Genomic DNA, 57671 nt, shown 5'->3' with positions numbered 1-57671 from the left:
CGCTGTACTCCTTCTTGTCCGGCCGTCCCTGCTGCGGGACATCCCTGACGTCGACCCAGCCGTCGTTCTCCATGCGCTTGAGCACGCGATAGATCTGTTGGTGGGTCGCGGTCCAGAAGTAGCCGATGGACCGCTCGAAACGCCGGGCCAGCTCATAGCCGGATCCCGGCTGCTCCAGGAGCGACACCAAGATCGCGTGTTCGAGCGCCATGACGCCGATCCTGCTATGCAACTCGTTGCATAGCAACCTCGCCCGCTCCGATGCGACGCGGCTCACCCTGGGACGGCCCGCACCCCCGGCGACGTATACCCGTCATCCTCACTCGCGGCGCAGGACCTTCGACCCGTGCCAGCGGCAGATCATGAGGGCGAAGTGGAGGTCGAAGGCGTTGGCGTCGAGGTCGAGGTGGTAGTGGTCGACGGCGCGCTGGACGCGGTAGTGGACGGTGTTGCGGTGCACCATCAGCTGGTCCGCGGTGGCGGAGTAGCTGCGATGGGTGGCAAGGAAGACGCGAAGCGTCTCGCGGAGGAGTTCGCGGCGACTGTCGTCCACGGCGAGCTCGCCGAGGGTGTCGAAGACGAAGTCGGCCAGTTCGCGGGGTTCGTCGACCAGCAGAGCGACGGGGGCGACGCTGGTGAAGGCCACCACCATGGGGGCGGCGGCCCCCGCGGAGAGCACGAGGGCCTTGGCGCGGGCAGCGGCGCGGGTGCTGCGGCGGAAGCCGTCGAGGCCCGGGCGGACGATGCCGAGGGCGACGCGCACCGGTAGCGCGGCGTCGGCCAGTTCAGTGGCGATGGTGTCGGGGTCCACCGGGCAGTCGGGCCTGACGGTCAGCCAGATCCGGGCGTCGGCCTCGTCGGTGTGGACCAGCAGGGGGCGTCCATGGGCACGCAGGACGGTGGACAGCAGCGAAGCCAGCCGGTCGAAGACGACGGTGGGGTCGGGGCCGCCGACAAGGGGCGCCGCAGTTCCGTGGAGCCAGGCCTCGACGGCCAGATGGTGGCCGGTCAACCGGTGGTCGAGGGCGGCCTCCGCCTGCCGCAGATCGACGCGGGGGTTGTCGAGGAGCTGTCCCACCCAGTACTGGCGCAGCATGCCGCGGGTGCCCACCCAGCGTTCGCGCTCCTCCTCGTAGACACGGCCGATCTGGTCGCAGACCCGGTCCACATAGGCGGAGCTGAGGCTGACCAGCGCGATGACGGTGCCGGCCGGGTCCGGCAGCCCCAGTCGGACCGCCTCGCCGAGGACCAGGTCCAGGCTCTGCGCATGGCCGAGCCGGTAGGCGCGCAGCAGGGCTGAGAGCGGAACGTCGCGCTGGGCGAGCCTGCGGGCGTAGGAGACGGCCGAGGCCGGCGCGTCCACGGTCTGCGGGTCGATGCGGTTGATGATGACGTGCAGGGCGGTGACGATGTTCTCGGTGATGCTGGCTTCCAGGAGCCCGTGCAGCGGTTCGTCGTGTTCCAGCTGGGCGATCTCCGCCTCGGTGGTGGCGACCAGCCGGGCGATGACGTCGTCCCGGTTGGCCTGGATCACCTGGGCCGCCAGAACGACCGGATCCGGTGCCTCCTCCGGCCGCTGCACGGGAGCGTTCACCGGTCCAGGTACCGCAGTGCGGAGCGGGCGGCGTTCGCACCGCACATGCCGTGGACCCCGGCACCGGGTGGGGTGGCCGCCGAGCACAGGTACACGCCGGGGATGCCGGTGCTGTAGGGGTCGAGGGACGTCCGCGGACGCAGCGCGACCTGCCGTGCGGTGTTGGCGCCGGCGACGATGTCGCCACCGACGAAGTTCGCGTTGTACCGGGCCAGTTCTGGGGCCGAGCGCGTCGCGAGCCCCACGATCCGCTCCCGGGCCCCCGGCGCGAACCGCTCGATCTGGCGCAGCACCGCCTCGGTGGCGTCACCGGGGTGGCCGTGCGGGACATGAGCGTACGCCCACACGGGGTGGAGGTCGCCGCGGGAGCGGCCGGGGTCGGCGAGGTACTGCTGGCCGACCAGGACGAACGGGCGCTCGGGCATCCGCCCGGCGGTGATCTGCGCCTCCGTACGGACGACCTCCTCCAGGGTGCCGCCCAGGTGCACGGTGCCCGCGCGGCGGCATGCCTCATGGGTCCAGGGGATACCGTCCTGGACGGCGAGGTCGACCTTGAATGCCGCCGGACCGTGCCGCCAGCCGCGGTAGGCCCGGCGCACCCGGCCGGGCAGCCGGACGCCGCAGATGCGTGCCGCGGCTGAGGGCGTGGTGTCGAGCATGACGATCCGGGCGGGGGCCAGTTCGGCCAGGGAGTCCACTCGCACCCCCGTCTCGATGGTCCCGCCGAGCCGGCCGAGCAGTGCGGCCAGCGCATCGGTGATGGTCCGCGACCCGCCACGGGCGACCGGCCAGCCGAAGCGGTGGGCGGCGCCCACGAGCATCAGCCCGACCGCGGAACCGGCCGGGCCGGTCAGCGCATACATCAGATGGGCCGCCGCTCCCGCGAACAGCGCCCGGGCCTCCTCGGTGCGCCAGCGGCGGGCCACCGCCGTGGCGGGCTGGAGTGCCCTGAGTCCGAACCTGGCCAGCGCCACCGGGTGGGCGGGCAGATGCGGCACCGGGCGCAGCACGTCCTCGGTCAGCGCATCGAAGTCGTCGGCCAGCGGGGCGAACAGCCGCTCCCAGGCGGGACCGTCCACACCGAGCCCGCGCACGGTCCGCTCCATGGAGCGGAGCAGCACCCCGGCCCGCCCGCCGTCCAGCGGGTGGGCCAGATCGACCTCGGGCCACGCCCAGTCGACGCCGTACCGCTCCAGGTCGAGGGTGCGCAGGAACGGCGAGCCGACGCCCAGCGGGTGGACCGCCGAGCAGTGGTCGTGCAGGAGGCCGGGGAGCGTCAGTTCGCTGCTGCGGGTGCCGCCGCCGATCTCGTCAGCGGCCTCCAGGACGGTCACCTTCAGCCCCCGCTGGGCCAGGGCGACGGCGGCGGCCAGCCCGTTCGGTCCTGCCCCCACCACGATCGCGTCACTCATGTGCCGCCGCCGCCTCGGTCACCGGTCGCGGGCGCGCGACGGGCTCGACGGGAATCGCGGGCGACTCGTCGTCGAGCCAGGGCTGCCGGGTCACCATCTCCCCCACGTTCACATGTCCCTCCTCGATCAGGCCGCTCGCCGCGTCCACGATGCGGTAGTGCTGGCGCTGCCGGTGGGTCGGCTGGGACTCCAGTACGACGACGCGCAGGTCGCCCGGCGCGAAATCGCACCGCTGCTGCACGGCGGCCACCAGCTGCTCGTTGTGCAGATGGCCGTCACCGAAGTTCCAGCCGAGGACCGCTCCCGCCACGGTCTCGCCGTCCCGCACATCGTAGGACTCCACGTCGTCCACGGCCCGCGGCAGCAGCCCGGCCAGCGCGCGGCCGTGGCTGTGCATCGCCCGCCAGGCCAGCCCCTGGTGCAGCACCAGCTCGGCGGCGTCGGCTCCGTACAGGCGGGTGAGCTGGTCCACGGGCAGCGCGGACGCCTTCACCACGTGCTCGCCCAGCCGGCGCTCGGTGCCCTTGCGGAAGCACCACAGGCTGGTGGCCCAGTTACCGGCGTAGTAGCGCATCGAGGGGAGGAAGGACACCAGGTCGGGGCGGACGTGCCCGAGCAGTGGGACCACGGCCAGGCTCGACACCAGCACCGCGGCGAGCACTGGGGAGTGCAGGGCGAAGGCGCCGACACCCGCGTCGTGGCCGAAGAGGACGAGCGCCGAGTAGATGAAGAAGACGTTCCACTCCAGCGGTACGCCCATCGGGAAGGTCGACATGATGTGCAGATGGAAGACGACCATCACGGCCAGAGCGATGGTGGTGACGGGCCCGCCGTGCGAGAGCACCAGGACCAGCGGCACCACGTACTCGATGACCGTGCCGCCGTGCGCGGCCGCGGCGGCGAAAGCGGACGGCCGGAGATCGTCGGGGCAGTGGCGGTACAGCCGGCGTTTGAACCAGGCCGGACGCAGCGGGCTGTTGCTGATCATCACCGCCACCACGAAGGGGAAGTGCCGGTTGAGCTTGGAGGAGGCGGCGCCCCACCACAGGGCGAGCATCACCAGTTTCAGCGCGGCGGTCATGTCGCTCACCGGGAAGAGGAAGACCACGAGCGTCAGACCGTAGTGCTCGGCGCGGGCGGCGAGGAAGACGGTCTTGTCGCGCAGTCCGAGCAGCGCGAGCAGTGCGGCGACGACGGCGATGCGCCACGGAGCCAGCACGCCGGACGCGCCCGGGTCACCCGACCCGGCCGGCTCGCCCGGTGAGCACAGCAGCCACACGGCCGCCATCAGCAGCGCCGCGTACAGGACCACATCGGCCACCGTGCGTCGGGTTCCCGCGGTGAACGGAATCCGGCCGGGCCAGGGGGGCAACCGTACCGTGCCGGGGCGCAGCCAGTGCAGAAAGGCGCCCACCGGCGGCAGGAAGTGCGAGCTGAGCGGGCCTGAGCCGCAGCCGAGGCCCAGGACCTCCCACAGCAGTGTCCAGATGACGAGTTTCTGATAGACGATCGGCTCTGCCCACCAGGAACCGAAGTCCGCGATGCCGCCCACGCCGGGGGTCGCGGAGACGACCGCGATGCCGCCGAGCGCGTACGCGGTGATCTTCACCAGGTACAGCAGGTGCACGATGCCGGGGGTGCCGAAGCCGTGCAGGGTCCAGTGTTCGGCCAGCGGCCTGATGCGTTGCTGGTAGGGGCGGCTTCGCCACTGCTGCAGGTCGACGTCCGCCGTGTTCGGTGCGAGGAATCCCATGACCGCTCTCCCGTCCCCTGGTCAGCCGGCGACGGTGACGGCGGTGGTCCTGGCCCGCAGCGCGGGCTTGTCCGTCTTGCCGACGGGATTCCTGGGCAGCCGGTCGACGAGGGTGATCTCGGTGGGCACCTTGAACCTGGCCAGCCGGGCCCGGCAGTGGTCGAGCAGTTCGCCCGCGTCGGTTGCCGCGCCCGGACGCAGCGCGACGAACGCCACCGGTACTTCGCCGAGCCGCGGGTCGGCGGCGCCCACCACGGCGGCTTCGAGCACATCGGGGTGGTCGCCGAGGACGGTCTCGATCTCCTGGGGGGAGATGTTCTCGCCCCCTCGGATGATCATGTCCTTGATGCGGTCGACCAGCACCAGATAGCCGTCCTCGTCGAAGCGGCCGACATCGCCGGTGTGCAGCCAGCCGTCGACCACGGCGCGGGCGGTCTCCTCCGGGCGGCCCAGGTAGCCGCGCATCACGTTGGGCCCGCGGACGACGACCTCGCCGCTCTCCCCCGCCGGGAGGAGCCGCCCCTGCGCGTCCATGACGGCGACCCGCTGGCCTGGCAGCGGCCGTCCGACCGTGCCGGGCTTGCGCGGGCCGTCCAGCGGGTTGGTGGTGGAGGCGCAGGTGCCCTCGGAGAGGCCGTAGCCCTCCAGGATCGGGATGCCGTAGCGGCGCTCGAACCGCTCGATGAGTGCGGGCGGCATCGGGGCCGCCCCGCAGGCGGCGAACCGCACCGACGAGGTGTCCGGCCGTAGGTGGTCCGGCAGTTCGGTGAGCATCGAGTAGATCGCCGGGACGGCGGAGAAGCAGGTGGGACGCGCGGCGGCGACCAGGTCGAAGAAAGCCTCGGCCCGGAACCGTCCGGCCACCGTCACCCGCCCGCCGGCCAGCAGCGGGGACAGCACACCGACCACGATCCCGTTGACGTGGAAGAGCGGAAGGATCAGCAGGCTGTGGTCGGCCTCGGAGAGCCGGCCGGCCTCGATCATCATGCCCGCCATGGCGGCGACGTTGGCGTGGTCGAGCATGACGCCCTTGGGGCGCCCGGTGCTGCCGCTGGTGTAGATCAGCAGGGCGAGCGCGTCCGGGTCCGTCTCCGGTACGGCCGTGTCCTCGGCCGCGGCGTCCAGTTCGGCCACCGTGAGCGTCCCGGCGAGGGGCGAGGGCTCGGCGGTGACGACCACCGTGGCACCCGCGTCTCCGAGCTGGTGGCGCACCTCGTCCTCGGTGAGCGCCGGGTTGACCGGGGTCACCGCCGCGCCGAGGCGCCAGGCGGCGAAGAGCGCGACGACGAAGTCCACCGTGTTGGGCAGCAGCAGTGCCACCACGTCCCCGCGCCCTACTCCCCGCGCCCGCAGGGCCGCTGCGGCTCGGCGGACCCGGCGGGCGAACGCCGCGTTGTCCAGGACTGACGTCTCGTCGGCCGTGCAGGGACCGTCCGCGTCCCGTCGGGCCCGCAGATCTGGCAGTTCCGCGATGTGCATGTCGGCTCCTCGTGGTACGTCGACGGACGTCGGGCGCACGGGGCTCCCGTCCCGCCGCGGGAGGGATGTCCGGTGCATGAGGAGAGACGGTACGAATCGGCGGGGCTCGCGGCCCATGGGCGCGGACGACGAGGCTCACGGCCGGAGTTGTGCGCGGCGCACGAACCCGCGGCGACACGCCGACGCCGGTCCGCGCCGACCCCGAGGCACGTTTCACTCGGAGTCGGCGCGGGGCCGTGGGCAACCTGGTCTTGTGGGGCCTGGTCGTTTGGGGCCTGGTCGTTTGGGGCCTGGTCGTTTGGAGCCTGGTCGTGGGGAGCGCGGCTCAGACGAAGGCGCTCTCGCCGGTGACCGCCTTGCCGACGATGAGGGTGTTCATCTCACGGGTGCCCTCGAACGAGTAGATCGCCTCGGCGTCGGCGAAGAACCGGGCGATGTCGTAGTCGAGCACGATGCCGTTGCCGCCGAAGATCTCCCGGCACCACGCCACCACCTCGCGCATCCGCGAGGTGACGTACGCCTTCGCCAGCGAGGAGTGCTCGTCGCGGAAGACGCCGGCGTCCTGCAGCTGTGCGAGCCGGACCAGCATGCCCCAGCAGGCGGTGATGTTGCCGAGGCTCTTGACCAGCAGGTCCTGCACCATCTGGAACCGTGCGATCGGGCGGCCGAACTGCCTGCGTTCCTTGGCGTAGTCCAGCGCCAGCTCGTAGGCGCCGATCATCACGCCGAGGGCCTGCCAGGCGACGCCGCTGCGGGTGGCGCGGAGGATCTCCGCCACGTCGCGGAAGGAGTTGATCCGCTGCAGCCGGTTGGCCTCGGGCACCTTGACGTCGGTCAGGGTGATCTCGGCGTTCTCCACGATCCTGAACGCGATCTTGTTCTCGATCTTGACCGGGGAGAAGCCCGGGGTGCCCTTCTCCACCACGAAACCCTTGACCTTGTCGTCCGCCTCGTCGCGGGCCCAGACCACCACCAGGTCGGCGAAGGTGGCGTTGCCGATCCACCGCTTGGCGCCGTTGAGCACCCAGTTCTCGCCGTCCCAGCGGGCCGTGGTGCGCATGCCCCCGGCCACGTCGGAGCCGCCGAGCGGCTCGGTCATCGCGAAGGCGCCGATGGTGTCCAGCGCGGCCATCGAGGGCAGCCAGCGGTCCCGTTGTTCCTGGTCGCCACCGCGGTAGATGCTGTACATCGCCAGGCCGCTGTGCACGCCGAAGAAGGTGGCGCTGGAGGCGTCGGTACGGGTGTACTCCATCGAGAGCATGCCGACCAGCAGGTTGCTTCCGGCGGGCAGGGGGTCGCCGTACCCCTCGTAGGGAACGCCGGCGAGTCCCAGCTCGCGGAACTTGCCGATGAGTTCGCGGGGGAACTCCCCCTTCGCCCAGTACTCGTTGACCAGCGGCTTGACCTCGGTGCGCATGAACGATCGGGCCCGCAGCAGCAGTTCGCGCTCGTGCGGCGGCAGCAGTGCCTCGAAGTCGTAGAAGTCAGCGGCCGACCGTTCGTCGACTTCGTCGGCGGAAACGGTCTCGGAAGCCTTCTCGGGCAGTACGGCGGTCATGACCGGGTCTCCTTCTCCAGGTTGGTGGCGCTGTCCCGGGCGGACAGCACGGCGATCTGCTGGGCGTCGCGTTGGTGGCTGAGGTCGGCGTAGGAACGGGAGCCGTAGGCGTCCTCGACGGCTGCGACGAGCCGTTCGGTCTGTTCGGGGCTCTGCTGCGGGCGGCCGAGCGAGTCCCACATCTTCTGCATCGACACGCCGATGTGCTCGGCCATGTGCCGGTAGCCGCCGGGGCCGCCGCCGAGGTGTGCGCCGAGGAACGGTCCGACCGTCGCCCAGCGCAGGCCGAGCGAGTTCACCATCACGGTGTCCAGCTCTGCCGGGCTGACGACGCCCTGTTCGACCAGGTAGATCGCCTCGCGGCTGAGGGCGTTCTGCAGGCGGTTGCCGACGAAGCCGGGGATCTCCTTGCGTTCGACGACCGGGACCCTGCCGACGAAGCGGTAGAAGTCCACGGCCCGCGCCACGCTCTCCTGCGAGGTGCGCTCCCCCGGCACCACCTCCACCAGCGGCACCAGGTGCGGCGGGTTGAAGGGGTGGCCGATCAGAATCCGGTCGGCCTCCTCGATGGAGTCGGTGAACGCCGAGGCGGGGATCGCCGAGGAGGAGCTGAGCAGCAACGCGTGGGCGGGGGCCGCGCCGACCAGGGTGGTGAACAACTCCCGCTTGAAGTCGGCGTTCTCCGGCCCGTTCTCCTGGACGATGTCGGCGTCGCGCACCGCGTCGGCGAGATCGTCGGCGATGTGCACCCGCTCGGCGAGGCGGTGCGTGTCCAGGCCCTGCGCGGCCAGTTGCCCGGCCGCCCGGTCGAGTGCCTCGGCGACGGCCTCGGCCAGGTCCGGCCGCGGGTCGGTGACGTGTACCCGCATGCCGTGGCCGGCGAAGAGCGCGGCCCAGGACAGGCCGATCGTCCCGGCGCCGACCACCGCGGCGGTGGTGAATGGCTCGGTCATCACATGTCTTCCTTCTGCTTTTCCTTCTGGCTGCGTGGCCGTCTTCACCGCACGGGGCGGGCGGGGTGGGCCAGGTAGTCGTGGACGGGCTTGACCGGCGCCAGGGTCAGGTCGGTGAGGATGTGGCTGGCGGAGACGATCTCTCGCACCGGCAGATCGGCCAGCGGTGCCAGCACGTGCTCGAAGAGCTGCAACCGGGCGGGACCGGTCCAGGCGCCCTTGACCGTGATGTCGGTGGTCTCGGTGCGCACCAACTGCGCCACCTGCGGCGCCCCGTCGAACCCGGGGACCAGCTTCAGCATGTAGGTCGGCACACCGACCTGGGCCACGGCCTCCTCGACCGACAGCTCGTGGTGCTTGTAGCCCATCGTGGCGGTCGCCACCCGCAGCGTGCCGACGTCGAGGACACCGACCAGCGCTCCGTGGTCGGCGTACAGGGCGGGCGATCCGGCGGTCTTGGGATAGGCACTGGCCTCCCGGCCGGACGTGATGGCCGGAAGGTTGTCCAGGTACATCGCGTGCAGGTACTCGCCCCGCTCGCCCTCGTGGCGGACCGGGATCGCCTGGCCGGACTCGGTGTACGGTCCGTATCCGCTGACGTCGCCCATGCGCATGACCTCGAAGCGCACCAGCGGCTCGTCGATCTCCAGCGGTTCGGGTACGACGGCGCGCAGTGCCGCGTGGTCGGTGCGGTAGACGATGTTGAGGTACTCGCGGTCGGTGAAGCGCGGCACGACCGGCGGATAGGCCGGGTTGGTGAGCGGCGTCGCGATGTGCCGCGGGATGTCGTACTGATGCATGGTGTGTTCCTCCTCGGGGCCTACCGGCCCTGCCAGACCGGGGAGCGGCGCTCGGTGAAGGCGGTCATGCCCTCGCGTACGTCGGCGGAGGCGGCGAGCCGGTCCATCTGCCGCGCCTGCACGGCGAACGCCTCCTCCTCGGGCGCGCCGTCGGCGGCGCGGACGAGTTCCTTGACGGCGGCCAGGGCCAGCGGGGCGTTCCGCGCGATCCGCTCGGCCAGCTGCAGGGCGGCGGCGACGGTCTCCCCGGCCGGCACCACCCGGTTGGCGATGCCGAGCCGCCCGGCCCGTTCGCCGGTGACCGGCTCGCCGGTCAGCAGCAGTTCCATCGCCAGGTGGTACGGGATGCGCTTGGGCAGCCGGATCACTCCGCCGCCCGCCGCGATCAGCCCGCGGCTGACCTCGGGGAGGCCGAACCGGGCATCGTCCGCGGCGACGATCAGATCGCAGCCCAGGGCCAGTTCGAAGCCGCCTCCCATGGCCCAGCCCTCGACGGCGGCGATCAGCGGTTTGGTCGTGCGGGCCTGGGTCAGGCCGCCGAAGCCGCGCCCGGGTATCTCGGGCGATTCACCGGCCAGCGCGGCCTTGAGGTCCATTCCGGCGCTGAACGTGCCGCCGGCGCCGGTGAGCACGCCGGCCCGAAGGCCGGGGTCCGTCTCCAACTGGTCGAGGGCCGTGGACAGTCCGGCGGCGACGGCCGCGTTGACCGCGTTGCGCGCCTTCGGCCGGTCGATGGTGATGAGCAGTGAGGAACCGACGGTCTCGGTCCGCACCTCGGTGGTGCTGTGCATGGTGTGCGTCCTTGCAATTGCGGGCTGTTGGGGCGCCGGCGGGAGCAGACGGGCCGGTCAGCGGCCGGCGGCGAGTTCCTTGAGGACCTCTTCGGTGTGCTGGCCGGGCAGCGGTGCGGGCCGGCGCACCGAACCCGGGGTGGCGGAGAACCGCACCGGGATGCCGACCGAGCGGATGGGGCCCTCACTGGGGTGGTCCAGCACGTCGAGCAGCCGGCCGTCGCGCACGTACGGGTCCTCGGCGGCCCGGTCGAGTTCGAGCACGGGCGCCATCGGGATGCTGCGCTCGGCACAGACCCGCTCCCACTCCTCGGTGGTCAGGCGCGGCGAGCACGTCTCCACCAGCTCCATCAGGGCTTCGACGTCGTCGTCGGCGATGGACTCACCGTTGACACGCCCGTCCGCGGCGAGATCGGCACGGTCGGCGGCGAGGAAGAAGTCCCGGAAGTTCCGCGGGTTGTACGGCATGACGCAGGCGAGGCCGTTCTTGGTGGGCACCGCGCGGTGCCCCCTCTTCATCGACAGCGGGAACCCGGTCGGCCCCTCCGGCGGTTCGAAGACATGGCCCGCCAGATGCTCGACGAGGTTGAACGCGATGAGCGTGTCGGTCATCGGGATCTCGACGTACTGGCCGGTGCCGGTGCGGTCCCGGTGGACCAGCGCGGCGAGCACCGAGTAGACGATGGTCAGCGCGCATACCTTGTCCGCGATGATCGTCGGCAGGTACGCCGGGGTGCCCAGTGCCCGGTTGGTCACGTCCACCAGACCGGAGGCGGCCTGCACGGTCTCGTCGTAGGCCGCGTTGCCGGCCCGGTCGGAGTCGCTGCGGAATCCCTGGGCGTGGGCGTAGACCAGGCCGGGGTTGCGGGCGGCGACGTCGGCGTGGCCGAGGCCGAGGCGGGCGAGCGCGCCCGGGCGCATGTTGGTGACCAGCACGTCGGCGCTGTCGATCAGTTCCAGGGCCCGTGCGCGGCCGTCTTCGTCCTTGAGGTTCAACGTCACGCTGCGCTTGTTGCGGTTGACGTTGAGGTTGAGCGGGGTCATGCCGGGCGTGGTGCGGTACGGACCCAGCCGTACCGTGTCGGACGGGGACTCGATCTTGATGACGTCGGCGCCGAGATCGCCAAGGATCTGCGCCGCGTAGGGGCCCATCACCACCGTGGACAGATCGATCACCCGCACGCCGTCCAGCGGACCTGTGGGGCCGGCGGCCGTGATGTCCATCATCACTCCTGTTCACGCAGTAATTTCATGTCGAATGTTTCCACCGACGACGTTATGCATGAACGGACCGAAAAGGAATGATCAACTGGCGAACAAGGGTATGACCACAGCGGTCACAACCATTCCGTAATTCCGCGGAAAAGGGCGCGCGGAAATCAGTCAGGCGATGATGACCTCATCGAAGATCCGACGGGCCAGGACAGCGACCTCGCTCAGGTCACCGTCGGCGTTCGCCCGATCAGCACGGAACAACAGGCCGGTGATCAGGGTGGGTTGGAAGTCCTCGACCGGCAGCACGGCCACGTTGTCCAGCCGGTACAGATGCATGGGGCTCTCCGGCGAGAGCATGGTCATCGAAAACGCGATGCCGGAGGAGATCAGTTCCGAGCTTCCGGAATAGTCCGCCATTTTTATGCGGATTCTCTTCTTTACGCCGACCGAATTGAGGCGGGCGTCGACTTCCTCGAAATAGGCCGGAGTGGCGTCGGTCGGCGTGGCCACATACGACAGGTCGGCCAGCTCCTCAAGGGTGACGGACGCCCGTCCCGCGAACCGGTCGGCCGGCACCGCGGCACCCAGCACCTCGTGCATCACCTCGATGATCTCCAGCGCCGGATCGGAGACCGGCAGCCGGGCCAGCGCCATGGCCAGCCTGCCGTCGCGCACCGCGTCCGCCAGGTCCGCCGACGTGCCGGGCCAGCGCTTGAGTTCGCACACCTCACGGCACGCGCCCTCCAGCAGCCGGACCCGCTCACGCAGCAGCGGGTGCACTCCGGCGGGCATCCCCATGAACAGCCTGTCCAGCCGCGGACGCACCGCCTCGCTCAGCCGCCACGGGATCGAGTTGACGCGCTCCAGCACATCGCGTGCCATCGGCAGCAGCGCAGCACCCGCCGGGGTCAGATCGACGCGGTGGGTGGTGCGCTCGAAGAGCTCATGGCCGAGTTCACGTTCAAGGTCCTTGATCCGCTGGCTGAGCGGAGAAGCCGCCATGTGCAGTCTGCGCGCCGCCTGCGAGAAGTTGAGTTCCTCGGCCACGGCGACGAAGTAACGCAGGTGCAGCATGTCCACGCCGATCACCCTACCCACGGCAGGAGCTCCCGGCCGCGGCAACACCGACGTCGGCCGGACGCACGATTTCTGTCGCGCCTTCCCGACCCTGACCTAGGACGGCATCGACCGCCACGCCGGGTCGGCCACGCTGGGGGGCTACTCCCGCGAGTACGTCGTCCGCGACCGCTTCGCCCACCCTCTTCCCGCTTGTCTGGATCGGGCCGCCGCAGCTCCTCTGCTCTGTGCCGGGATCACCGTCTGGGAGCCGCTGCACAGCCTCGGTCTGGGGCCGGGAACCCGCGTCGCGGTGGCGGGACTGGGCGGCTTGGGCCATCTCGCGGTCAAGATCGCCGTGGCGCAAGAGGCTCAGCTCGGCAGGCAGCGATGGCAGGCCCGCGACCGCCGCGATGCTCAACTTCTGCGCCGGTTCGAGGCGCCGTTCAGCGCGGAGTCGTCTCGTCAGGTCGGGCTGCGTCGGGGGCAGATGTGCCACGGCCGGCGAACCATGTGGCCGCCCACAGGACCACGCCGATCAGCAGCAGGATCCCTGCGATGCGGTACTGGTCGGCAGGGCGTCCGGAGGACCAGGGCAGGACCAGGTAGAGGCAGGTGATCGTGCCCACCACGGGAAGCAGTCGGCCTGCGCGGAAGTGGTGCCCCTCGACCCTGTCCCGGCGCAGCACGAGGACCGCCAGGTTGACGCCGGCGAAGACCGTCAGCAGGAGCAGCGACGTCGTCCCGCCCAGCAGGGCCACGACCGGACTGTCGGGATTCAGCGACACGAAGGTGATGAGACCGAAGGCGAGCACAGTGGTGAACAGGATGGCCGCCTGCGGAGTACGCCGCACCGCATGCACCTTGGCAAGGAAGGGCGGCAGCACGCCTCGTCTGCCCATCCCGTACAGCAGGCGGCTGGCCATCAGCATGTTGATCAGCGCGGAGTTGGCAACGGCGAACATGGAGATGAACGGCAGCAGATCGGAGATGGGGAAGCCGGGAGCGGCTGTCTTCACCACCGTGGCCAACGGGGTCTCGCTGGCGGCGAGTTGGCCGACGGGAACCACGGCGACGGCGCAGACGGACACCAGGACGTAGATCAGGCCTGTGATGCCCAGCCCGGTGAACATCATGCGCGGGAAGATCCGCGCCGGGTCCCTCGTCTCTTCAGCCATGTTGACCGAGTCCTCGAAGCCGACCATGGCAAAGAAGGCCAGTGACGTCGCGGTGCTCACCGCCAGGAACACGTTTTTGTCGGAGGCGGACTCGAAGGCGACGACTCGGGAGAAGTCCGCGTTCCCGCCCGCGATGAAGTAGCCACTGATCAGAATGACGAGGAGCAGACCGGAGAGTTCCACGGCGGTCAGCAGCACGTTCACCTTGAGGCTCTCGGCTACGCCTCGGAGGTTGACGAGGAGCACCAGGCACATGAAACCGAGGGCGATCAACAGGATGAGGCCGTCGCCCGCATCGAGCCCGAACCCCTCGACCAGGTTCGCCGCGAAGGCCCGTGAGGCCGCTGACGCCGAGGTGATGCCGGAGCACATCACGGTGAAGCACACCAGGAAGGTCAGGAAGTGCCTGCCGAACGCCTTGTGCACGTACAGTGCGGCACCGGCGGCCTGCGGGTACTTGGTGACCAGCTCCAGGTAGGAGCAGGCCGTGACCAGAGCGACGGCGAACGCGATGAGGAACGGCAGCCACGCCGCACCCCCCACCTCCCCCGCGACCTGTCCGGTCAGCGCGTAGATCCCGGTGCCGAGGATGTCTCCGACGATGAACAACAGCAGCAGCCCCGGGCCCATGACCCGCTTCAGCTCGGGCTGTTCGTCGGTGCTCGTCACGGGTGGACTCGGTGGGCTGGTGCGGGACATGGCGTGGTCCTTGTCGTGCTGGCGGCCGTGGAGCCGTGGCGCTTACGGGCTTGGACCCAATGGATCTACCCAGATGTGCAGACGGGAATGACAACTCGATCCCCGGGAGGGCACATCGCCCCCCGCCTCAGCTGCCCGACCTCGGTAGAAGGGGCCTCGCCTCTCGTGGGGACCTGCCATGCGGGTCAGTCGTTGCCCCGGTCCGGGCCTTCGAGGATGTTCAACTGGTCAGTTTCCACTGCTGTTCGGGAGCGTCCCAGTCGGTGATGCAGGTGGACTGGATGGCCAGCGCGCCGTTGGCAGTGCTGCCGCCGTTCTCGGTCGACAGGCACTTGGCGCTCTTGCCGTTCTTGAGCGAGCCGCCCGCGGCATGGGCCCACTGCTGCTCGGGAGCGTTCCAGTCCGTGACGCAGGTCGACTGGATGGCCTGCGCGCCGTTTGCGGTACTGCCGTGGTTCGCGATGGACAGGCACTTGCCGGTCTTGACGTTCTTGATCATGTCGGACGAGGGGCCGGCCCAGTACCACCGCTGCTCGTCACCTCCGGTGCAGGACCACTGGACGGCGCGGGTGCCGTTCGCCGTGCTGCCGCCGTTGTCGAGGGACAGACACTTCCCGCTCTTCACGTTGACGAATTCGTAGGTGGGCCCAGGTTCTGTCGACTCGGAGGCCGACGCGGTCGGGGCGGCCTCCGTCTCACCGGAGGAACCGGGCGCCTCGGCCTCGGGCGTCTGGCCCCGGGCGGATTCCGACCCTCCCTCGGCCGGATCGCCCGTCTTCTTCTCGTCCGAGCCACCGGACTTGCTCGCACCGGGGTTGCTCGGCTTCTGCGACGGGGTGTCGTCATCCCCCTTGGGCGATGTCGGTTCGGCCGGAGAGGCAACGGCCCCGTCCTTGCCGGCGTTGCCGTCGGAGTCGGTGTCGGTGTCGATGGTCAGGTAGGTGACGCCGCCGCCGATGAGGAGCACAGCGACCGCGACCGCGACGATCGTCAGTGACCGGCCGCGGCGCGACCCGGGACCGGCGGGGGATCGCGGGTCGGTGTTCGCTGCCTGGGGTGGTGCCTGGACCGACACGGCATCTCGGTTCAGGTCCGGCGGCGGGCCGAACGTTCCCGCTGGTACGGGAGGACGTAGGTCCAGCTCAGGCGCCGAGGGCTCCGCGGGCGTGGCGGGTCTGGCCGGCGTGGCGGGCGTTGCGGGTGTCTCGGATGCGTGCGCGGAGGGGACGGAGCGGCCGAGGCGCATGGTGCCGGGTGCGTCGGAAGACACGGGCAGGGGCTGGTCCGTGGCGATCGCGGTGAGGAGTCGCGCAGCCTGCTCCGCGTCAGGACGGGCCTCGGGGTCCTTGCCCAGCAGAGCGTGCAGGGCAGGGGCGAGCGGACCTGCCCGACGCGGCTCGGGCAGCGGTTCGGTGACGATCGCGGTGATGGTCGACCAGGTGGAGGTGCGGCGGAAGGGAGTGCCGCCCTCGACGGCGGCGTAGAGCGTGGCGCCCAGCGACCAGATGTCCGAAGGGGGACCCGGCTGCTCTCCGCGGGCCCGTTCGGGCGCGAGATAGTCAAGGGAGCCGACGAGTTCACCGCTGCGCGTGAGGTGGGTGTCGGCGCCGTCGTCGGGATTGTCGATGGCCGCGATACCGAAGTCGGTCAGGACCACCCGCCCGCCACGTTCGAGCAGGATGTTGCCGGGCTTGACATCGCGGTGGAGTACGCCGGCACGGTGGGCGGCGGCCAGGGCGTCGAGGACTTTGGCACCGATCTCGGCCGCGTACCGGGGATCGAGGACGCCTTGCTCGCGCATCACGTCGTCCAGCGAGGCGCCCTCGACCAACTCCATGACGATGACAGGGTGGCCCTCGTGGTCCGTGACGTCGTGCACGGCCACCACTCCGGGGTGCCGGACCCGAGCCGCTGCGCGGGCTTCGCGCTGCATGCGTAGCCGCAGCCCGGCCAGTCGGTCCGCGTCGTCCTCGTCGGCGAAGGCACGGAGCTCCTTCACCGCGACCTCGCGGCCGAGGGTTTCATCGACGGCCCGCCATACGGTTCCCATGCCGCCGCGTCCCAGCCGCTCCACGGTGCGATAGCGGCCGGCGATCAGCCTGCCGTCACCGTTCGGATGAGTCTCCCCCGTCACTGCCACAGCCCGCCTCAAGGTTGTTGCCCCTGTACGGGAGACAGCCTAACGGGGTAGTTGGGACTGGTGAGTTGACGGGTCATCCAGGTGATGCGACCTCGTGCATCACTACGAACTTGAGCCCTGGGACCACGTGTTCGCGACGGCGGGCCGCCAGAGGGACGGCCCGCCGCACTCACAGAGTCAGGCGATGCATCACACCGGGTCGATCACCCAGCGGGACGCCGACCCGATGGTGGACTGGAAGACGACCTGGGCCCCGACCGTTCCGTTCGCGTCCAAGTACTTGCCGCTCTGGTTGTGCTTGATGGACTTCGCAGTGCCGGACGTGGTTGTCCACTTCTGATACGCGCCGCCGTTGCACGGGAAGGTGTAGACATCCGCGCCGTTTCCGTCGAGGCAGTGGCCTGATGCCGGGTTCCTGAAGATGCCACCGCTGATCTGCCACACCTGCTTTGCGCTGCGGTCACAGGTGCCGAGAACAAGGTTTCCCTTGCCTCCCGAGATGTTCACCTGGAGGCAGGAGTTGCTGCTGTTGCCGTTGATCACCTGGTAGTTCACCGGCGCCGCCTGTGCCGAGGTTGCGCCGCCGACCAGCAGCGTCGAGCCGAATGCGATCGCCGCGCCCGCGCCGGCGAGTCGAATGAGGTTTCCCTTGAGTTCCATGTTCGATCCCCTCGAAATTCGGATTACTGACGCGCCGTCAGTGGCGCCGCCCGGTCATTGACCGCGCCGCCGTCTACGTTGAGGGCTGGCGCCGCTCGGCCACGGCAGTCTCGGAGGACCCCGGATCCGCTGGGCTCCCCCGCTGGATGAGCTACATTTTTGGACTCCGAAGTCCGGACGATTCCGGAGAGCGGGACGGGGGAAGCGACGTATATGAGGGAACCGGGCTCACCACAGAGCTGGTTCGTCAACCGGTTGCAGCGGTTACGCACGTCCTCGGGGTCACCCACCCAGGCGCAACTGCTGGCCTACGACGAGAAAAGCGTCCTCACCCGGTCGTCGCTGTCGGACCTGCTGGCAGGCAAGTTCACCAAGCCGCCCCCGTGGGAACGGGTCGCGGCTTACGTCACCGCGTGCGTCCGCGCCGCGCAGGCCGGTCAGATCGACCTCTCCCTGGAGGAGGAACTCGCGCGGCTGCGGGGTGACCATGCCACGCTCACTGACCTGTTCGAGACCGCTGTCAGGGAGGTCCGCCCACCGGCGGGGCGTTCTTCGGGCTCGCGGCTCCGTCTGGCGACGTACCGGCTGCCGCCGCGCAACATCAACTTCACCGGCCGTGACGCCACGTTGCGGGAGTTACGGCAGCGCCTCACCTCGGGCAACGGCGGCGCGATGCAGGTCGTGCACGGGCTGGGTGGTGTCGGCAAGACGCAGCTTGCGGTTGAGTACGCCTACCTCTACCGGTCGAAATACCGGTTCGTGGCGTTCGTGGACGCCGAGGATCCCGATCTGGTGGCGTCGCAGTTCGCGTCGCTGGGCAGGGAGCTGGGACTGGCGGAGGTGAACTCCGAGCAGGTCATCCCAAGGGTGTACGGGGCATTACTGGACCACGAGCCCTGGTTGATCATCTTCGACAACGGGGAGAGACCTGGCCCGCTCGTGGACGCGCTGCCCTCGGGTGACCTGGGGAGCAACGGCCACATCATCGTCACGACCAGGTTGCGCGGCTGGTCGAGCAGAGCGGGCGTCATCGACCTGGACGTGTTCACCCGGCGGGAAGCGGTGGAGCTGCTGGCCCGGCGGGTGTGCGGCATGACCACGGAGGTGGCGGACCGGATCGCTGAGCGCCTGGGGGACCTGCCGCTGGCGCTGGAGCAGGCGGCCGGGTACATGGACTACAACCACACTGCGCCTGAGCGGTACCTGGCTCTGCTGACGTCGCGGTTGGAGGACATGATCGCGCTGGGCGAGCCGGCGGACCGGCCGACGGTAGTGGTCGCGACCCTGTGGCAACTCAGTGTGCGAAGGCTGGAGATCGAGCAGCCGCAGGCCATGCGGCTGTTGGAGCTGTGTGCCCTGCTGGCCCCGGAGCCGATCCCGCTGGAGCTGTTCGGCGGCAGCACGGAAACACTGGTTGCGGCCGCGGCCGACCCGGTGGCGTGGGACACGACGGTCGGTGCTCTGGCCGGCCTGGGGCTCGCGAGGCGCGGAGCTTCATCCCTGGTGCTGCACCGGCTGGTGCAGGCCGCCATCCGCGCCTCGATACCGAACGACGTGCGCACCGACGCTCGGGGGCGACTGTGCCGGGCGCTGCTCGCGAGCGTGCCGCACGACATCCACGGTGATCCGGATGCGCGATCGCGATGGCAGGAACTCCTTCCGCACGCTCTCGTGGTGACCAAGGACGAGCCGCCGACCGAATGCGCTGCGGAGGCGGCGACGCTGCTGAGGCTGGCATCGGCGTTCCTCCTTTCGATCGGGCACCATTCGGTGGCGCTGCCCCTGTGTGAACGTGCCCTCACGATCGACGAATCGCTCGAACAGAGGGACGCGGAAATCGGCTTCGACCTGATTACCCTGGCGCAGATCCACCGGGACCGCGGCGCGCCGGAGCGAGCGCGTCCGTTGGCGGAGCGTGCTCTGAGACTGCACGAGTCCTGTCTGCCGGCGGACAGTCCCGCCATCGCGACGGACTTGGCCACCCTGGCGCGAATTCGCCACCTTCTCGGTGATCATGAGGCGGCGGTGCCGTTGGCCGAGCGGGCGCTGCGGATCGACGAGGCGGCGTACGGGCCGGAAGACCCGTACGTGAGCTTCGACTTGATAGCACTGGCGAGTGTCCACCTCGACCTGGGCGACCACGCCGTGGCCGTGCCGCTGATCTCTCGGGCGCTACGGATCCGTGAGGCCAGTTACGCGCCGGACCATCTCTACATCGGGTACGCACTGCTGCTCAAGGCCCGAGCCGTGCACGCGTTGAACGACCCAACCGCAGCGAACCTCGCGCGCAGAGGCGCGCTGATCCTCAATACCCGGCTGGGCAAGACCCACCCGAAGACCGAGGAGGCCTTCGCTCTGGCCAACCGTCTGCTGAAACGCGACGGCTGCCAAGGACACAGCGAGGTCGTTGCGGTTGGCGAGCTTTACGACACGAGTGCCGTACCCATCAAGGGGCACGCATTCGTCACGGACGCCGACGGCAATGATCTGATCCGTCACAGAGCGGCGGAATCCATTGACCAGCACGCAGGAACCCACGCCCAGCAATAATCTGGCCCACAAATCGACGCAGCGGAGCTTGCCCGGGCCTTTGGTGTCACCTCACCGTCCTGGACGACGTGAACGCGGCCCGGGAGCGAGCTGCTTCAGGCCCTGGTCGACCGACCGGTCGAGCTCGTTGACGCCGTAACTGCGCTGCGCCAGAAGCGACAGCAGCACCGCGCTCCACTTGTCGCCGATCCGGCGCAGCAGCGCCGTCGCCGGACACTTCTGGTGATCATCGACCGTGACCGGCACCCTGACGCCGGCGACGGGTTCGTCTGACGGAGCTTCGTGGAGGGGTGACATCAATGTGCCTTCTCACGAGCCCGAAGCCCCATCACCAATCATCAGGCTACGCATATGGCAGAGGAGCCTCTCTTGATCGCAGTAAGCGGAGCCTCGGGAGAACTGGGCAGCTCAACCGTCCGCCATCTCATCCAACGCATCGACGCCGCGCACGTCCTGGCTTTGTCCCGCACCACGGACAGGAGCGCCGACTTGGGCGTGCGCACTCGCCATACCGACTTCGACGAACCAGACACGCTGGTCCGGGCCCTCGACGACGTGGAACGGCTACTGATCATCAGCATTGGCACCGACGACCGGCTGCCCAAGCACGCCCGAGCGATCGACGCCGCCGTGAAGGCGGGCGTGGGCCACGTCCTCTTCACTTCCATCACTCGCGCCCGCGACCCGGGCCACCCCAACCCCCTCGTCCCCGACTACGGGGCCACCGAACGGCTGCTGGCCGAATCCGGATTGCCGTTCACGGTGCTGCGCCTCAACGTATGGATCGAGATGCTGACCCTGGTCGGGGTGGCTCCCAGGGCCGTGGCCACCGGGGTCCTGCCCAGCAACAGCCGAGACGGACGCATTGGTCACATCACGCCCGGCTCACCGGTCAGCCGGCCACCCCGGTCACCGACTATTTCGCGGCGCACCGCGCCGAGTTGGTCGGCTGACCCTCGCGCCGAAGTACCTCCGCCGTTACGTGAAACTCGTGGCTGGGTGAGGGTGCGTGTCTGCACCGGATTAGTGGCCGAGGCAACCGTCACCCAGGCCGTCCACACCCTTCTGACTTGCACGTATTCAGGATGGAAAGGTTCAGTGCTCGCAGAGGGAGAATTCTCGTTCGTAGAGCTGCTCGTTGTGTTCGTCGACGAAGAACTTGCGTTCCTGCATGAGTTGTTCGCGGTAGTTCTTGGCCTGTTCAAGCGTCATGGTCGAGGTGTCGGACCATGGTTGTTGCGGCGGAACATCGGATGTCGAGACGATCTTTTCCGACGGGTCGACCAGGAAGAACGCGAGAATTTTGCGGTATCCCGGGCGGGTGGGGTCCGAGAGGCGGAATGAGCCGACGCGGTGTTGCAGGATGTTCGGGAACGCCAGGCAGCGGCCCGCTGGAGTCGATGTCGACCCCAGCACCTGGTTCAGTGCGTCTTCGTCCTCCAGGCCGTAGACCTCACGCAGGCCGTTGTCGTCGTTCTGTTCGTATCCCGGGTCGTCGAGTGCCGCCCGGAAACTCAGCCGGCTTTCGGTGATGTTCTCGCTGTCCCAGTAGTAGATTCCGGTCGAGACAATCCGCTCGTTCATCATCCCCTCGACATGCCAGGAACCGCCGGGGTACTCGGGCTTGTCCGGGGTGAGATGAATGGTGGCGAGTTTGACGATCACCTGGAGACCGCGGCCGCGCAGGTCGACTCGGGCGGATTCATCGGGGGGCTCGGGCGGGGTGAAGTCCGGAGCGTCCGGGATGACCGGGCGGCGGTTTTCCCACCAGTCGTCCTGGGCCTCCTCCCAAGCACGGCGGGCTTCTGCGTAGGCCCCATCATCACTGTAGGAGGACTTGTCCGGATACTCAGGCTCCGAGTCGTACCACCCGTAAGGATCGGCCTCGATCCGCAGGGGCCGCGGATGGCGCAGATCGGTGAGCACGTTCTCCAGCAGCGGGCGCAAGCACGCGAACAGGTCCGGCAGGACGGAGGCAAGTTCGCGATGAGTCTCGGGGTGGACGTTGTTGACGTACGAGCGGAAGGCGACTTCTCCGTCGTCACTGACGTCGACGTCCGTGGGCAGCCACTGGAATTTCTCCGAGAATTCGTACTTCGAGTAGCGGTCCGTCGGGTTCTTCCAAGCCCTCTCGGGCGCACCGCTCGCCTCTCTCACCAGGCAGAAAAGTGAGGGATGAACCAGGTCCAGAACCTGGCCGTCGGATCCGGGATGCCAGTCCTTTTCTGCTTCGGGGACCTGCTCCAGAACCCGGACCGCCTCACGCAGCCGGGCTCTGAGCTTGTCGTCGACCAGTGTGTCCGACTGCCACACCCCGTCGACGGCGGACACCTCGATGCCGGTTCGTGCGTCCCGTAGCGCGGCGTAATGCAGGAATTCGGAAAGCACGTAACGGACCTGAGCTTCGGTGAGGCCCTGGGCGATCGCTTCCTGTGTCCACCTGGCGACGATGTCGGCATCGTTCATCTTGGCGAACCAGCCCGGCTTCTCCCGAATGAGTGAGCTGTACTGCATCATCTGAAGTTCCCGCAGCGTTCGGGGTGTCGCGAACGATATGGAACGTGAAGCTTGAAAGGGCAGCGGGAAAGCAGACAGGCCAGTCAATTCTCTTGGTCCTCCCAGTCGGTGTGCGGTGGCGGGAAGGATACTTCAGCAGACTGACACCGCAGCCGTGGTCGCGAGGGGCAGGCGGGGGCTGCAGGCGTCGCCAGCCAGGTCCGCTGTCGGCGTGACGGATCATCAGCTACGGGCATTTGATGGGCAGTTCCTCGGTCACCGCGAGGCAGCCCGGCGCTCACCGGCACGCGCGTCGCAGGTGACGTCGGTGGCCGGGAGGTGGCCGGTGGCGAGGTAGGTGTTGACCGTGGCGTCGACGCACGGGGTGCCGTAGACGCCGTACACCGCGTGTTGGTCGGCGCCTCGTAGGGTGACCAGGCGGGACGAGGACCACGTCCGGCGCACCGCTGTGGCGCCGTCGTAGGTGGTGCGCGGGTCTCCGGTGGCGTTGACGAGAAGCGCGGGGAGGTCGTCCCTGATGGTGGTCGGGCGCTCGCGGGGCGGGTCCCAGAAGGCGCATGGGTTGAGGTTGTTCGTGACGGGGCCGAGCAACGGGTCCCGCGGGCGGGCGTGCTGGATGTCGCGCCAGTAGAGCTCTGGATCCCGCGGGGCGGCCAGGTCACCGCACAGGATCGCCGTCTGGACGCTGCCGTAGTGGGAGTCGGCTCCGGTCAGCTCGAACTTGAGAACCTCGTCGAGCCACGGGGACGGGGTGACACGGTGCCCCTCCGCCGCGCGCAGCATGTCCTGTACTCCCTGCGCGAAGTCCCCGTAAGCGCCGTCGTTGTCCTGTGAGAGGCCGTTGAAGACGATGAGGGGCACTAGGTGCTCGTCCACCCGGTGGGCGCCGAGCCGTAACGGTGTGCGGGCTGCGGCGGCCTGGACGCGGTCGACGACCGCCAGTACTGCCCCACGGGTGCGGCCCAGGCCGTAGGTCGCGTCACGGGCGGCGGCCCACGAGGCCCAGCCCTGCAGTGCGTGGCGGTTGGCCTTCTCCGTGCCCCGCAGCAGCCGGGGACCGTACCGGTCCGGGTCTATGACACCGTCCAGGACGACCCGGTCGGTGCGGCCGGGGAACATCGTGGTGTACACCTCGCCCAGGTAACTGCCGTACGAGTACCCCAGGTAGGAGATCCGCCGCTCACCGAGCGCGGCGCGGATGACGTCCAGGTCGCGCGCGGTGTTCCGGGTGGTGGCGTACGGCAGCGTGTCACCCGCGTGCCGTCGGCAGCGCTGGGCGAGGTCCTCGGAGAACGCCGCCATGCGGTCGAACCCGGCGCGGTCGACGCCGGGGCTCCGGAACGCGGAGCCGGTCGGCCAGTGGCAGTCCAGCGGGGTGCTGCGGCCGACGAAGCGGGGATCCACGCCCACCACGTCGTAGCGTGCGCCGACCTCCTTCATCGCTTTGTGCACCCACGGCGGGTCACCGAGCGTCTGCCCGCCGGGGCCGCCGCCGTTCAGCAGCAGCGGGCCGACGCGGTGGTCGGTGTCGGTGGCGCGGATCCGGGAAATCGCGACGGTGATCGTACGGCCGTCGGGGTCGCTGTAGTCCAAGGGCACGGTCACGTCGGCGCATTGGGCGCCCGCCTGCTCCAGTTCCTTGCCGGTCGCGTCGTTCGGGCCGAGCACGCAGCTCTTCCAGTCGAGGCGCTGGTGGTGGTAGCGGGCGAGGGGGTCGGAGGCTGCCTGGGCCGGGAGGGCCGTGGCGGGCAGCGCGGTGAGGGCGAGAGCGGCGGCGGCCAGGCCCAGGACGGCCTTTCTCGCCTTTCCCGCCCTTCTCGCCGTTCCCGGAGCGCCCTGCGGCGAGCGGGGAGATCGGGCTGAACGGATCACTGATGTTCCCCTTCTGTTGGTTCTGTTCCTTCGGAAGGCCGCTCTTCACAGAAGGCGGTCTGGACCATTTCGAGGAAGTCTTCTTCGGCCTGAAGCGTGGCCGGTATCTCGTTGAGCGCGACGGCGACGCTCCGCCCGCCAGGGCCAACGGCCGTCAGCGCCCGGTGGCCCCCTGGCACGGTCCCCGCATGCCCCCACCACAGGCCGCCGCAGCGCAGCGGGGAGGCGATCAGGCCGAGCCCGTAGCGGGCGCCGGGCCAGAGCCGCTCTGGGTCGGCGGCCACCGTCCGCCGCATGTCGGCCAGTTGGTCCGAGGGCAGCAGACGGCCGCCGAGAAGCGCGGTGATGAACCGGGTCAGGTCGGCGGGTGTGGAGACCAGTGCGCCGCCGACCCCGCCGAAGGTCGTGTTCCAGTCGGTGCCGTCGGCGAGGCGGCCGTCCTCGGCGGTGAAGTAGCTACGCGAGTGCGGTCCGTGGATGCGCGTGTCGTCCCCGGGCCAGTACGTGTCGTCCAACCCGAGGGGCCGGATCACGCGGCGGGTGATCTCCGCCTCGGGAGAGTGGCCGGTGACCTCGCGGATGATCAGGCCCGCGAGAAGGTAATTGGTGGTGGCGTAGTGCCACTCCCCGTGCGGGCGCGGCAGGCCGAGGGCGCGGGCGACGAGCTCGCGCGGCTCGAAGTGGCGGTGCCGGATGCGTTCGGGGTGCTCCCATTCGGGGGCGTCGAGGTAGTCGGGCAACCCGCTGGTGTGCCGCAGCAGCTGCCGTACGGTGATCCGGCGGCCGTCGTAGCCGTTCTGCCGGATCAGACCGGGCAGGTAGCGGTCGACGGGAGCGTCGAGCGCGATCCGGTGCTCGGCGGCGAGTTGGAGCACGACCGTCGCGGTGAACGTCTTGGTGACGCTGCCGGCGCGTAACCGGTCGGTGGCGTTCATGGGGCGGCCTGTTCTCCGGTCGGCCGTCCCTGCCGTCTCGGTCCAACTCCCGCAGGGTGCGCCCGCGGCGTCGGTGATCAGGACCGCGGCACCGGTGATCCGGTCGCGATCGGTGAGCGTGCGCAGGTCCTGACGCAGTTCGCCGTGCGGTCCGCAGACAGCGTGCTGCTGGGCAGCGGGCGGCTGTGCGGCAGCCGGAGCGACGGGCGCGACGAGGGCCGCCAACACGGCTGCCGCGCCGGTGCATCTGCCCAGCGTCGAGGCGATGAGGGAGGGTGTCATGCGCCACAACGCTAGGCAGGCACCACTGCGGGGTCACTCGGGCAGGCAGCCGATTCGCAGGTGGGGGCAGCCACAGCACGGAACCGGGGGCATCCCCCCCGGGGGGGGCAGAAACGCCGCCGACTCGGCGGCCATGGCCCCGCTCTCACAGCCGAGTTGAAGGAGACCGGCGCGCATACGGACGCGGCGGACCTGAGCACCGCCGAAGGCGTCGCCGCCCTCATCGACGGCAGCCTCGCCGGAGTCGTCCAGCAGTTCCCGAAGGCCATGCACATCACGACCGGCCCGCATGGCCGAGGCCGAGGAACCACGGCCCAGGCCTCCGGGCCGTCAGGAAGTCCAGGGCCGACGGCAACGCCGCCAAGCACGCAACGTCCGGCCGGCGTAGTCCCACTCGGCCCCGTTGTTCACAACGCATAGGAGTTCACCCATGAAGCCGCTTACTTTCAGGACCACGGGCTGAAGGACCGCAAGGAACCGATCAAGATCTACATCCGTGTCGTACTGCATCCCACACAGGGCTTTCCTGGTGGACACGGTCTCGCGGCGGCTCGTGGAGGATCCCGCCGGCGTGCGGGGCAATGCAGCGGGAAGCGTCGAAGCGCGTCATCCGGCACACCCTCAGGCATATGGACAGGCACGTTCTTCGTGACATCGGGCTCAGCGGGCTACACCTGCCGGCCTCCGCTCATGCACTGGATCGCTCGCCGACGTCGAATGACAGGTGCCCGCGGCTCGACGAGATGAGTCGGGCGGACGACGCAGACCTCAACAGCCGTACTGTTCCGTCCGGTTGGAGCCTGCGGACCGGGCCGCCGGGCGAGTGCGTGAGACGATCGGGAACCGGGCCACAAGGAGAGGAATTTCATGGGGGGCAAGGGGCGGCTGCATGTCGGTGCGGAACTGGCGGGGGTGCTGGAGCGAATCGATGGGCTCGGCGGGGTACTCGATGAACGGGCCGATGCCGCCGAGGAGTTGGGGAGGCTGCCGGAGGACACGGCGCAGGCGCTGTTGGACACTGGGATCGTACGGGCCGAGCTCCCGCTGAGCCTTGGCGGATACGAGTTCGCGCCGCGGCAGCTGATCGAGACGGCGGAGCGGGTGAGCTACCACGACGCCGCGGCCGGGTGGACCATGTTCGCGCTGCAGCTGATGACCGGGACCACCGCGGCGTACCTCGCCGGGGACGCAGCGGCCGAACTGTTCCCCGACGTGCCGAACGGGAAGTACGCGCTGCTCTCCGGGCATGGCACACGCCCCGGCCGGGCCGTCCCCGTGGAGGGCGGCTACCGGGTCAGCGGCCAGTGGCAGTTCGCCTCCGGGATGGCGCACGCCACCCACATCCACAGCGCGATCCAGGTCGAAGACACCGGTGAGCTGCGGGTCCTCGCGATGCCGAAGTCGCAGGTCACCCTGGACGGCAACTGGGACGTGCTGGGGCTGCGTGCGACACACAGCATCGACTACCACTGCACCGATGTGTACGTACCGCACGAGTACACCTACGTCGCGACCACGGACACCCCGGTCAACGGCGGCGCCGTCTACCGCCTCGGCCTGGTCAACATGTCAGCGATCGGACACACGGGCTGGGCCCTCGGTGTCGGCCGGCGTCTCCTGGACGAGCTGAAACAGGTCGCCGCGGCGCGGACCGGTTCGCGGGGCGCCGCGGTCGACACCTCCCAGTTCCACGCCGAGTACGCGACGGCGGAGGCCAGACTTCGGGCAGCGCGGGCCTGGGTGAACGACGTCTGGCAGGGCGTCGAACAGTCACTGGACCAGGGCGAATTGCCAAGCACGGAGCAGGACACTCTGATCCGTCTCGTCCTGAACCACACGACCTCGACCGTGTACGAGGTGGGCCGCACCGTGCACCGCTGGGCCGGCTCGGAGGCGATCCGCCGCGGCCCGGTCGACCGCTTCCTGCGCGACCTCGGGACGGGAGCGCAGCACATCACGTCGAGCCCGGTCGTGCTCCAGAACTGCGGCAAGTGGCTGAGCGGTGCCCAGCCGGACGCCCGGTGGAGCTTCCTCGACCTGACCTGACCATCCGGGGGCCGTCGACCGGGATCCCGACCACCCGGGGCCGACTCCAACAGGGATCCAGTCCCCGACGCCGCCGTGGGTTTCATATGAACCGGACAGCCGGGCTCGTGACCGCCGCATGCAAACGACGACGCTGTCCCCTCTGCGCGCCTGGTCCCCAAGATCTGTGCCAGAGCCCGCTGGAAGCCGTCAATGCCACCCAGTGGCTCTCACGCGATCTGTTCCGCGTCGGGGTAGTCGGTGGAGCTCGACAGCTCGCTCCGAGCAGCTGTCTCCGCGTCGAAGGCGGAGCGGGCGTCAGCTACCAGCCGGAGCGCGTCACCGCCGAGGATGAGGTGGGTCGGCGGCTTCTCGGCCTCGACAACAGCGAGCAGGGCGCGACCGGCCTGGGCGGGATCGCCGAGCTGCCGACCGCTCATGTCGATGCGGCGTTCGCGGATCGGGGCGAAGAGCGGGTCGTGGTCGGCGATGGTGCTCTCGACACGGTGCATGGAGCGACCGGCCCAGTCGGTGCGGAAGGAGCCGGGCTCGATCGACGTGACGTGAATGCCGAGCGGCGCGACTTCCTGGGCGAGCGTGGCAGCGATGCCCTCGACGGCGAACTTGGAGCCGTGATAGGCCGCCAGGCCGGGGAACGCGCGCAGACCGCCCATGGAGGTCACGAACAGGATGTGCCCGGCGCGCCGCTCACGCATGCGGGGCAGGACGGCTTGGGTGACCGCGACGACACCGAAGACGTTGACGTCGAACTGGTGGCGGAAAGTGCCGAGCGGGGTCTCCTCGAAGGTGCCCTCGACGCCGTAGCCGGCGTTGTTGACGAGTACGTCGACGGCACCGAGCTGGTCCTCGATCGCCGCGACGGTCGGCGCGATCGCATCTGGCAGCGAGCGCGGGTACGGAAAGTTCACCGTCGGCGAGGTCGCAGCCCGTGCGGGCGTGGCCGACAGCAGCATCTACCGCCGATGGGGCAACCTGGAGACCCTGCTCACCGACGTGGCGCTCACCCGCCTCAACGCGCAGTCGCCGATGCCCGACACCGGGAGCCTGGCCGGCGACCTGCGCGCTTACGCGGCCAACGTGGACCGCGAGATCACCGGACCCGACGGCCTGGCGGTGCTGCGCCTGGCCGTCGCCCTGTCCAGCAACGGTCAACAGGGCCTGCAGGCACGTGACGCCCTCCTCGCCGAACGCACCCGGCAACTGCAGTCCATGCTCGATCGCGTTCGCGAACGCGGTGAGCACGCACCCGACGCGTTCGGCGTGCTGGACCACGTGATGGCCCCCCATGTATGTCCGCGCCCTGCTCGGCATGGGCCCGCTCACCCCGGAGTACGTCGACGGGCTGGTCGACCGATTGCTGTGACTTCAGCCCGGTCCGCGCGATCAGAGCACGAAGGCGCCCTCAGCCGAATCGCCGGTGTAGCCGAATTCGGCCGCCCATCCGCTTGCGCGGTCTGCTGGTCGGTGTGACACGCTCGCTCTCCATGGCCCGACCGGGGGAAATGAGAGGCGGCGGTATGCGCATCGGACTGCTCGGCACCGGACCATGGGCCCAGATGGCCTACGCCCCCGCCCTGAGTCGGCACGGCGGACTGGACTTCGCGGGCGTATGGGGCCGACGTGCCGCCGCCGCCAAGGAGTTGGCCGACAGCCACGGCGTCCCCGCCTACGACGACGTCGACGCGCTGCTCGCCGACGTGGACGCCGTCGCCGTGGCCCTGCCGCCCGCCGTGCAGGCCGAGTTGGCGGTGCGGTCCGCTCGGGCGGGCTGTCATCTGCTGCTGGACAAGCCGCTCGCGCTGACGGTGGCGGAGGGACGGACGGTCGTGGAGGCCGCCGAGGAAGCCGGTGTGGCCTCGGTCGTCTTCTTCACCGCGCGTTTCCAGCCGGAGACCGAGGCGTGGATCACCGAACAGGCCACCGTGGAGGGCTGGTTCACGGGGCGGGCGGAGTGGCTCGGCGCGGTGTTCAGCGGTGAGGGCAGCCCGTTCGCCGCCTCGCCGTGGCGGCGGGAAAAGGGGGCGCTGTGGGACGTGGGTCCTCATGCCCTGTCCGTGCTGCTGCCGGTACTGGGTGACGTACGGCAGGTGGCGGCCGCCGCGCACGGGCCCGGTGACACCGTCCATCTGGTCCTCGACCACGCCGGCGGCGCGTCGAGCACACTGGCCCTGAGCCTGACGGCGCCGCCCGCGGCGGCGGGAGCCACGGTGGAACTGCGGGGCACTGCCGGGGTGACGCTGCTCCCGGAGAGCACCGCGAGCGCGGTGTCCGCGCTGATCCACGCCGGGGACGCGCTGCTGGCCGCCGCCCGCACCGGGCACGCGCACGCGTGCGACGCGGGCTTCGGGTTGCGGGTGACCGAGATTCTGGCGGCTGCCGAAAGGGTGTTGAGCGGCAGGGCTTGAGGGCGCCGGCAGCGGCGAGGGCCTGGAGGGGCCGAAGGTGCCCCGGTAGGCCCTCACCGCTGCTTGGGGTCGGGATTCGGGTGACCGGCGGGTCGGGTACGGGGGCTTGAATTCTGACAGTCGGTCCGGCCCGAACCCCGGCGGGGCCGGGCCGGACCGCCCGCCCGGTGCTGCTCCTTGCTACGGATGCCTACGACGCTGCCAATGCCTACGGCCGAGGCGCCGCCGACTTCCTACGGCCGAGGCACCGACGCCTTCCTACGACCGTTCCGCCGCATGGAAGTTGATCCGTTCCCTGACGACGGGGAAACCCGCCTTGGAGAAGTTCGCGGCCATGGGGAAGTTGCCGTGGTCCGTCGCCGCGGTGACGAGCTCCGCGCCCTGTTCCACGAGGAAGTGGGTGCACTCGGCGAGGAGGTCGTAGGCGTAGCCGTGGCCGCGCTGTTCCGGGACGACCCCGATGAAGCCGACGGTCGGGCCGGAGGAGTTGTGGGCCGGGATGTGGATGCCGACGAGGTCGCCGGCCGGGGTATGGGCGAGCTGCCACCACTCCCGTGGGGAGGGGCACCAGTGGAAGAAGTCGAGCTCCTCCTGGGCGGCCAGGTCGAGGCCGCCCTCCTCGATGGCCCGCAGGGAGTGGGCGTCCAGGGTGACGGAGTGGATGCGGCGCACCGCGTCGAAGAAGACGGCGTCGTCGGGTTCGGCACGGAAGCGTAGGCGCCCGGGGCGCTCGGGCAGGCCGAGGTCCGGCGTCCAGCGGTACAGGAAACGCTCCACCAGGAGTTCGTATCCGGCGGCACGCGCCGCGGTGAAGCGGGTCTCGGCGGCGGCCTTCAGGCCCGGCTCGTCGCGCCAGCCGCCGGGCAGGTTGATCTCCAGTTCGACCTGCCAGGGGGCGGAACGCAGGAGTTCGGCACCGGCCTCCTCCTCGCCCTCGGTCACATCGAACCAGTTGATGTTGATGGGCTCCGACTCGTCGGGGCCGCCCCACCAGGCGCCGCGGGCGACGACCGTGCCGTCGCGCAGGGCCACCCGCTTCCACTCGGGGCGGAACACGGTCCGCTGATGGCCTTCACGGGCACCGAGCGGATCGGGGTGTGCGTCGAAGAGATGGGCGTCGCTGGCAGAGAGCGTACGGATGACCAGATCGGTCACGGATTCCTCCGGGATACGGGCTACTTGGAGCGCTCCCGGTCAGATGGAACGAAGTACGCCGGGACGGTGGAGAAGGGAGCGCTGGAAGGACTTGATCTGCACGGCACTCGCCTCCTTTCGTTCGTCTCAGGGCGTGGAGCCACACAGTACGCGATCTTTCGTGGGGTGGTCCATCAAGTTTTTCCGTTCGGGAGCGTTCGGGAGCGCTCTCAGAGGTCCTTACGGCTTAATTGAGCCTTAGGTAAGGGTTAAGCAGTCGTGCCCATTCCGTGGCTCTTCAAGTTCCCGCAGCTCAGGGGCATTTGAAAGATGTGCAGACGCATTGGCTCGTGCGAGAGCCGTGCGTACCATCGGGCCCCACCGGTGGTGGCGGCACTCGGAGTGAGAGCGCTCTCACAGTGCCCCACTCCCCTGTCCGCCTCCCCGGTGCATCCCGACCACCCCCACAACCACCCCGGGAGACCCCCCACATGACACCCCGTCACCAGCGCCATCTCGGTCGACGCAGGCTTCTCTTCGCCCTCGGCGGCGCGGCGGTGGCCGTCCCGGCCGTCGCCACCGTGGCGCCGTACGCCCTCGCGGACACACCCGCCGACGGCCGCGGCTCGCGAGCCGCGGCGGACTCACTGCCGCTGACGATCGTCAATGACAGCGGCTCCTTCGACAACGCCAACGTCCACGTCTACGTCGTCGGCAACCAGGGCGGCAGGCAGGTACGGGTCAAGCCCGACGGCACCCTCGCGCCGATCGCCCTGTCGGACAACGGCGCCGACGGCTTCACCGACTACGCCATCAGCCTGGCCGACAGCGGCGAGACCCGGCTCTCCCTTCCCCAGATGTCCGGCCGGATCTATGTGGCACTCGGCCAGAAACTCAAGTTCAAGGCCGTCGCGGACGGCAACGGCAATGCCGCGCTGCAGTACCCGGCGGGCTGGGTCACGTCCGACCCCAACTACCCGGTGGTGCACGACTGCGCGGAGTTCACGTTCAACTCCGCCGGCATGTTCTGCAACACCACCATGGTCGACATGTTCAGCGTGCCGATGAGCATCCGGCTGACCGGCGCCAAGGACCAGACGACGGGCACGCTGCGCTCCGGTGGACGTGCGGCCGCGTTCGCCGCGGTCCGTCAGGCCGGGGAGTTCGCCCGGCTCGTCGTGGACGACACGCGCATCATCGCTCCGGGGCACGGGCTGGACGCCGGTCTGTTCGCCAAGGACTACCTCGCCCCGTACATCGACGAGGTGTGGAGCACGTACACCGGGCGGGACCTGACCGTCACCACCAACGCGGGGACGTTCACAGGGCGGGTGCGCGGCGACCGGTTCACCTTCGACGGCCCCGCCCAGGTGTCCTTCGCCAAGCCGTCGACGCGCGACGTGCTGTTCTGCGACGGCACCCTCGCCGCTCCCAACGACGGTACGACCGGCCCGGTCGCCGCCGTCCTGGGCGCCGGCTTCAACCGCTCGACGCTGCTCAGTCACCCGGCCCAGCCGACGACCGACCCCGCCACCTTCTACCGGAACGACCTGACCAACCACTACGCCAAGGCGATGCACACGGTCGCCGAGGACGGCAAGGCTTATGGCTTCGCCTTCGACGACGTGGCCGACTTCGCGTCGTACATCCAGGACACGGCGCCGACGGGGATCCGGCTGACGTTGACACCCTTCGGGAGCTGACGCTCACGACCTTTCACGAGCCGACGCGAGCCCGCGCGGTCCGGGCGGGTGCCCGTCCGGGCCGCGTCGGCGGTTTTACTCCGGGGTCGAAGTCGGACCAAGACCCCAGCAGATCCTTCTCCGGGGCGAGCCGGATGATCGAATGCCGCCCATCGCCACAGCCGTCCCCACCCTGGAGCGGTAACGCTGACAGGGCTCAACGGGCTCTGCGCCGCATCTCCCGCGGGCTCACGCCAAAGCGTTGACGGAAGGCCGTGCTCAACGCACTGGCCGATGAGAAGCCCGAGGCGTGGGCGACTTCCGTGATCGTCATGTGGTTGCACTCGGCGCACTGGAGGCGGTCGCGCACAAGGCGCAGGCGTTCCTCACGGATCAGGTCACGGGGAGTCGTGCCCACGCGCTGGAGGGCCAGTTGGATCTGCCGTAGTGACCAGCCCAGTGCGCGCGCCATGGACGTACCGGTCAGGCCGGGGTCGGCCGCGTGATCACGCGCGTAGCGGCGCGCCAGCCCCTCGACCTCGGTGAGATGGCCCGGGGCGTCGGGACGGTCGTCGCCGGAGACGAGCATGCACAGGAGCTCGACGATGCGGTCCGAGACGGCGTCGAACTGCGCGTCGGTCAGGGCATGGCGCTCCTCGTGCAGACCGCTCAGCATGGAGCTCACCACGCTTCCCAGTCCGCTTGTCAGGTCCAGCCCGGCGGCCAGCGGTGACTTCTGGTTCAGCGGGCCGTCGATCTCACGGGCCGGAATGGTGAAGATGTAGGCCAGTGCACGCCCCTCCTGTAGGCACTGGAACGGAGCGCCGAAGCTGACCAAGGCGGCCGCTCCCGGCGTGAGGTGTGCTCCCTCGTCGTTCTGCCGCAGCTCGATCCGCCCGTTGATCGGCAACAGGAGGCGATAGTCGTCGTCCGGGTCCTGGCGTACCTGCTGGGCGGTCCGGCTGTACTCGATCTCGTCCGACTCGAACCGGACGAGCTGGTAGGTGTGACTGCGCTGGCGGACCGTCTCGCCGCGGAAGTTGTCGGGGCGCGCGTACCGGTACCCCATCCGGGACTGATAGGACGCGATGTGTTCGCTCCAGAAGTCGGCCCGCTCGCGCGGGTCCACTTCGCCCGTGCTCTGCGACTCCAAGACGTAACGTCCCGTGGGCAACGTGACTCCTCCGCTGCGACGGGTTTCGGCGGCATGTGCAGACAGCCCCTGAACTTCTGTTCGTTCACGGACTGATTACGTGTGGTCACACTAGGGGCAGCAAGCGGTATCCAGGAGCAGCGGCCAACTCATTGGCACATGCCAAAGGCAAGTCGGGTCGCCCGTTGGTGCGTCACAGAGGGCACGTGCGCCTCTCGGCAACTTCCCTGCGCGTACGGGCAAGTGGGTTTGCGGACTCGCCGCTACTTTCGAGCACCCGTCAACTCACGCCCGCCCCTTGAGGACTCCATGACCGATCGGATACCGGAGGCCGCCTTCTGGTGCCTGGCCCTTGGCCTGTTCGCCGTCACCGTGCTGCTCGTGCGCCAGCGCGGCATCAGCGCCCGGCAGCGCAGGCAGAACGCGGAACTGGCCCAGGGCCTGCGGGCGCGGGACGCGGAACTGCGCCACCTCCTCGCGGTCCGGCTGCCGGCGGTGGAGGACGCCGGCGACCCGTCGGCCCCACAGAGCGATCTGCTCGACGACCACCTCGCCGACACGGACTTCGCCGCCTGCCTCGACGACGTTCTGGACCGGTTCGCCGCGGCCGCCGAGTACGCGCAGTCGCGCGCCGACCAGTCCGCGAAGGCCGCTTTGAAGGCGTCGATGCGCTCCATCCAGGCCCTGGCCAACGAACAGCAGGTGTCCATCGCCGAGATGCAGGACCGGCACGACCACCCCGACGTGCTGCGCGACCTGCTCGAAGTCGACCACACGAACGCCCAGTTCGGCCGACGCGCCCAGGCTATCGCCGTACTCTGCGGCTCCTGGCCGGGCCGCCAACGCGCCACCTCGGCGCTCATCGAGGTCGTCCGCGGCGCCACCTCCCGCATCCGTGACTACCGGCGTATCCGCATCAACGGCGACGTCGACACAGCCGTGCAGAGCCGGGCGGTGGAACCGGTGGTGCTCGCGGTCGCCGAGCTGCTCGACAACGCGGCGCGTCACTCGCAGCCCCACACCACCGTCGAAGTCGCGGTCCAGACGGTGCACAACGGCGCGTGCGTCGTGATCGACGACGCGGGTGTGGGCATGGACGGCCAGGCGGTCGATCTCGCCGCCGAACTGCTGTCCGGCAGGCGCACGATGGACATCACCCGGCTGGGTGACCCGCCCCGCTTCGGCTTCGCCGTCATCGGGGCGCTCGCCCACCGCTACGGCTTCAGCGTCTCGGCCGACACGCTCTCCCCCTACGGCGGCGTCCGCGCCGTGGTGTTTCTGCCGACCGGGCTGCTGACCCACATGGAGACCGTGCAGGACCTCGCGCCGGCAGCCACAGCGCCCGAGCCCGCTCCCGCGCGGAGCTCCGTCCCCGTGCGCGCCCCCGCCTCCGAGCCCGCGCCCGCGGGCACTGCCGAGCACGCGCCCGCGCCGGACGCCGTGCCCGGCCCTCCCCCCGCCCTCGCCCCCGTTGACTCGACCACGCCCGGTGGCCTGCCCAAACGCCGGCGCCGCTCCCTGCGGGAAGCGGCCGTGGAACCCGCGGCCGGGCCGGCCGTGGAGGTCGGCGGCCGCTCGGCCGAGGAGAACGCCCGGCGCATGGGCGCCTTCGCCCGCGGCACCCGCTCCGGCCGGACCGCGCAGTCCACCGCCCACGAAGACGAAGGGAACAGCCACGAATGACCGGGCCCACCAACAACGAGTTGGGCTGGATGCTGGACGAGGTGCTGAAGGTGCCGGAGGCGCGTCACGCGATCCTGCTCTCCGCCGACGGCATGCTCCGTGCGTACTCCAAGGACATCGACCGGGACGATGCCGAACGACTGGCCGCGGGACTGTCCGGCGTCCAGTCGATCAGCCGCAGCACGGCCGAGTTCTGCGGCACCGCGCACACTCCGTGGCGGCAGACCCTGATCGAGTTCGCGGGCGGCTACGTCTTCCTGGTCGCCGCCGGCGAGGGCGCCTATCTCGCGGTCTCCACCGGTGAGGACGTGGACATGGAGGCCGTCACCTACCGTATGCACAAGCTCGTCGACCGGCTCGGCAAGGAGCTGACCAGTCCCGCCCGGCAGGACTCCGGCAGCCCGGTATGACTCCCCGGCGGCGCCCCGCAGACCGGCTGGTGCGGTCGTACGTCGTCACGGACGGCCGTGCCCACCCGACCCGCAACACCCTGGACCTGGTCACGCTGCTCGTCGTCACCGACGATCTGCCCCTGAGCGGTCTCAACCCGGAAAAGCACAGGCTCATGGAGCTGTGCCGGCCCGGAGCCCTGTCCGTCGCCGAGGTGGCCGGCCATCTTTCCCTGCCGGTCAGCGTCGCCAAGGTGCTGATCGCCGACCTCATGGACAGCGGTCACCTCGTCACTCGCGCGCCCATCCCCGCCGCCCGTCCGACCGACGCCCGAATCCTCCAGGAGGTGCTCGATGGGCTCCGCGCCCGCCTCTGAACCCGCCACCGGGGACGTCCATCTGCCCCCCAGTGTGCAGACCGCGGTCAAGCTGCTGGTCGTGGGCCATTTCGCGGTCGGCAAGACCACGTTCGTCGGCGCGCTGTCCGAGATCCGGCCGCTACGCACCGAGGAGGTCATGACCGAGGCCGGTGCCCTGGTCGACGACCTGGCCGGCATGACGGAGAAGACCACCACCACGGTGGCCCTGGACTTCGGCCGACTCACCCTCAACGACCGCCTCGTGCTCTATCTGTTCGGCACCCCCGGCCAGCAGCGCTTCGCCTCGCTGTGGCACGACATGACGCGGGGAGCTCTCGGTGCGCTCGTCCTCGCCGACACCCGCCGCCTCGGTCAGTCCTTCGAGGTGATGGGCGTACTGGAAGAGCTCGGCCTGCCCTACGCGGTCGCCCTCAACCAGTTCGACGACGCGCCCGCGCACGGCCTCGACGAACTCCGCGAGGCCCTCGACCTGCTCCCCGAAACCCCCCTCGTCCGCTGCGACGCACGCGACAGGGTCTCCTCCACCCGGGCCCTGATCTCTCTCGTCGAGCACCTTCTGACCCGCATCGGCCCCATGGAGCACACGTGACCTCGCTACCCCCCGTGCCACCGCCCGCCTGCCCGGTGCACGAGCCGCTGTACGGCCCCGAGTTCGCCGCCGATCCGGCCGCCGCCTACCGGCGCCTGCGCGCACACGGCCCGATCGCACCGGTCGAGCTGGCACCGGGCGTAGAGGCCTCACTCGTCGTCGGATACGAGGCTGCCCTGCACGTGCTGCGCAGCACCGAGACGTTCTCCAAGGACCCCCGCCGCTGGCAGGCCCTGACGGACGGCACCGTCCCCGCGGACAGCCCGGTCGTGCCGATGATGATGTACCGGCCGAATGCGTTGTGGGCCGACGGCGAGGAGCACCGTCGGCTGCGCGGAGCGATCACGGACAGCCTGGCCCGCGTCGACTCAACCACCCTCCGCGGCTATGTCGAGACGTGCGCCGACACGCTCATCGACCGCATGGCGCCCGCCGGGCAGGCCGATCTGCTGGGCGAGTACGCCCAGGTGCTGCCGCTGCTGGTGTTCAACCGCCTGTTCGGCTGCCCGGCCGACTACGGCGAGCGGCTGGTCGCGGGAATGTCCGGGATCTTCGACGGGGTGGACGCCGAGAAGGCGAACGAACTGCTCGCCACGACGCTGTTGGACCTTGTCACGTTGAAACGGAAGCAGCCCGGGCACGATGTGACGTCCTGGCTCATGGCCCATCCGGCAGCACTCACAGACGAGGAGATGATCCACACCCTCGTCCTCCTCATGGGCGCGGGCACCGAGCCGCAGCAGAACCTGATCGCGAACAGCCTGCGGCTGCTGCTGGCCGACGACCGGTTCGGGGGCAGTCTGTGGCGCGGCAGCCTGCCGGTGGAGGACGCCCTGGACGAAGTGCTGTGGACCGACCCGCCCATGGCCAACTACGCCGTCCACTACCCGGTGCACGAGGTCGTGTACGAAGGAACGGCCCTGCGCGAGGGCTGTCCCGTCGTCGTCTCGCTCGCCGCCGCGAACACCGACCCGGCCCTGGTCGCGGATCAGCGGGCGGGCAATCGCGCCCATCTGGCCTGGAGCGCGGGCCCGCACAACTGCCCGGCACAGGGCCCGGCCCGGCTGATCGCGGCCACCGCGGTGGAGAAACTGCTCGACCGCCTCCCCGACATCGAACTCGCCATTGATGTCGAGGAGTTGACGTGGCGGCCAGGCCCCTTCCACCGGGCGCTGATCACGCTGCCCGTGACCTTCCCCCGGGCCGCCCCGGCCGGCCGGACCACCACGCGCGCCGAGGCCCCCGCGGAGCGCGAACCCGCCGCCGGGCAGGCGCCGCCCTCGTCAGTGCCGACGGACGGTGGTGCCCGGCGGGGCTGGGTGGCCCGACTGCGCGCCTGGTGGCACGGGGGCTGATCAGGACAGGTGGACGGGCAGCGAGCGGTGGCCGTTGGAGATGAAGGAGTCGACCGGCTCCAGTTCCGTACTCTTGACGGCGAGCCGGAGTCCCGGGAAGCGGTCGAAGAGGGCCGGGAGCGCGATGCGGGCCTCCAGCCGCCCCAGGGGCGCACCCAGGCAGAAGTGCACGCCGTGGCCGAAGGCGAGGTGCTCCTTGTCGCCGCGTGTCACGTCGAAGACGGCAGCGCTCTCGCCGTACTTCTCCGGATGCCGTCCAGCGGCGGCGTACGCCGCAAGGATCGCTTCACCCTTGCGGATCACCACACCCTCCGGGCCGCCGATCTCGCTCACTGTCAGGTCCTCCACCGCGTACCGCAGCGGCAGGCTGGCCACCGGTGCTTCCACCCGCAGCGCCTCCTCGACCGCGTCGTCCCAGGAGGCACTGCCCGCGCGGACGTGGGCGAGTTGGGCGGGATGGGCGAGCAGGAGGTGGATGGCGTTGTCGAGGAGATTGACGGTGGTCTCATGACCGGCGCTGATCATCAGCACCAGAGTGTCCAGCAGTTCTTGCTCGCCCAGCCGTGTGCCGTCCTCGTCGTCGCGCGCCGCGATCAGCTCCGAGGTCAGGTCGTCGCCCGGCGACCGCCGTTTGAGGGCGACGAGCTCGCCGAGGGCGGCGTAGAACCGGGCGTAGATGTCGGTGACCTCCTCGGGGGTGGCGGAGGTGTGGAAGACGCCGTCCACGACCGCGCGCAGTTCCGCCCCCTGTTCCTCCGGCAGCCCCAACAGCTCGCTGATCACCTGGATGGGCAGCGGGTAGCAGAGCTGTTCGCGCAGGTCGACGACTGCGCCGCGCTGCCCGGCCTCCTCGATGCGGTCCAGCAGGGCCTTGGTGATCTCCTCGATACGAGGCTGAAGCGCGGCGCTGCGGCGGGCCGTGAACGCCTTGGACACCAGGGCGCGCAGGCGCCTGTGCTCGCCGCCGTACGCGGTGAACATGTTCTGCACCGCGACCCAGGTGAACAGGGGCCATTCCGGGGATATCCCGCCGTTGATCCACCGGGGCCAGTGTCGGCGCGGATCCTTGGAGACTCGTGGGTCGGTGAGCAGGCGCTTGAGGAGATCGGGGGCGCTGACGGCCCACGCTTCGACGCCGTCCGGGAGTTCGACGAGGGTTACTGGCCCCCGTTCGCGGATCCGGGTGGCCTCGCCGTGAATGTCCCGGCCGGCCGGATCGATCACTAAGGGTCGGGGGTCTCCCATCGCAGCCTCCTGCGCTCGAACGACGATACGAACGGTAAAGCTACTTCGACGTAGCGTGTCTGACGAAATCATCTGCCGTGCGCTGCGCACGGGGACAAGTCCCCTGCGCGTGACCACAACTGCGAAGACCCTGACGGTGGACGTGATGCGTGGGCACTCCGTGCGGCGTGTACCGGTCGTCGACGAGGGACATCACGCGGTGGGCATCGTCGCCATCGGTGACCTGGCCATCGAGCGCGATCCGGACTCGGCTCTCGGCGGCATCAGCGCCGCCGAACCCAACCGCTGAACGACCAACTCTCCGTGACAGCGCGCCAAATCGCCCCGGCACGACGACAACAATCGACCGGTGGTGTTGTCCACAGTGGTGGCGGCCGGCAGCCGGGCGTGGCATATCGAGGAGAACGCCTCGTCTCCATGCCGCCGTGGCCCAGACCGGCCGACCAATCGACTGCCGCCAAGGCAGTCGAGGTCGGCCGGCGCCTGACTGGGAACGCGAGGCCGGCAAGCACGGCGCGGCCAGAGGAAGCATGGCCCGTCGTGAACGACTCGGGCGAAGGGAAAGCCTTGCAGTCCGAGCAGGAACCGTCCGCACCGCAAGGGCGGTCCTCGACCTCGACGTGCGGGATCCATTGCCTGGACGGCCGGGGCCGGGGGGCCAGCTGTTTGCACACCCCGCTGCACGCCGGCTGCGCCCCACCGTGGCCGTCAGTCCCGTAGCCGCCGCCCTGCGGCCCTGCAGTCCGCCCAACCCGAGCATGAGCACTGCGGCGCCGCACCACAACGTGGCGCCCTCGGCCGCCTCCTCCACCGCCGACAGCGCCTTGGCGATGCCCGGCGGAATGCCGTCAGCCGCCCTTTTCGTCAGCTGCCGGTCAACTTCACGCATCCTTGCAGGCATCCGCATGTCCAGCAGGTGGCCAGGCCATCGGCCTTCACCGGGAGACCGGCCACCCACCGGTCACGTCTCGTCCAGTCGGCGCCGGTCCTGCTCGTCCCACGTGCGGGTGTCGCGCGGCTGCGTATAGGGCTCGGCCTCGGGCGGATGGCCGCCGGCGATGGCCCGCTGCCGTGCGGTCTCCGCGTCGAACTCCAGGCCCAGCAGGATGGCCAGGTTGCTGATCCACAGCCAGACCAGGAAGACGATGACGCCGGCCATGGTGCCGTAGGTCTTGTTGTACGAGGCGAAGTTCGCGATGTAGAGCGCGAACCCGGCGGACGCGATCATCCAGATCATCAGGGCCAGGAAGCTGCCCGGAGTGATCCACCTGAAACCCTTCACCCTGGCGTTCGGGCTGGCCCAGTACAGGATTGCGATCATGACGGTGACCAGCACCACCAAGACCGGCCACTTGGCGATCGACCACACTGTCACCGCCGTGTCCCCGACGCCCAGCACCTGCCCGGCCCGGCGGGCGAGCGCACCGGTGAACACCACGATCAGCGCGCTGATCACGGCCAGCACCATGAGCACGACCGTCACCGAGACCCGCACCGGCAGAACCTTCCACACCGGCCGTCCCTCGGGCATGTCGTAGACGGCGTTCGCGGCGCGGATGAACGCAGCCACATAGCCGGACGCCGACCACACCGCCAGCATCAGACCCACGATCGCCATGACCGAGCCGATACCGGCGCTGCCCTGCAACTGCTGAACGGCCCTGGTGATGATGTCGCGCGCGGATCCGGGGGCGAGCTGCCCGATGTTGTCCAGCACCTTGTCCGTGGTCGACCTGCCGGCCAGGCCCAACAGCGACACCAGCACCAGCAGCGCCGGGAACAGCGACAACACCCCGTAGTACGTCAGTGCCGCCGCGCGGTCTGTCAGCTCGTCATCCTTGAACTCCCGCAGGCTGCCCTTGAGCACGGCACCCCACGCCCCTTTCGGCAGCTTCGTCGGCCCCTCAGGCGCCCTGCGCTCCACCTCCGGCCCGGGCCCCGCGTCGTCCGGTGCCGGCGACTCATCGCGGGCATGGTGGTCTTTCCGGCCTGGAAGATGCAATTTCGTCATCCGCGCCGGGTACCCCCCTCGCGCACCCCTATCGCGGCACGGCGCCACCGCGACCGCGGCCCTCGGCGGTCAAATGCGCGCCACCGTCACCCCTGCAACGGCAGTGTCACCGACCGGCCGTGGCGATGAACTCGGCTTGTGCCGGCGGCGGGGCGCATCGACTGGCAGGACGCGCCCACACGGGCCGCACGCGGGCCGCGCGGCGGCGGGCCCGGACATGCGGGGCCGCATCCTTACGGCGCCCCGCTGCGGCGATCGACCGTTCCTCCGGGCGGTCCATCCCATACCGCGACGTCCCGCCATCGGCAGCGGCACAGCAGCCACGACGAGCACACCAAAGGGCTCCCTTCCTGAGCAGCAGACAACGTTGCAGAGTTCCCGGTCACGCGTCATGCACCAGCCCGGCCGTGTGAACGTGTACGGCGCCGGCCCGTCCGCACGGACGGAGAAACGGTAAGAGAGCGCCGGGGCAGTCCTGCTCCGGCCGATTGTGGGTACTCGCATGCCCGGCCCAGACGCCCGGGCAGCCGTCATGGCACGGCCCGGCGTGCGAGAACGAGACAGACGGGAGGTGCACGACTGTGCCGCACACACCACCGCAATACGCCGACCCCGGCAAGGAAACCCGCGGCCCGGGGACGGAGCCGGTCAGCGAGCTGGTACAGCGGGCCTCGCAGCAGTTGACTGAGCTGGTGCGCGGGGAGCTGAACCTGGCGCAGGCCGAGATGAAGGAGAAGGGCAAGCGCTACGGCAAGGGCGGCGGCCTGTTCGGCGGCGCCGGCCTGGTCGGCTTCCTGATGCTGCAGGCGCTGGTGGCCACCGCGATCGCCGCGCTGGCGGTGCCGCTGCCGGTGTGGGCCGCGGCGCTGATCGTGACCGCGGCGCTGGGTGTGATCGCCGCGGTGATGGCTCTGACGGGGAGGAAGCAGGTCGGCCGGGCAGCGCCCCCCGTTCCCGAGCAGACCATCGACAGCGTCAAGGCCGACGTGGCCCAGATCAAGGGGAGCGCACAGCGATGACCCAGCCACACGACGAGCAGGGCTCCTCCAGTCCCGAGGAACTGCGCGAACACGTCGAGCAGACCCGCGAAGAACTCGGGCAGACGGTACAGGCCCTGGCGGGCAAGACCGACGTCAAGGCCCGCGCCCAGGAGAAGGCCACCGCGGTCCGCCACCAGGCCGCCGCAATGGCCGGCCAACTGAAGACCAAGGCCGCCGACGTCGCGCATCAGGTCCAGGGCAAGCTGCCTGACCCGGTGATTGACAAGGCCGCCCACGCTGCCGACCAGGTCCGCGCCAGGGCCACCCAAGCCGGTCACCTCCTGGAGGACAACACGCCCGAACCCGTGCGGCACAAAGCCGCCCAAGGGGCGCGGGCAGCGCGGGACCACCGCCCCCTGCTGCTGGCTGCGGCAGCCGGCGCCCTCGCCGTGTGGCTGGCGTACCGTCGCAGGAAGGCGTGAGCCGATGAAGGCTTCGAAAGTCGCCTACAAGCCGGTCGGACTGGCCCTGGGAGCCGTCAGCGGCATGCTCGCCGGCGCATTGTTCAAGCAGGCGTGGAAGATGCTCGGCCACGACGAGGACGCTCCCGACGCCACCGACGAAGAGCGCACCTGGAACGAGGTCCTGCTCGCCGCCACCCTGCAGGGCGCGGTCTTCGCCGCGGTCAAGGCCGCCGTCGACCGCGCCGGCGCCACCGCCACCCGTAGTCTGACCGGCGCCTGGCCTGGCTGACCGCCCACCGGACGCCGGTGGCCGGTCAGCCAACCGCCTGTGCCGGGCGCCCCTCTCGGCGACAGCCCGGATGTCAGCCACACCGCGGCGCGCTCGGCATGGGCCCTCGTATGCGCGACTTCATAGGACCGCTGTCCGGCAGGGACTCTACGTGCGCCGGTCCCTGGGGTCTGCGCAGGACCTGGCCCAGAGATCCAGCACGGATGACCTCGCGGGCGTGCCAGTGCCCGGACTGTCCGCGAGCCCGCTCGACATCGATGACTGGTGGGGGGGCCGGCCCACACAACGAGCCGCTGGTGACGGATGTGCGGCCACTGCGATGGATCAGCCCGCAAGTGATCACAGAGGCCGACCCGTTCGTAGGAGAGCAGCAGGGCACCTGGAGCCCTTGAACCGCAAGGGCACCGTCGAGGGCTGACACGTAGGGCTGACACCTGTGGCTCCGGCTGGTCGTCGTGCCCAGGCTCCCGGAGGGATCGACCCCAAGGCCGGCCGGCTATCGCTGGTGGACGCATCAACCGGCGGAGGTCGCTCAGCCGGGGAGGCAGCAGAGGCCCGGTTGCTACATGATCAGTGTCTCGTGCTCACGAGTGCCATGGCCGCGGTCAGCGCGGTAGCGCTCCAACAGCGCATCTGCCGCCAGCAGGGCCTGCTCGGGGGTACGGGTCCCGGTCATCACGCAGAGCTTGTAGGTGATGTCTTCAAGAGCGCAGCTGGTGCGAGCTGTGGGGAGCCCGTCGTGCTCGATGCTCGCCTGAGCGAACCTGGCCAGCACATCGCGCAGTTCCTTCTCCGCCGGAACGATCATGACGATGTCCCCTCTCACGCATCGCAGCGCACGACTGGCGACGACACCGTCGGGGGCAGGCTGCACACCGGGCTTCTCACGCCGCCTCTCGTCAACTGGCGGCGCAGCGTCGAGCGGATCTCCAAGTGCCCAGCGCGATGGAGACTATGCCTGCCTGACATGGCCCGCGTCGCCACGCGGTTCATCGGCCCGGTGCCTGTTCAGTCGATCGGCGGACAGCGCACGCCTCGGGAGCGGCCCGCGTTGGTATTCAGCACCGGCTGTGGCAGGCCCCGACCACGGCCGGACGCGAAGAACGACCCTGCAAAAGGCTCGTCCCGGATGCCACTGGGCGGCAGCGTTTCTCGTGGCGCCCGAGCGGTGGTCGGTGCCGGGCCGAGGGCGCTCTTGGCACGCTTGAGGAGGGTCAGGCGCGCGGCGGCCGTCTTGAACACAGCGGCTCGAAGGGCAGGCCCGAGCGGGAGACGCCACAATCGCCGTTGCACTGATCATGCAGCACTGGAGCGACCCCGCCGGAGCGAGAGGGGTGATCGAGGGGCAGAGGTGCCGACGGCGGTCTTGCTCGCCCGCATGGTGGCCGTCGGCGGTGTCGCTGCGGCCGGATCGGCCCATCGTTCGTAGCATCTCCCCGTGAACGAAACCTTGTGGCATTAGTGGCACCGTATCTAAAATATTTTTGCCAATTCTCATGATCGACGAAATTTCTTTCGGTACGGCTATCGAGAGTAGGTGCCTCCATGACGATTGCCGCTGCGTCGATGATCCACCCGGACGAGGTCCACGAGAGACTCGGCCGCCATGTACTGACCGACGGTTTCAAACTTGTGCTCGACCCGCTCGAAAGTCAGGGCTCGTGGATCGTCGACGCGCGCACCGGTGAGAAGTTCCTCGACCTCTACTCGTTCTTCGCGTCGGCTCCGCTGGGGCTCAACGCGCGCGGCATCGTGGACGATCCGGAGTTCATGACCCTGCTTGCGCAGGTGGCGGCGAACAAGCCCGCCAACCCCGACGTCTACACCACGCACTACGCCGAGTTCGTCGAGACGTTCGCCCGGGTTCTGGGCGATCCGGACCTGCCGAGACTGTTCTTCGTCGAGGGCGGAGCACTCGCCGTCGAGAACGCGCTCAAGACCGCATTCGACTGGAAGAGCCGCCGCAACGAGGCCGCAGGCCGCTCCCCCGAGCTCGGCACCAAGGTGCTCCACCTTCGACGGGCGTTCCACGGCCGCAGCGGCTACACCCTCTCGCTGACCAACACCGAGCCCGGCAAGACGGCCCGTTTCCCGCAGTTCGACTGGCCGCGCATCGACGTACCCGCGGTGCGATTCCCCCTCAAGGTCCACCTAGCCGAGGTCGAGGAGGCCGAGCGAGCAGCCCTTCAGCAGGCCCGGCAAGCGTTCGAGGACAACCCGCACGACGTCGCCTGCTTCATCGCCGAGCCGATCCAGGGCGAGGGGGGCGACAACCACATGCGCCCGGAGTTCCTCAAGGCGATGCAGACGCTCTGTCACGAGTACGACGCGCTGTTCGTGCTCGACGAGGTGCAGACCGGGGTGGGGATCACCGGGACCACCTGGGCCTACCAGCAGCTCGGTCTGGAGCCGGACATCGTCGCCTTCGCCAAGAAGGTCCAGCTCGGCGGCATCATGGCCGGCCGTCGGGTCGACCTGGTCCCCGAGAACGTCCTGAGGGTCTCCGGGCGGATCAACTCCACCTGGGGCGGGGGGCTGGTCGACATGGTCCGGTGCCGCCGCATCCTGGAGATCATCGAAAGGGACGGCCTGGTGGCCCATGCCGCCGCCGCGGGATCGTGGTTCCTGGCCGGACTACGTGATCTGGAAGTCCGGCACGCACCTGTGGCGGCCAACTCGCGGGGGCGTGGACTGATGTGCGCCATCGATCTGCCCGACAGCGGCGTTCGCGACGAGACGGTACGCCGGTTGCGAACCGAGGAGCAGGTGATCGCATTGCCGTGCGGTGAGCGCACGGTGCGCTTCCGCCCTGCACTGTCCATCACCCAGGACGAGCTCTCCATCGCCCTGCGAGCCCTCGACCGGGTCCTGGCCGACCTGCACTGATCCGGTCCCGCTCACCCGTCCGCACTGCCCCGTACCAGCCGACAAGGAGCAAAAGTCATGGCCCGTTCCGTCGCCTCGATCGTTGCCGGCCATCCCGTCGCCGGCGCTCCCGGCGGGACTCTTCGGCGCCCCAATCCCGGTCGTACCGCTGAACTGGTCAGCGAGGTCTCGCTCGGGGACGCCTCGACGTTCGTCGAGGCCGCCAGAGCCGCGAAGGGGGCTCAGCGGTCCTGGGCGGACGTACCGGCACCGGTGCGCGGATCCGCGATCGGGAAGATCGGCCGGCTCGTCGAGGCGAACAAGGACCGGCTCGCCCGCATCGTGACCGAGGAGATCGGCAAGCCGCTGGCCGAAGCGCTCGGCGAAGTCCAGGAGATCATCGACACCTGCGACTTCTTCCTCGGCGAGGGGCGTCGGCTGTACGGGCAGACGGTGCCCTCGGAGATGCCGGACAAGCAGCTGTTCACCTTCCGCAACCCCATGGGCGCGGTCGCGGTGATCACCGCCGGGAACTTCCCGGTGGCCGTGCCGGCCTGGTACCTCGTGCCGGCGCTCGTGACCGGCAACACCGTGGTGTGGAAGCCCGCCGAGTACGCCGCCGCGAGCGCCAAGGCCCTCTTCGAGCTGTTCGTGCACGGAGGCGGCCTGCCCGACGGCGTACTCAACCTCGTCCTCGCCGACGGGGAGCAGACGTACGCCGGTCTGGAGGCCTCTCTCGACGCCGGTCTCGTCGACAAGGTCGGCTTCACCGGGTCCACGGTCGTCGGCCAGAAGATCGGCGCCCTGTGCGGACGCCATCTGCAGACCCCGTGCCTGGAGCTGGGCGGCAAGAACCCGCAGGTGGTCACGCCCAGTGCCAACCTCGACCTGGCGGTCGAGGGGGCGTTGTTCTCCGGATTCGGCACCGCGGGGCAGCGCTGCACCTCCCTCGGGACGCTCATCGTGCACGAGTCGGTGCACGAGGACTTCCTCGCCCGCTTCGACGCCGCGAGCCGCGCGGCCCGGATCGGCGACGCGTTCGAGGACGTCCTCTACGGCCCGATGCTCGACGAACGATTCGCGCAGCGGTACGAGACCTTCCTCGGCTGGATCAAGGACCACCACCACACGTACGGCTCCGACGGCGTCGGGCGGATCACGCACGGCAACCCGCGCAAGGGCTTCGTCGGGGACCCGGAAGCGGGCATGTTCTACCACCCGGTGATCGTCGACGGGGTGCGCCGGGACGACGACCTGTTCCTCACGGAGACCTTCGGCCCCATCGTCTCGGTGACCACCTACCGGGACTTCGACGAGGCTCTCGACCTGGCCAACGCCCACGGTTACGGGCTGTCCGCCGCGATCTACACCACCGATCCGCACGAGGTGTGGACGTACCGGCGCGGCATCTCCGCGGGCATGGTCAGCGTCAACAACACCACCTCCGGAGCCGAGGCGCACCTTCCGTTCGGCGGCAACGGCAAGTCGGGCAACGGCAGTCGCCAGTCGGGGCAGTGGGTGCTCGACCAGTTCACCCGCTGGCAGTCGATGAACTGGGACCACTCCGGCCGGCTGCAGAAGGCCCAGATGGACGTGGCCACGCTTGAGCCCGACCTGTCCTTCCGCCTGTGAGCGCCGTCGAGGACCTGGACCGGCACTTCCGCGAGGTGGTGGCCGGTCTGCGCTCTGCGGAGGCGGCGACCGGGCGGCCCGGCGGCGTACTGGCCCCCCGTACCGCACTGGACCTGTTCGACGCCCAACTGGAGAGCCGGCACACCGACGCGGCCGCGCGTTGGATGCAGCAACAGGGCCGCGGCTACTACACCATCGGATCGAGCGGGCACGAAGGCAACGCCGCACTCGCCCTGGCGTTGCGCCCCACGGACCCGGCGCTGCTGCACTACCGCTCCGGCGCCTTCTACTGCGCCCGCGCCCGGCAGGCCGGCGGCGTCGACGCGGTCAGGGACATGCTGCTGGGGGTGGCCGCCGGGGCCGAGGAGCCGATCGCCGGTGGACGGCACAAGGTGTACGGACGTCACGAACTGGCCGTCATCCCACAGACGTCGACCATCGCCTCCCACCTGCCGCGAGCAGTCGGGGTGGCGTGGAGCATCGCCCGCGCCAAGCGGCTCGGCACCGAGTGCGCCTGGCCCGGCGACGCCGTCGTCTGCTGCTCCTTCGGCGACGCCTCGGTCAACCACTCCACGGCGGCAGGAGCCATCAACAGCGCCTGCCACGCGGCCTACCAGGGCCTCCCGATGCCGGTGCTGTTCGTCTGCGAGGACAACGGTCTGGGCATCAGCGTGCCGACACCGCCCGACTGGGTGCGACGCGCCTACGGCGCCCGGCCCGGCCTCGCCTACTTCGCCGCGGACGGGTGTGATCCGTCAGCCGCCTTCGACGCCGCGTGCGAGGCGGCGGCCCATGTACGCAAGCACCGGCAACCCGCGTTCCTGCACCTGTCGATGGTGCGCTTCCTCGGTCACGCGGGCTCGGACGCCGAAGCCGCCTACCGGGCACCCTCCGAAGTCGCCGCGGACCTGCGACGCGACCCACTGCTGGCCACGGCCCGGCTGCTCACATCGGCGGGCATCCTCACCCCGCAGCAGGTTCTGGACCGGTACGACGAGGTGGGCGGACGGGTGCTCGCCGTTGCCAAGCAAGCCCTGGACAGCGAGCCGCTCACCACCGCCACCCAGATCGCCGCCCCCATCGCACCCCGCCGTCCCGACCTCGTGGCGGCTGCGGCACGCCGTACGAGCGAACCACCCACCGCTCCCCTGGGCGAGCCCGTCACCATCGCCCAGGCCATCACTCACACCCTCGCCGACCTGCTCGGCAGCCACCCGGAGATGGTCGTCTTCGGCGAGGACGTCGGCCGCAAGGGCGGGGTCTACGGACTGACCCGGGGACTGCAGCGGCGCTTCGGCACCGCCCGGGTCTTCGACACCTTGCTCGACGAACAGGCCATCCTCGGCCTCGCGCTGGGAGCGGGGCTGTCCGGCCTACTGCCGGTGGCAGAGATCCAATACCTTGCGTACCTGCACAACGCCGAGGACCAACTGCGCGGCGAGGCCGCCACACTTCAGTTCTTCTCCCAGGGTCAGTACAGCAACCCCCTCGTGGTCCGTATCGCCGGCTACGGCTACCAACGCGGCTTCGGCGGTCACTTCCACAACGACAACGCGCTCGGCGCCCTGCGCGACATCCCCGGCCTGGTCATCGCCTCCCCGTCCCGCCCCGACGACGCGGCGGCGATGCTGCGCACGTGTGTGGCGGCGGCGAAGGTGGACGGCACGGTCAGCGCCTTCCTGGAGCCGATCGCGCTCTACCACACGCGAGATCTCCACAAGGAGCAGGACAACGCCTGGCTGGCCCCCTACCCGCCGCCCGCGGAGCACGTACCGATCGGCCGGGCACGCGCCTATGGCACTGGCACGGACCTGACCCTCGTCACCTTTGGCAACGGCCTGCCCATCGCGCTTCGAGCCGCACGCCGATTGGAGCAACAGGGCATCTCCTGCCGGGTTCTCGACCTGCGCTGGCTGGCTCCCCTGCCGGTCGACGACCTGCTGCGGGAAGCCCGAGCGACAGGACGCGTCCTCGTGGTCGACGAGACCCGCCGCACGGGAGGCGTGTCGGAGGGAGTCGTCACCGCTCTGGTCGATGCCGGATTCACCGGCGCGATCCGACGGGTCGCGAGCGTGGACAGCTTCATCCCGTTGGGCAGGGCAGCGCAGTTGGTGCTCGTGTCCGAGGCCGACGTCGAGCGCGCTGCCGGGGAACTGCTCTCAGAAGGCCCGCGCACTCGCGGGTGACGGCCGGTCAGGGCCCAGTGGGCGCCGGTGACCTCGAAGGCGGTCGCAGACGGGGTGCGCGGGCCCTTCGAGGTCGCATCACGCGACGGCGGTCCCCTCAAGCTCGACCATCTGGCCGGGGATCGCCAGCCGTGTCACCCCCAGCATCGTAGTGGTCGGCGCCACCCTGGCAGCGCCCAACCGCGAAGCCAGCACGCCGTAGTGCTGAAAAAAGCAGATCGACGTCGGTGGTGTAGACGTTGAGCCGGACGAGGTTCGCGAGGAACATGCCGGCCTCGCCGAGCACGGCCTCCAGGTTGTCGAGGCTCAGCGTCAATTGGGCCGCCATGTCACCGTCGTGCTCGGGCTTTCCATCGCTGCTCATCGCGGTCTGCCCGGAGCAGTACAGGGTGCGGGTGTGCCCGGAGACGATCTCACCCTGGTTGAATCCCCTCTCCACCGACCACGTCACCGGATTGACCGCCACGCGTTCCAGGACCGGGTCTGGCAGGAACGCAGCACACGGTTTCGGACCGGTGGCGATCAGGTCGCCGTGCTGGTACGGGTGCACCCGGCGCGGCGGGACGACCTGGTGGGCACCGCGCTGGCCGTCCGCGCCGAAGAAACCGATGCAGACGGCTGGCTGCGGTCGGAGGTGGCTTTCCAGGATTCCCGGCACGCCGAATGGGCGATCTGGCAGCTCGCCGCGGACGCTGAGGTCCTGGCTCCGCAGGGGTTGCGCACCTCCCTCCGCAACCGCGCCGCCGCGATCGCCACCTGCTACGGAGTGTCATCGTGAGCGCTGCTGCCCGACCTCGCGCGCAGGGTTTCCCGGCCCGTCGGGGAGCAGGGCAGTCGGGCAAGCCCGGTCATGGCCGAAGGCGACGCCGGACGCATGTCGATCACACGCGAGGCGCCTCCGGATGCAGGGTCCGCTCCGGCGTTGAATGGTGATAACAGACCCGATGACCGCACCGGGCCCGAAGAAGTGATCCGGATCCGAGGAGCGAGATGATGCCGACATCCCAGCCCGAGACGTCCGGGCCGTCCGAGGAGCGCATCACCCCGGACGACCTGCTCCACGCCCGCACCGGCACCGAAGTGTCACCCGAGGACATAGTGCTTGCCTCGGGCAAGGACATCACCCCACGCAACCTGGAATGGGCCAAGCGCAAGCTGGAGGCAGAGGGCCCCTCCGCGCTCGACAGGCTGCTGCCCTAGACAGGCTGGTTCCCCAACCACCCCGGCCATGATTCGCACGGGCCGCCTCGGGTGCGGGTCGGCACCTGGGGCGGCCGAGTACGGGTCCTGGACCATTCCCGTGCCCACCGCGTCCCACCACGGCACGCCGGGCATCCGTCGCGCCCGGCGTGCCCATGGCGTATGCCGGGCACGGCCGCGTCCGCCGTATCCGCGGCCTTACCGGGACTCGCCCCGGCCCAGCCCCGTCCCGGTCCGCGTCCTCGCCGCCGTATCCGCGGCTTCATCCGGGATCGCCACCGGCCCCGGCCCCGGCCGGATCCGCGCCCTCGCCGCCCCCTGCGTCCAGGCACAGCACCGGCACCCGCTGCACGAGATTGTTGGCGAAGCCTCCGCGGTTCCAGGGCTGCACCAGCGGCTGGGTGTGGCCCTCGGCGTCGGTGGCGCGGGCGCTGAGCACATGTTCGCCCGGGGTCGCCGTCCAGCTGTGCCGCCAGCGGCGCCACGCCCACCGGTGGCCGGTGTCCGGCTCCAGTCCGGCCTCCCGCCAGGTGTGCCCCGCGTCCGTGCTGACCTCGACGCGCGTCACCGGCGCATGCCCTGACCAGGCACGTCCCTCCAGGGTCAGCGGGCCGGGCCGGACGACGCGGGACCGGGACATGAAGTCCGGGAAGCCGGGTGGGACGAGCAGGGCGCGGGGTGCGATACGGGTGACCGGCTCGCCCTCGTCCTCGGGATCCCGGCGCAGCCGATAGGCCACGGTCTGCTGGAATCCCGTGAACGGCACATCCGCGACGGTCACGTCCCGCAGCCACTTCACCTGCGCCATGCCGTACCAGCCGGGCACGACCAGCCGGAGCGGACGGCCGTGCTGCGGGGGCAGCGGGGCGCCGTTCATCGCGTACGCCACCAGCACCTCGGGATCACCGGCCGTGGCCACGTCCAGGGGCAGCGCGCGCTGGTAGTCCTGCTCGACACCGCGCTCCACGCCGTGGTCGGCACCGGTGAAGACCACGTCGACCGCGCCGGGCTCGACTCCGGCCTCCGCCAGCAGCAGGCGCAGCGGTACACCCGTCCACTCGGCGGTGCCGACCGCCTCGACGAGCCAGGGCTGGCTCACCGGCCGGGGTGTCAGCAGGGCCCGGCCGTTGCCCGCGCATTCCAGCGTGACCCGGGTGGTGACCTGCGGGAGCGCTCGGATGTCGGCCAGGTCCAGGCGCAGCGGGCGGCGGACGTGGCCGCCGAGGGTCAGCTGCCAGGGGGTCTCGTCGGGGACGTACGGGATGTCGTAGTGGGTCAGGACGTAGTGCAGGCCGGGCGGGGTGAGGTCGTGGCGCAGGGCTTCGAGCGGCAGGCCGTGGTTGCGGGTCGCGAGCGCCAGTTCGTCCCGGCCGATGCCCTCGTCGGGGGCGGCCAGCCGGGCCGGTGCGCTCGTGTCGGCGAGTCGGTGACCCATAGCCGCATTATCGACCCATGACGGCACGATTGAGTCACGAGCGCACGATCACGCCACTCCGCCGAAACCGCCCGGACCGGGCCCGGGTGCCGCGGCCGCGGCCGACAGGCGGCACAACCTCCGTTGCGCCCATGGCACTTCACGCGCCGACGATGGTTTCCCGCTCACCCTTTCGTAAGGGGTCTTCCGGCTGTCAGACTCCGGAGGGTGCCCGACTTCGACATGCTCGTCATCGGATCCGGTCCGGGTGGCCAGAAGGCCGCCATCGCCGCGGCCAAGCTGGGCCGCCGGGTCGCCGTCGTCGACCGCCCCGACATGGTGGGCGGCGTCTCCATCCACACCGGGACCATCCCCTCCAAGACCCTGCGCGAGGCGGTGCTGTACCTGACCGGTCTCACCCAGCGCGATCTGTACGGCCAGAGCTACCGGCTCAAGGACGACATCACCGTCGCCGACCTGACCGCGCGCACCCAGCACGTGGTCGGCAGGGAGGTGGACGTCATCCGCAACCAGCTCTCCCGCAACCATGTCGCCCTGTACGCCGGGACCGGCCGCTTCGTCGACCCGCACACCGTCGCGCTGCGCGAGGTCACCGGACACGAACGGCTGCTGACCTCGGAGCACATCGTCATCGCCACCGGCACCCGGCCCGCGCGGCCGAGCAGTGTGGAGTTCGACGGGCGGACGATCATGGACTCGGACAATGTCCTGGCGCTGGAGCGGGTGCCGCGTTCCATGGTCATCGTGGGTGCCGGGGTGATCGGCATGGAGTACGCCAGCATGTTCGCCGCGCTCGGCAGCAAGATCACTGTGGTGGAGAAGCGGGCCGGGATGCTCGACATGTGCGACGTCGAGGTGATCGAGTCGCTGAAGTACCACCTGCGGGACCTCGCGGTGACGTTCCGCTTCGGGGAGACCGTCGCCGCGGTCGAGCGGCATTCCCGTGGGACGCTGACCATCCTGGAGAGCGGCAAGAAGATCCCCGCCGACGCGGTGATGTACTCGGCGGGCCGGCAGGGGCTGACCGACGAACTGGACCTGGACAAGGCCGGGCTGACCGCGGACCCGCGCGGCCGGATCACGGTCGACGAGCACTACCGCACCGAGGTGCCGCACATCTACGCCGTCGGTGATGTCATCGGCTTCCCGGCGCTGGCCGCGACATCGATGGAACAGGGCCGGTCGGCGGCGTACCACGCCTGCGAGGAGCCCGTGGGCCGGATGCACAACCTCCAGCCGATCGGGATCTACACCATCCCGGAGATCAGCTTCGTGGGCCGGACCGAGGATCAGCTCACCGAGGACCGGGTGCCGTTCGAGGTCGGCATCTCCCGCTACCGCGAGCTGGCGCGCGGGCAGATCATCGGTGACTCGCACGGCATGCTGAAGCTGCTGGTCTCCCCCGAGGACCGCACGCTGCTCGGGGTGCACTGCTTCGGTACGGGGGCGACGGAGCTCATCCACATCGGGCAGTCGGTGATGGGGTGCGGCGGCACGGTCGACTATCTGGTCGACGCGGTGTTCAACTACCCGACGCTCGCCGAGTCGTACAAGGTCGCGGCCCTGGACGCCACGAACAGGCTGCGCCAGATCGACCGGATCGGGGACTGAGCCCCGCCTCCTCTCCCCCGACCGCCCCTGTGGTCACCGGGGGCTCTTGAAGCCTCAAGAATGTGGCTATCATCACTCGCGCACGCGGCGTAACTGCGCGGCGACGCAACGGCGTACAGTGTCCGCCACCCCTTTTCGGCCGCCCCTGCCCAGAGGTCATCCCTCTGCGGTCCGTGGCGTAGTACCACCCCACCCCCCATACGCCGTCGGGGCCAGGTTCGCCTCGCGTCGTGCACGACGGAAAGCAGCGCATCGATGAGCAACAACAGGGGCAGAGGGCTGCAGGCCAATGTCCTCGGCACATTCGACACGGTGGTGATGGCGGTCGCGGGCAGCGCCCCGGCGTACTCGCTGGCCGCGACCACGGCGGTCCTCGTCTCGGCGGTGGGGCTGGCCAGTCCGGCCGCGCTGCTGTACTGCGCGATACCCATGCTGGGCATCGCCCTGGCCTTCAGCTATCTCAGCCGCATCGACGTGAACGCGGGCGCCAGTTACTCCTGGGTGGGGCGCACGCTGCACCCCTTCCTGGGGTTCGTCAGCGGATGGGCGCTGGTGATCTCGGCGACCATCTTCATGGTGGCCGGATCCCTGCCCGCCGGATCGATGACGCTCGCCCTCTTCGACCAGGACCTCGCCGACAACACCGCGCTGTCGACGCTGGTCGGTGCCGGCTGGTTCCTGGTCATGCTGTTCGTGGTGCTGGGCGGGGCTCGGCTGACCGTGCGGGCGCAGCTGGTGATGTCCGGTGTCGAGCTGGCCATACTGGCGCTGTTCGCCGTCCTCGCCCTCTTCCACTCGGGCAGTGCCCGCGCCTTCGACTGGTCCTGGCTCGGCTTCGGACACTTCGACGGGGTGACGGGATTCGCCTCGGGGGCACTGATCGCCGCGTTCTACTACTGGGGCTGGGACGTCACCAGCAACCTCAGCGAGGAGACCCGCAACAGCCGTCGTACGACGGGTCTCGCGGGCCTCATCGGGGTGGGCGTCGTGTTCCTGCTGTTCGAGGTGTTCACGATCGCGGTGAACGTCATCCTCTCCTCGACGCAGATCCAGCAGAACGAGGCCAATGTGCTGGCCGTGCTCGGTGAGGAGATCTGGCCGGGCTGGGGCGGCAAGCTGCTGATCGTGGCGGTCATGCTGTCCACCATCGCCACCCTGGAGACCACGCTGATCCAGGTCACGCGCTCACTGTTCGCGATGGGCCGGGACCGTACGATGCCGTCCGCGCTGGGCAAGGTGCACCGCCGGTGGAACACGCCGTGGGTGGCGATCGCGGTGGTCGGCGTGGTGGCACTGGCGATGTTCATCGCCTCCAACGCCCTGGGCACGGTGGGCGACATCCTCTCCGACGCGATCTCGGCGATCGGGCTGCAGATCGCCGTCTACTACGGGCTGACCGGCCTCGCGGTCGTCGTCGCCTACCGCCGCATGCTGCTGAAGTCGGTGGGCAATTTCGTACTCGGCGGGCTGTGGCCGCTGTTCGGGGCCCTGTTCATGTTCTGGATCTTCTTCGAGTCGCTGGGCGAGCTGAGTACGTCCGCGATCGCGATCGGCATCGGTGGCCTCGCGGCGGGGCTGATCCCGATGTTCTGGTACTGGCGGCAGGGCAGCGACTACTACCGGCCGGACAAACTGGATGCCGCCCGGACCGTCGAGGCGGACTACGTTCCCGACGGCGCCGGCGGTACGAACTCCCTTGTCCACGAGGGTCTTCCCACCGACTTCTGAGGGAGACCGCGATGGCGAGAGACCGCTTCGCTCCCGACTTCGACGCCGACTGCGGGGACGCGCCGCTGACCTGTGCCCGCCACGACATCGTCATCGGCCGCTGGCAGGGGCTGCGCGAGCTGCTGCGGGCCACCGGTCCGGACTGGGCGGTGCGGGGCCACCGGGTCCGGTTGCTCGCGCAGGTCTGTGCGGGCAGTTCGACGGTGGAGTCGTGGCTGGCCGCCGAGCCGCACAGCGGTGACGCGCTGGTGCTGCGTGCGGCCACGGAGACGGCTCGGGCGTTCAATACGGCCATCGCCGCGGGCCGGGGCGTGCCGATCGAGCAGCAGCGCATCGACACCGCGGTGCGGTCCTGCCTGAAGGCCGCGGACTCCTACCCGGACGACCCGACGCCGTGGGTCTCGCTGATCTCCGTCGCACGGCTGTATCCGTCGGGCGTACGGCGCCAGGAACTGGGCCGCTGGTGGGACGAGTTGCACCAGCGCGACCCGTACAGCGTGGAGGGGCATCTCCAGGTGCTGCACTACTACTCCGCGCGCTGGCACGGCACCCACGGCCTGATGTACGACTTCGCCCGTGACGCCGCCGGAGTCGCACCTCCCGGCTGCCCGCTGCCGGTGCTCGTGCAGTACGCCCGCGTCGAGGAGTTCCGCTACGCCCTCGACGCGGCCAAGGGACAGCACGCCGCCATGGGGCTCGGCCAGCACTGGAGTCATGACGGCGCCGTCAGCGACGTACGCCGGACCTGGGAGCGCTGGATCATGAACCGGGCCGCCGACGACGTGGCCCCCGGCGAGCTGCGCGACTTCAACTACCTGGCCCACGCGGCATGTCAGGCAGGCGTCCACGACGTCGCCGCGTCCCTGTTCCGGATGCTGGGACGCCGCGCCACGCGCGCTCCGTGGGCGTACACCGGCGATCCGGAGAAGCAGTTCGTCAGGTGGCGCGGGGAGGTGGGGCTGCGTCGGTGACCGGCTCAGGCGTCGACGGCCGGGCCCATGCCTTCGGTGGCCGGGCCCATGCCTTCGACGGCCGGGCTCAGGCCTTCGGTGGCCGACGGGTCGAACCCGGCGTCCGCCAGCACGGTCGCCGCGACGCCGCGGCCCACACCGGCGAGGCCGATCAGCAGGTCGGCGCAGTCGATGTGCGCGGCCCCCTGCTGCTCGGAGCGGGCCTCCGCGAGGGCGATCGCCTTGCGGGAGTAGGGAGTCCAGGCGATGCGCTCGGCGGCCTGGGAGGCTCCCCGGCTGAGTCGGCCGGCCACGGCGCGGTGGACCGTGTCGGGGGAGACGCCGCCGGCTTCCAGGAGCCTGGTGGCGCTGTTCACCTCCGCCGTCAGCCCCCACAGGAGGTGTTCGGTGCCGATGTAGTTGTTGCGGTGGGACACGGCGGCCTCCTTCACCTGGATCATCGCCCGGCGCAGGCCCTCGGACATCGTCTCCGGCCCGTAGCGCTTGTGCGGCGCGTGGAAGCGCTGCTGCACCGCCTGCCGGGTCACCCCCAGGGCGGCCCCGATGTCGGTCCACGAAACGCCGTGCATCCGGCAGTGCTCGACGTAGTCCTCGACCAAGTCGTCCGCCAGGGCCTGTAGTTGACCTGCCAGACCGGCCGCGGTCGTCAACAGGGCCAGCCAGTCGGGTTGTTCCCGCCCGCCGCCGGGGCGGTGCGCGGTCGCGCAGGTGCGGTCCACTTCCGCGATGAGGTCGTCCAGATCGGGAATCGCCATGAGGCAAGTACGCCTTGACAATTTTGGATATTTAAACCG

46 protein-coding genes and 6 pseudogenes (1 of these 52 running past the window's edge) are annotated in these 57671 nt (G+C 69.9%); 25 read left to right on the top strand and 27 right to left on the bottom strand.

Going from position 1 to position 57671, the window contains the following annotated elements; all coding sequences use genetic code 11:
* The 11 genes from POF73_RS32545 to POF73_RS32495 all read right to left on the bottom strand — a co-directional run.
* Positions 1–211: the start of a PadR family transcriptional regulator gene (locus POF73_RS32545; protein WP_272122620.1), read on the bottom strand. Its footprint begins 362 nt before the window's first position; 211 of the gene's 573 nt are visible here — the first part of the coding sequence; the start codon lies at positions 209–211; its stop codon lies off the left edge, out of view.
* A gap of 108 nt (positions 212–319) precedes the next feature.
* Positions 320–1594, bottom strand: a complete 1275-nt coding sequence (locus POF73_RS32540) for a PucR family transcriptional regulator (protein ID WP_272122619.1) — start codon at positions 1592–1594, stop codon at positions 320–322.
* Positions 1591–3006, bottom strand: a complete 1416-nt coding sequence (locus POF73_RS32535; RefSeq protein ID WP_272122618.1) for a phytoene desaturase family protein — start codon at positions 3004–3006, stop codon at positions 1591–1593. The genes POF73_RS32540 and POF73_RS32535 overlap by 4 nt, the downstream gene beginning before the upstream one ends.
* A complete protein-coding gene (locus POF73_RS32530; RefSeq protein ID WP_272122617.1) occupies positions 2999–4759 on the bottom strand; it encodes a DUF3556 domain-containing protein in 1761 nt (586 codons plus the stop codon). The genes POF73_RS32535 and POF73_RS32530 overlap by 8 nt, the downstream gene beginning before the upstream one ends.
* 21 nt (positions 4760–4780) lie before the next feature.
* Positions 4781–6238, bottom strand: coding sequence for a class I adenylate-forming enzyme family protein (locus tag POF73_RS32525; protein ID WP_272122616.1), 1458 nt, complete (start codon positions 6236–6238; stop codon positions 4781–4783).
* Positions 6239–6563: 325 nt separating this feature from the next.
* On the bottom strand, positions 6564–7796 hold the full coding sequence (locus POF73_RS32520) for an acyl-CoA dehydrogenase family protein (protein ID WP_272122615.1): 1233 nt from the start codon (positions 7794–7796) through the stop codon (positions 6564–6566).
* A complete protein-coding gene (locus POF73_RS32515; RefSeq protein ID WP_334313634.1) occupies positions 7793–8797 on the bottom strand; it encodes a 3-hydroxyacyl-CoA dehydrogenase NAD-binding domain-containing protein in 1005 nt (334 codons plus the stop codon). Before POF73_RS32515 ends, POF73_RS32520 begins: the two co-directional genes overlap by 4 nt.
* Entirely contained in the window at positions 8794–9549 is a 756-nt protein-coding gene (locus tag POF73_RS32510; RefSeq protein WP_272122613.1) for an acetoacetate decarboxylase, read from the bottom strand. The genes POF73_RS32515 and POF73_RS32510 overlap by 4 nt, the downstream gene beginning before the upstream one ends.
* A 20-nt stretch (positions 9550–9569) precedes the next feature.
* On the bottom strand, positions 9570–10340 hold the full coding sequence (locus POF73_RS32505) for a crotonase/enoyl-CoA hydratase family protein (RefSeq protein WP_272122612.1): 771 nt from the start codon (positions 10338–10340) through the stop codon (positions 9570–9572).
* A gap of 57 nt (positions 10341–10397) precedes the next feature.
* Entirely contained in the window at positions 10398–11567 is a 1170-nt protein-coding gene (locus tag POF73_RS32500) for a CaiB/BaiF CoA transferase family protein (protein WP_272122611.1), read from the bottom strand.
* Positions 11568–11723: 156 nt separating this feature from the next.
* The gene (locus tag POF73_RS32495; protein ID WP_272122655.1) at positions 11724–12629 is read right to left on the bottom strand and encodes a LysR family transcriptional regulator; all 906 of its coding nucleotides are present in this window, start codon (positions 12627–12629) and stop codon (positions 11724–11726) included.
* Positions 12630–12699: 70 nt separating this feature from the next.
* On the opposite strand from POF73_RS32495, the pseudogene POF73_RS32490 reads away from it, so the two are divergent.
* Positions 12700–12987 (top strand): annotated as a pseudogene (locus POF73_RS32490) (NAD(P)-dependent alcohol dehydrogenase); the annotation flags it as partial.
* 70 nt (positions 12988–13057) lie between these two features.
* Here POF73_RS32490 and POF73_RS32485 read toward each other — a convergent pair.
* The 3 genes from POF73_RS32485 to POF73_RS32475 form a co-directional block, all read right to left on the bottom strand.
* Complete coding sequence (locus POF73_RS32485; RefSeq protein WP_272122610.1) at positions 13058–14488, bottom strand: APC family permease; 1431 nt, start codon at positions 14486–14488, stop codon at positions 13058–13060.
* A gap of 220 nt (positions 14489–14708) precedes the next feature.
* The gene (locus POF73_RS32480) at positions 14709–16538 is read right to left on the bottom strand and encodes a protein kinase domain-containing protein (RefSeq protein ID WP_443049672.1); all 1830 of its coding nucleotides are present in this window, start codon (positions 16536–16538) and stop codon (positions 14709–14711) included.
* Between the two features lie 279 nt (positions 16539–16817).
* The gene (locus POF73_RS32475) at positions 16818–17288 is read right to left on the bottom strand and encodes an RICIN domain-containing protein (RefSeq protein WP_272122608.1); all 471 of its coding nucleotides are present in this window, start codon (positions 17286–17288) and stop codon (positions 16818–16820) included.
* Positions 17289–17501: 213 nt separating this feature from the next.
* On the opposite strand from POF73_RS32475, the gene fxsT reads away from it, so the two are divergent.
* Positions 17502–19838 carry an FxSxx-COOH system tetratricopeptide repeat protein gene (gene fxsT, locus POF73_RS32470; protein WP_272122607.1) on the top strand — a complete coding sequence of 779 codons (2337 nt, stop codon included), beginning with the start codon at positions 17502–17504 and terminating at the stop codon, positions 19836–19838.
* A gap of 51 nt (positions 19839–19889) precedes the next feature.
* On the opposite strand, the gene POF73_RS32465 is transcribed toward fxsT, so the two are convergent.
* Positions 19890–20135 (bottom strand): hypothetical protein, encoded by a 246-nt coding sequence (locus POF73_RS32465; protein WP_272122606.1) that lies wholly within the window; start codon positions 20133–20135, stop codon positions 19890–19892.
* Positions 20136–20189: 54 nt separating this feature from the next.
* On the opposite strand from POF73_RS32465, the pseudogene POF73_RS46360 reads away from it, so the two are divergent.
* Positions 20190–20600: pseudogene (locus POF73_RS46360) on the top strand (NmrA family NAD(P)-binding protein); the annotation flags it as partial.
* A gap of 333 nt (positions 20601–20933) precedes the next feature.
* Here the strand turns inward: POF73_RS46360 and POF73_RS32460 are convergent.
* The 3 genes from POF73_RS32460 to POF73_RS32450 form a co-directional block, all read right to left on the bottom strand.
* A complete protein-coding gene (locus POF73_RS32460) occupies positions 20934–22442 on the bottom strand; it encodes a DUF4246 domain-containing protein (protein ID WP_272122605.1) in 1509 nt (502 codons plus the stop codon).
* 168 nt (positions 22443–22610) lie between these two features.
* A complete protein-coding gene (locus tag POF73_RS32455; protein ID WP_443049671.1) occupies positions 22611–24227 on the bottom strand; it encodes an alpha/beta hydrolase in 1617 nt (538 codons plus the stop codon).
* A complete protein-coding gene (locus POF73_RS32450; RefSeq protein ID WP_272122604.1) occupies positions 24224–25444 on the bottom strand; it encodes a serine hydrolase domain-containing protein in 1221 nt (406 codons plus the stop codon). Before POF73_RS32450 ends, POF73_RS32455 begins: the two co-directional genes overlap by 4 nt.
* 867 nt (positions 25445–26311) lie before the next feature.
* Between POF73_RS32450 and POF73_RS32445 the strand changes: the two genes are divergently transcribed.
* Positions 26312–27490 (top strand): acyl-CoA dehydrogenase family protein, encoded by a 1179-nt coding sequence (locus tag POF73_RS32445; RefSeq protein ID WP_272122603.1) that lies wholly within the window; start codon positions 26312–26314, stop codon positions 27488–27490.
* 209 nt (positions 27491–27699) lie between these two features.
* On the opposite strand, the gene POF73_RS32440 is transcribed toward POF73_RS32445, so the two are convergent.
* Positions 27700–28398 carry an oxidoreductase gene (locus POF73_RS32440; protein ID WP_272122602.1) on the bottom strand — a complete coding sequence of 233 codons (699 nt, stop codon included), beginning with the start codon at positions 28396–28398 and terminating at the stop codon, positions 27700–27702.
* On the opposite strand from POF73_RS32440, the pseudogene POF73_RS32435 reads away from it, so the two are divergent.
* Together POF73_RS32435 and POF73_RS32430 are read left to right on the top strand one after the other, a co-directional pair.
* Positions 28340–28853 (top strand): annotated as a pseudogene (locus tag POF73_RS32435) (TetR/AcrR family transcriptional regulator). The gene POF73_RS32440 and the pseudogene POF73_RS32435 sit on opposite strands and share 59 nt — an antisense overlap.
* Positions 28854–29007: 154 nt before the next feature.
* Entirely contained in the window at positions 29008–29895 is an 888-nt protein-coding gene (locus POF73_RS32430) for a Gfo/Idh/MocA family protein (protein WP_272122601.1), read from the top strand.
* Between the two features lie 258 nt (positions 29896–30153).
* Here the strand turns inward: POF73_RS32430 and POF73_RS32425 are convergent, their stop codons facing one another.
* On the bottom strand, positions 30154–31050 hold the full coding sequence (locus POF73_RS32425) for a GNAT family N-acetyltransferase (RefSeq protein WP_272122600.1): 897 nt from the start codon (positions 31048–31050) through the stop codon (positions 30154–30156).
* A 470-nt stretch (positions 31051–31520) separates the two neighbouring features.
* Between POF73_RS32425 and POF73_RS32420 the strand changes: the two genes are divergently transcribed.
* Positions 31521–32732 (top strand): glycoside hydrolase family 64 protein, encoded by a 1212-nt coding sequence (locus POF73_RS32420; RefSeq protein WP_272122599.1) that lies wholly within the window; start codon positions 31521–31523, stop codon positions 32730–32732.
* A gap of 196 nt (positions 32733–32928) precedes the next feature.
* Here the strand turns inward: POF73_RS32420 and POF73_RS32415 are convergent, their stop codons facing one another.
* Positions 32929–33885, bottom strand: coding sequence for an AraC family transcriptional regulator (locus tag POF73_RS32415; RefSeq protein ID WP_272122597.1), 957 nt, complete (start codon positions 33883–33885; stop codon positions 32929–32931).
* 288 nt (positions 33886–34173) lie between these two features.
* On the opposite strand from POF73_RS32415, the gene POF73_RS32410 reads away from it, so the two are divergent.
* From POF73_RS32410 to POF73_RS32390, 5 genes are read left to right on the top strand one after another with little or no spacing between them, the layout of a single operon-like run.
* Positions 34174–35547 (top strand): ATP-binding protein, encoded by a 1374-nt coding sequence (locus tag POF73_RS32410; protein WP_272122596.1) that lies wholly within the window; start codon positions 34174–34176, stop codon positions 35545–35547.
* Positions 35544–35957 (top strand): roadblock/LC7 domain-containing protein, encoded by a 414-nt coding sequence (locus POF73_RS32405; protein ID WP_272122595.1) that lies wholly within the window; start codon positions 35544–35546, stop codon positions 35955–35957. The genes POF73_RS32410 and POF73_RS32405 overlap by 4 nt, the downstream gene beginning before the upstream one ends.
* Positions 35954–36313, top strand: coding sequence for a DUF742 domain-containing protein (locus tag POF73_RS32400; protein ID WP_272122593.1), 360 nt, complete (start codon positions 35954–35956; stop codon positions 36311–36313). The genes POF73_RS32405 and POF73_RS32400 overlap by 4 nt, the downstream gene beginning before the upstream one ends.
* Entirely contained in the window at positions 36291–36905 is a 615-nt protein-coding gene (locus POF73_RS32395; protein ID WP_272122592.1) for a GTP-binding protein, read from the top strand. The genes POF73_RS32400 and POF73_RS32395 overlap by 23 nt, the downstream gene beginning before the upstream one ends.
* Positions 36902–38260: a cytochrome P450 gene (locus tag POF73_RS32390; protein ID WP_272122591.1), complete on the top strand. Its 1359-nt coding sequence runs from the start codon at positions 36902–36904 to the stop codon at positions 38258–38260. The genes POF73_RS32395 and POF73_RS32390 overlap by 4 nt, the downstream gene beginning before the upstream one ends.
* On the opposite strand, the gene POF73_RS32385 is transcribed toward POF73_RS32390, so the two are convergent.
* Positions 38261–39505 carry a cytochrome P450 family protein gene (locus tag POF73_RS32385; RefSeq protein ID WP_272122590.1) on the bottom strand — a complete coding sequence of 415 codons (1245 nt, stop codon included), beginning with the start codon at positions 39503–39505 and terminating at the stop codon, positions 38261–38263. It abuts the gene before it with no gap.
* A 109-nt stretch (positions 39506–39614) separates the two neighbouring features.
* Between POF73_RS32385 and POF73_RS32380 the strand changes: the two genes are divergently transcribed.
* The gene (locus POF73_RS32380; protein WP_272122589.1) at positions 39615–39794 is read left to right on the top strand and encodes a CBS domain-containing protein; all 180 of its coding nucleotides are present in this window, start codon (positions 39615–39617) and stop codon (positions 39792–39794) included.
* 672 nt (positions 39795–40466) lie between these two features.
* On the opposite strand, the gene POF73_RS32375 is transcribed toward POF73_RS32380, so the two are convergent.
* Positions 40467–41516, bottom strand: coding sequence for a YihY/virulence factor BrkB family protein (locus POF73_RS32375; RefSeq protein ID WP_272122588.1), 1050 nt, complete (start codon positions 41514–41516; stop codon positions 40467–40469).
* A gap of 581 nt (positions 41517–42097) precedes the next feature.
* On the opposite strand from POF73_RS32375, the gene POF73_RS32370 reads away from it, so the two are divergent.
* From POF73_RS32370 to POF73_RS32355, 4 genes and pseudogenes are all read left to right on the top strand, one after another.
* Positions 42098–42535, top strand: a complete 438-nt coding sequence (locus POF73_RS32370) for a phage holin family protein (protein WP_443049670.1) — start codon at positions 42098–42100, stop codon at positions 42533–42535.
* Entirely contained in the window at positions 42532–42978 is a 447-nt protein-coding gene (locus POF73_RS32365) for a DUF3618 domain-containing protein (protein ID WP_272122587.1), read from the top strand. Before POF73_RS32370 ends, POF73_RS32365 begins: the two co-directional genes overlap by 4 nt.
* Before the next feature lie 4 nt (positions 42979–42982).
* Positions 42983–43249, top strand: a complete 267-nt coding sequence (locus POF73_RS32360; RefSeq protein ID WP_272122586.1) for a DUF4235 domain-containing protein — start codon at positions 42983–42985, stop codon at positions 43247–43249.
* A 70-nt stretch (positions 43250–43319) separates the two neighbouring features.
* A pseudogene (locus POF73_RS32355) lies at positions 43320–43641 on the top strand (DUF6098 family protein).
* A gap of 170 nt (positions 43642–43811) precedes the next feature.
* On the opposite strand, the gene POF73_RS32350 reads toward POF73_RS32355, so the two are convergent.
* Positions 43812–44057, bottom strand: coding sequence for a DUF5133 domain-containing protein (locus tag POF73_RS32350; protein WP_272122652.1), 246 nt, complete (start codon positions 44055–44057; stop codon positions 43812–43814).
* 737 nt (positions 44058–44794) lie between these two features.
* On the opposite strand from POF73_RS32350, the gene lat reads away from it, so the two are divergent.
* The 3 genes from lat to POF73_RS32335 are packed head-to-tail and all read left to right on the top strand — an operon-like array spanning position 44795 to position 49932.
* Positions 44795–46135, top strand: a complete 1341-nt coding sequence (gene lat / locus POF73_RS32345) for an L-lysine 6-transaminase (RefSeq protein WP_272122585.1) — start codon at positions 44795–44797, stop codon at positions 46133–46135.
* A gap of 57 nt (positions 46136–46192) precedes the next feature.
* Complete coding sequence (locus tag POF73_RS32340) at positions 46193–47746, top strand: aldehyde dehydrogenase family protein (protein ID WP_272122583.1); 1554 nt, start codon at positions 46193–46195, stop codon at positions 47744–47746.
* On the top strand, positions 47743–49932 hold the full coding sequence (locus POF73_RS32335; protein ID WP_272122581.1) for a thiamine pyrophosphate-dependent enzyme: 2190 nt from the start codon (positions 47743–47745) through the stop codon (positions 49930–49932). The genes POF73_RS32340 and POF73_RS32335 overlap by 4 nt, the downstream gene beginning before the upstream one ends.
* Positions 49933–50010: 78 nt before the next feature.
* On the opposite strand, the pseudogene POF73_RS32330 reads toward POF73_RS32335, so the two are convergent.
* Positions 50011–50407 (bottom strand): annotated as a pseudogene (locus tag POF73_RS32330) (RidA family protein).
* Here POF73_RS32330 and POF73_RS32325 point away from each other — a divergent pair.
* A pseudogene (locus POF73_RS32325) lies at positions 50363–50710 on the top strand (DNA-binding transcriptional regulator); the annotation flags it as partial. The pseudogenes POF73_RS32330 and POF73_RS32325 sit on opposite strands and share 45 nt — an antisense overlap.
* A gap of 215 nt (positions 50711–50925) precedes the next feature.
* The gene (locus tag POF73_RS32320; RefSeq protein WP_272122651.1) at positions 50926–51132 is read left to right on the top strand and encodes a hypothetical protein; all 207 of its coding nucleotides are present in this window, start codon (positions 50926–50928) and stop codon (positions 51130–51132) included.
* A gap of 262 nt (positions 51133–51394) precedes the next feature.
* On the opposite strand, the gene POF73_RS32315 is transcribed toward POF73_RS32320, so the two are convergent.
* Positions 51395–52567 (bottom strand): sulfite oxidase, encoded by a 1173-nt coding sequence (locus POF73_RS32315; RefSeq protein ID WP_272122580.1) that lies wholly within the window; start codon positions 52565–52567, stop codon positions 51395–51397.
* Between the two features lie 207 nt (positions 52568–52774).
* Between POF73_RS32315 and sthA the strand changes: the two genes are divergently transcribed.
* From sthA to POF73_RS32300, 3 genes are all read left to right on the top strand, one after another.
* Positions 52775–54178, top strand: coding sequence for a Si-specific NAD(P)(+) transhydrogenase (gene sthA, locus POF73_RS32310; protein ID WP_272122579.1), 1404 nt, complete (start codon positions 52775–52777; stop codon positions 54176–54178).
* Positions 54179–54433: 255 nt separating this feature from the next.
* On the top strand, positions 54434–55906 hold the full coding sequence (locus POF73_RS32305) for an APC family permease (RefSeq protein WP_272122578.1): 1473 nt from the start codon (positions 54434–54436) through the stop codon (positions 55904–55906).
* A gap of 11 nt (positions 55907–55917) precedes the next feature.
* Entirely contained in the window at positions 55918–56877 is a 960-nt protein-coding gene (locus tag POF73_RS32300) for a hypothetical protein (protein ID WP_272122577.1), read from the top strand.
* A 5-nt stretch (positions 56878–56882) separates the two neighbouring features.
* On the opposite strand, the gene POF73_RS32295 is transcribed toward POF73_RS32300, so the two are convergent.
* On the bottom strand, positions 56883–57632 hold the full coding sequence (locus tag POF73_RS32295; RefSeq protein ID WP_272122576.1) for a Clp protease N-terminal domain-containing protein: 750 nt from the start codon (positions 57630–57632) through the stop codon (positions 56883–56885).
* Positions 57633–57671: the final 39 nt, after the last annotated feature.

The organism is Streptomyces sp. HD (assembly GCF_028369295.1).
GTDB lineage: Bacteria > Actinomycetota > Actinomycetes > Streptomycetales > Streptomycetaceae > Streptomyces.
This window is presented reverse-complemented; position numbering and strand designations above follow the sequence as displayed.

Coding starts and splice junctions, on each gene's coding strand:
- POF73_RS32420 (WP_272122599.1), top strand. CDS start 31,521: ATGACACCCCGTCACCAGCGCCATCTCGGTCGACGCAGGCTTCTCTTC.
- POF73_RS32295 (WP_272122576.1), bottom strand. CDS start 57,632: ATGGCGATTCCCGATCTGGACGACCTCATCGCGGAAGTGGACCGCACC.
- POF73_RS32485 (WP_272122610.1), bottom strand. CDS start 14,488: ATGTCCCGCACCAGCCCACCGAGTCCACCCGTGACGAGCACCGACGAA.
- POF73_RS32445 (WP_272122603.1), top strand. CDS start 26,312: ATGGGGGGCAAGGGGCGGCTGCATGTCGGTGCGGAACTGGCGGGGGTG.
- POF73_RS32480 (WP_443049672.1), bottom strand. CDS start 16,538: ATGGGAACCGTATGGCGGGCCGTCGATGAAACCCTCGGCCGCGAGGTC.
- POF73_RS32400 (WP_272122593.1), top strand. CDS start 35,954: ATGACTCCCCGGCGGCGCCCCGCAGACCGGCTGGTGCGGTCGTACGTC.
- POF73_RS32385 (WP_272122590.1), bottom strand. CDS start 39,505: ATGGGAGACCCCCGACCCTTAGTGATCGATCCGGCCGGCCGGGACATT.
- POF73_RS32375 (WP_272122588.1), bottom strand. CDS start 41,516: ATGACGAAATTGCATCTTCCAGGCCGGAAAGACCACCATGCCCGCGAT.
- lat (WP_272122585.1), top strand. CDS start 44,795: ATGACGATTGCCGCTGCGTCGATGATCCACCCGGACGAGGTCCACGAG.
- POF73_RS32405 (WP_272122595.1), top strand. CDS start 35,544: ATGACCGGGCCCACCAACAACGAGTTGGGCTGGATGCTGGACGAGGTG.
- POF73_RS32525 (WP_272122616.1), bottom strand. CDS start 6,238: ATGCACATCGCGGAACTGCCAGATCTGCGGGCCCGACGGGACGCGGAC.
- POF73_RS32500 (WP_272122611.1), bottom strand. CDS start 11,567: ATGATGGACATCACGGCCGCCGGCCCCACAGGTCCGCTGGACGGCGTG.
- POF73_RS32395 (WP_272122592.1), top strand. CDS start 36,291: ATGGGCTCCGCGCCCGCCTCTGAACCCGCCACCGGGGACGTCCATCTG.
- POF73_RS32450 (WP_272122604.1), bottom strand. CDS start 25,444: ATGACACCCTCCCTCATCGCCTCGACGCTGGGCAGATGCACCGGCGCG.
- POF73_RS32315 (WP_272122580.1), bottom strand. CDS start 52,567: ATGGGTCACCGACTCGCCGACACGAGCGCACCGGCCCGGCTGGCCGCC.
- POF73_RS32410 (WP_272122596.1), top strand. CDS start 34,174: ATGACCGATCGGATACCGGAGGCCGCCTTCTGGTGCCTGGCCCTTGGC.
- POF73_RS32535 (WP_272122618.1), bottom strand. CDS start 3,006: ATGAGTGACGCGATCGTGGTGGGGGCAGGACCGAACGGGCTGGCCGCC.
- POF73_RS32365 (WP_272122587.1), top strand. CDS start 42,532: ATGACCCAGCCACACGACGAGCAGGGCTCCTCCAGTCCCGAGGAACTG.
- POF73_RS32505 (WP_272122612.1), bottom strand. CDS start 10,340: ATGCACAGCACCACCGAGGTGCGGACCGAGACCGTCGGTTCCTCACTG.
- POF73_RS32510 (WP_272122613.1), bottom strand. CDS start 9,549: ATGCATCAGTACGACATCCCGCGGCACATCGCGACGCCGCTCACCAAC.
- POF73_RS32430 (WP_272122601.1), top strand. CDS start 29,008: ATGCGCATCGGACTGCTCGGCACCGGACCATGGGCCCAGATGGCCTAC.
- POF73_RS32340 (WP_272122583.1), top strand. CDS start 46,193: ATGGCCCGTTCCGTCGCCTCGATCGTTGCCGGCCATCCCGTCGCCGGC.
- POF73_RS32520 (WP_272122615.1), bottom strand. CDS start 7,796: ATGACCGCCGTACTGCCCGAGAAGGCTTCCGAGACCGTTTCCGCCGAC.
- POF73_RS32360 (WP_272122586.1), top strand. CDS start 42,983: ATGAAGGCTTCGAAAGTCGCCTACAAGCCGGTCGGACTGGCCCTGGGA.
- POF73_RS32300 (WP_272122577.1), top strand. CDS start 55,918: ATGGCGAGAGACCGCTTCGCTCCCGACTTCGACGCCGACTGCGGGGAC.
- POF73_RS32465 (WP_272122606.1), bottom strand. CDS start 20,135: ATGTCACCCCTCCACGAAGCTCCGTCAGACGAACCCGTCGCCGGCGTC.
- POF73_RS32305 (WP_272122578.1), top strand. CDS start 54,434: ATGAGCAACAACAGGGGCAGAGGGCTGCAGGCCAATGTCCTCGGCACA.
- fxsT (WP_272122607.1), top strand. CDS start 17,502: ATGAGGGAACCGGGCTCACCACAGAGCTGGTTCGTCAACCGGTTGCAG.
- POF73_RS32350 (WP_272122652.1), bottom strand. CDS start 44,057: ATGATCGTTCCGGCGGAGAAGGAACTGCGCGATGTGCTGGCCAGGTTC.
- POF73_RS32320 (WP_272122651.1), top strand. CDS start 50,926: ATGCCGACATCCCAGCCCGAGACGTCCGGGCCGTCCGAGGAGCGCATC.
- POF73_RS32475 (WP_272122608.1), bottom strand. CDS start 17,288: ATGGAACTCAAGGGAAACCTCATTCGACTCGCCGGCGCGGGCGCGGCG.
- POF73_RS32530 (WP_272122617.1), bottom strand. CDS start 4,759: ATGGGATTCCTCGCACCGAACACGGCGGACGTCGACCTGCAGCAGTGG.
- POF73_RS32495 (WP_272122655.1), bottom strand. CDS start 12,629: ATGCTGCACCTGCGTTACTTCGTCGCCGTGGCCGAGGAACTCAACTTC.